Here is a 57,671-nt window from a genome sequence, read left to right as displayed (position 1 = left end):
GTCAAAGGGATTTTTTTATCTTTTTCTTCTGGATTATAGGTTATGGCAGTTGTTCCGTTTTCTACTTCATATAAAGGGAAGAAGCAGGAATTTACAGCAGCTTCTACTACTTTTGTTCCAAAACGATCCTCTGTTTTCCAATTTACTGGACAAGTTATTAGTAATTTTCCATAGACAGTCCCGACATTTTGGGCATACCATTGTGCTTTAGCTGCTTTTTTGATTAAATCTTGTGGAAAGGCCTCAGATCCTGTAAATACATATGGAATATTGGTAGCAGCCATAATTTGGGCTGTATCTTTATGGTGAAATGCTTTTCCCTTTTGTGCAAGGCCCACGTTACTTGTACTAGTCATATGACCGATTGGAGTAGAGTAGGACATTTGTGAACCTGTATTCATATAACCCTCATTATCATATTCTAACATGATTAGATTATGGTTTCTTAAAGCAGTGCCGATAGCAGAACCCATTCCAATATCCATTCCTCCATCTCCTGTTACCATAACAAAGGTTGTGTTTTCTGAAATTTGAATTTCTCCTCTTCTTTGCAGTTCTAAAAATGCTTCAACGGTCCCTGATAATGTTGCTGGCCCATTTTGGAACAAATTATGCATCATTGTTTGCCTATGGGAAGTATGAGGATAGGCTGTTGTGACAACATATGCACAACCTGTTTGGAATAAAACAACAATATCCCCTTCTATCCCTTTGAAAAATAATTCTAGGCCACTTAAAATGCCGCATCCAGGACATGCACCATGACCTGGAGCAAAGCGATTTGGTTTACTGGTCAGGGAACGCAATGAAGGCACTTTTACTTTTAGTGAGTTAGTCTCTTCGTTTGGAGAAATCTCTATTAAACCAGAATTATATACATCTCCATATTGTGGTTCAATGATAGGTTTGATTTCGTTTTCTTCTTTTCCTGTATACTGACCATAATAATCAAAGGGTTTTTCTGCAAAGCCATTGTTCAAAGCCTCGAGGGCCATGTTAAAAAATGCTTCTGCATCATCAGCGTAAAAGTCTTTGCCTCCTAATCCAAATACTCTGCTTAGCACAATAGTGTGGTTGTTAGGATCTTCTTGAATAGCAGACTTTACTTCATGAGTTAAAGTAGGCCCATTCCCGCCATAGGAATCGGCTCTCTCTCCGATTAAAAGAGATTTGACATCCCGCAGTGCCTTCCTAATTTCTTCAGAAGGAAATGGACGAATTATATTAGGAGTTATTATACCGGCTTTAACCCCCTGTTTGCGTAATTGATCTACTACATCTTTAGCAGTTTCTGCCGCCGAGTTTAATAAGAATAGGGCAACTTCTGCATCCTCCATTTTATATAAATCGACTAATGGATAAGAGCGCCCAGAAATTTGTTCGAATTGTTTTGAGATTTCATTGAAGACATCTTTTGCTGCGTACATTGCCTGTGATTGCTGATAATGATTATTCAGTAAATCATCCCCATTCATATGGGCACCAATTGTAACCGGTTTTTTGGGATCTCGAATAGCTGGATATTCCGTCGGACAAGGACCAACAAAATCTTGTACAACTTTTCTATCTTCAAAGTAATGTACTTTTCTTTTTTGATGAGAAGTGAAAAACCCATCGTAAGCAACAATTACTGGTAAACGAACTTTTGCATGTTCTGCAATTTTTAATGCCATAATATTCATGTCATAAACTGCCTGAGGAGTGCTAGCAGTAATAATAACCCAACCGGTATTTAATGCATAATACAAATCTGAATGATCCCCTCGAATATCCAATGGCCCGCTTATAGCCCGCGTCACTAGATTTAGCACCATTGGATAACGAGTTCCAGCTTGTACAGGCATTTGTTCAAGCATATACATAAAACCATTTGCACTAGTTGCATTTATAACACGTGCTCCTGTTGCTGATGCCCCGTAGCAAATGCCAGCAGATCCATGCTCGCCATCAGCAGGTATTAATTTAATATCATGTTCCCCTCTTGTTTTCATTTGATCAAGATACTGAGCTACTTCAGTGGAGGGAGTTATAGGGAAATAGCCCATTATATGATAATTTATTTGGGCTGCAGCCATCGCAGCCATTTCATTCCCTGATTCAAAAGTTGTTAATTGAACAGGTGCATTTTTGATGAGCAAATCATTTTCTAAAATGGACATTATAAACAACCCCCTGTAGTAACATAAGGAAATTTTTGTTTCACTTGCTCTGTTTCCGCAAATTTTTCTACTTCACGAACACCCTTTAGAGCGCTTGTTGGGCATGCCTCTACACATTTTAGGCAACCTTTGCAATATTGATAGTCAATCCCCTTCAGAGACATGATGGTACGTCCTCGTTTATTTACTTTTTTGTCCCATACAAAACAAAAATCTGGGCAAACGGTATCACAGGAGGCGCAGCTTATACAGCTTTCCTTGTCAAATTGAGGGATAAAGCCTTGGCGTGATCCGCTTAAGTCTTTCATTAGACTATTGCCTGGTGCCAATATAACGCCGCCTATTTGTTGTGTGTTATAGCCAAGTCGAGAGCGGGGTCTTGAAAATGCTATGGTATGGGCATTTTCAGTTGTTTCATAGTTTTTAAATTTTACTTCGTTGTAGCCTCTATCAAATGTACGGATATTTGCTTCTACTAAATGTGGATATTTTTTTTCGAACGTTTTTGTTATTACTTTACGCATTGCCTCAGGATCAAGAAAATTACATATGCGAAATAATGCTCCCAGCATTGCAGTATTAACACGTGTTTTTTCTTTTACAGCAATTTGAAGCGCATCAACTATCGCCAATTTTCCATAATTTAGATTCAAATCATGTTTAACTAAGTCAACGTTTCTTGCTGTGTTGACAAGGACAATTCCATTGGGTTCTAATCCACTGATCACATCAACTGATTTGTATAAAGCTTCATGGAAAATGCCAATAACATGAGGTTCATCAATTGGACTATGTGCTCTGATTTTCGTTTCAGGATCACAGAAGCGGATAAAGCTTTTTACTGGTGAGCCCTTTTTTTCAGAACCATATGAGGAAAAATTGGATCCATTAAGCCCGAGGCCAAGCACCCCTGATTCTGCCAGCATTTTGCCTGCTAGGTTTGCTCCTAGTCCACCTATAGATTCTAATCGAATTTCATAAAATCCAAGCTTATTTTTGGTTGGTAAAATAGACAAAAAAATTCCCTCCTCGTAGAATTGTTAACTTAAGTTTAAGTACTTGTTTTTAACCTTGTGTAAAAAAAGACAGAAAATTTAAAAAACTAGCATAGTTATTATTCTAAAGGATAAATCTCCCCAAAGCTGTGACAAATATCGTAACTTTCTTAAGAAGAAGGGAGGATGATATAGGGAAATCTCTAAAAATAAATCTTTATATAAAAAAATGTTTTGATAAATAAAACTGCTTAGAGCAATTTAGATTTATCAAAACAATTTTTTATTGTTCATAAATAATTTTTCCTGTACTTGTCACATCGTAGCCAATAGCTTGTAATTCCTCTTTTAGCTGTTGAGAGTTCAGTAGAATGGATAGCAGCTTAATAAGTTCATAATTTTGTTCTGTTTTTAGAATAACCAAATCATAGTCCTCTTTGATTAGGGGAATAAAATCGATGCCTTTGGAATAATGAGAAGCTCGTTCTATGCCTACTCCAACATCTGCTTTTCCTTGAGTTATGATAGCAGCAACACTGTAGTGGCTTGTACATTCATGTTGGTATCCATTAACACTATTTTTGTTTATTTTATTAATTTTCAGCTGTTCATCCAATAAAACTCGGGCACCGGACCCTACTTCTCTATTGATTATTTTTATATCACTGCGATCTAGATCGGACCAATTTTTAATATTTTTAGGATTTCCTGCCTCTACATATAAACCAGCTTGTCTTGTTATAAAGCGGATAACAATATAAGAGTGACTTACTAAAAGTTTTTTTACATAAGGAATATTGTAGCTGTTTGTTTCCCCATCATATAAATGGGTGCTGACAATATCTGCATCGCCTTTATACATAGCTAGCAATCCATTTAGACTGCCTATATAGGAGCGAAGGGGGCGATATGATTTGCTTGTTTGCTCGATATGTTTTGCCAGGATATCTAAACAAGTATCTTGTCCGCTGATAATAATAGGTCGATGCTTAGTAAATGGTTCAAAAACATGATCTTGCTGTGGATTTGTAACGCTGATTTGAGTAGGCGTCCGTTCCACTGTATTTTGTGATATTTCCCTGGATCCTTTTTTAAATGCTTCTAAATCAGCAGCATCAATGCGCATTTGGCGCCCTACCCTAAATGCTTTAAGTTCTCCCTTTTTTATAAGGTCATAGACGGTTAATTTTGAAACTTTTAAAATCTCGGCAATCTCTTCTGTAGTAAAGGATTCATTTGTCGTCATTCCATAATCCTCCAAAAAAAAATCTATTTTTTTTATTTTACCATTTACTAACGCATCAATCACATTTATAATCACGTTAACTAATTATAAATAAGCATAACTAGTTGTTTATAAATAAAAATAAATAATTAATTGATAAAAATAGTTATGTTAAGTTATATTTAGTTATAAATAAAAAGTTGGTTGGGGGAATTTTTATGAAGAAAAAAGTTTTTGTATTATTCTTGACTGCATTGTTTGCTATTGCTTTGATTGGATGCGGAAATCAGGAAAATGCCTCAAAACAAACGAATGAAAAAGAAGAAATAGAGTTGAAAGTTTCTGCTGCAGCTAGTTTAACAGATGCAATGAGTGATTTGCAAAAAGGATTTCAGAAAGAACATTCGGACGTTAAATTTACAAATAATTTCGGCAGTTCTGGCACTTTAGCCCAACAGATTGAGCAAGGTGCACCTGCAGACATTTTTTTATCAGCTGATCAAAAGTGGATGGATACATTATCTGAAAAGAAAATGATTGTAGAAGAGACGAGAAAAGATTTTTCTGGAAATAAGATTGTATTAATTGCAAGCAAGGATAGTGACATTAAAATTGATTCTTTTGAAAAATTAACTGATAAAATTGGACAAATTGCCATGGGAGATCCAGAGAGTGTACCTGCAGGATCATATGCAAAAGAAGCATTGATAAAAATCGAGAAATGGAAAGAGTTAGAAAAGCACTTTGTTTATGGAAGTGATGTTGCACAAACGCTGAAATATGTGGAATCAGGTAATACAGATGTTGGATTTGTTTATTCAAGTGACGCTCTTTTATCCGATAAAGTCAAAGTACTAGCAGAAGCAGACCCAACATGGCATAAACCAATCGTTTATCCAGGTGCTGTACTTAAAGATACTAAAAACCTTGATGAGGCAAAGGCGTTTGTTGAATTTTTGAATACGGATGAAGCACAAAAAATATTAAGTAATTATGGATTTTCTAAATAAAGCAATCTAAAGACTGAATATTTCTGAAATAAAGGAACGGAAAACAAGGAGTTAATAACAGATATGAATTATACACCTTTTATTTTATCGCTGAAAATTGCTAGTATAGCTACATGCATTGTTTTTATTTTAGGAATTATTTTAGCATTATTTATAGCGAGAAGTGAATTTTTTGGGAAAAGTATCGTAGAAGGAATTATCCTATTGCCTTTAGTATTACCGCCAACAGTTGTCGGGTTTTCTTTATTATTTCTTTTTGGGAAAAACGGGGCAATAGGAAAATTCTTGCTAGATTGGTTTGATCTACAAATTGTATTCACCTGGATAGGTGCAGTTATTGCCTCCATTGTTGTATCGTTTCCTTTAATGTATCAAAGTGCTTCTGCAGCTTTTCAAAATTATGATAAAAATTTAGAAAGTGCAGCCCAAATAATGGGGGCTTCCAAATGGAAGGTTTTTTGGACGGTATCATTTCCTCTTGCTTGGCCTGGTTTATTGGCGGGTCTAGTATTAACTTTTGCTAGATCATTAGGAGAATTTGGAGCAACTTTAATGATCGCTGGTTTTATTCCAGGGAAAACAGATACAATACCGTTGACCATTTATTTTGCAGTTCAATCTGGAAATTCGCAGGTTGCTACATATTGGGTAATCATTTTAATTATTCTTGGTTTTGGAGCAATTATTTGGATTAATTGGTGGAGTAAACGCAATTTATTAAGATATAAAAGTGAAAAGTAAAGAGTGTGAAGAAAGGGGACAAAAAATGCTTGCCATCAAGATAAAAAAAAATCTTCCACATTTTACAATCGATGTAGAATTAAAAGAAAATAATAATATAGTCATTCTTTTTGGGCCATCGGGTTCCGGGAAAACCACCATACTAAATTGTATTGCAGGGCTTGATAATCCTGATGAAGGACTTATCCAATTAAATCAAAAGACCTTTTATCAAACAAATAGAAAATCAGTAAAAATTCAACAAAGAAAAGTAGGATACTTATTTCAAGATTTTGCGCTGTTTCCTCATATGACTGTAGAGAAGAATATTCAATATGGAATGAAGAGTCAGGAGTTGATGAATCGATTAGTGCAGAGTGTAGGCATTGAGCATCTCTTAAAAAAATATCCTAAACAAATATCTGGAGGAGAAAAGCAGAGGGTAGCATTAGCCAGAGCGTTAGCAACAGAACCGGATATCCTTCTGCTTGATGAACCATTTTCAAGCCTCGATCAAGAAACAAAAAAAGAGTGCTATGCAGAATTGTTGAGGCTTCATGAAATGTGGGACATACCAATAATCATGGTTACACATGATTATGAAGAGGCTAAAAAATTGGGCAATCATATTATCCACTTAAAAAAAGGCAAGATTGTTAATAGAGAAAAATTACATGCAGGATAATTTTGTTGAACAAATGAATCGTATTATTTTTGTTAGAGACTTGCTCTTATCAGCCTATTGAAAAAATTGCTGATGAGAGTATTTTTTTTCTAAGTTCATTACACTGTTGATTTGCCTTTAGCAAAGCAATCTTCCTCTGTAAAAGTCATGGATTGATTTAAAATACTTGATAATCTAAAGGTTTTGCTCTAATTAAGAAATAAATAATATAGGCTGTTTTTTAAAAGATTGTTGTTTTTCGGATAGTTTCAATAAGTAAATCCATTGTTAAAACAGGTTGATTGGAGTGAAAGGTGCGAGATTCCTGTGGGCTCACCGCCCGCCCCATGGAAAGCGAGCATCCTAGAACGGAAGACAACCTACTCCTTTAAAAGCAACAAAGTTTACGAAAACAGTCATAATATAAAAAAACTTCTTTTTCCTTCCCCCTAAAGAAAAAAATCTTATTTTTTTAAATATAAATAGACAAAAAATGGTTAGTTTTTTGTGAAAATATCTTTTTGTTACAACTTTTTGAATAAAACACGCATTTAAAAGCGGTTGCAAAAAATAGCACGTTAAATTTTCTGACAATTCCGTTGATTCGGCATTCGACAATAAATATTATCGGAGTATCAACAAAATTAAATTCCAATTAATGGAATTAACAATGTTGATGTGTTGGAAACTTTTAAGTTGAAGGAAGAAAAAAGAAAAAAGGAGTGGTGCCAAGGATAAAATTAGCAACTATGTATTCGTGTATAAGAATAACTCTATTTTGGGGAGGGAGAGAGTGTGAAGACGATTAATCAGGACTTAGAAGATCGAATTGCTCGTCACCCTTGCTATAGTGAGGATGCTCATCACTATTTTGCGCGTATGCATGTGCCTGTAGCACCTGCTTGCAATATTCAATGTAATTATTGTAGTCGTAAGTTTGACTGTGCAAATGAAAGTAGACCGGGTGTAGTAAGTGAAGTTTTAAAACCAGAAGAAGCAGTAAAAAAAGTATTGGTTGTTGCAGGGGAAATAAAACAAACATCTGTTGTTGGAATTGCAGGGCCTGGAGATCCTTTAGCCAATCCGGAAAGAACCTTTGAAACATTTCGAGGGGTTGCAAAAAAAGCCTCTGATCTTAAATTATGCTTGAGTACAAACGGCCTGCGCCTATTAGAATTTGTGGATCAGATACATGAATTAAATATTGACCATGTAACGATTACGATTAATGCAGTAAATCCTTTAGTCGGCCAGCACATTTATTCCTGGATATTCTACGAAGGTAAACGATATAAGGGCATAGAAGCAGCGGAAATTCTTATTAATAATCAATTAAAAGGATTAGAAGCTCTAACTGAGCGAGGGATTTTATGTAAAGTAAATTCTGTTCTTATTCCAGGAATTAATGATCATCACATGGAGGAGGTTTCAAAAGCGATAAAGGATAGAGGAGCTTTTGTTCATAATATTATGCCGCTTATTGTAACTCCTGATACAGTTTTTGAAAAGAATGGCATAAGAAATCCAACAGCTAAGGAAGTGCAGCAAGTTCAAGAAAAGTGTTCTGGCAGTTTAAAAATGATGAAGCATTGCAGACAATGTCGAGCAGATGCAGTTGGTTTATTAGGAGAAGATAGAAGTTCGGAATTCACAAAAGAAAAGCTTATGAATATTTCTATTCACTATGACTTAGAAGAAAGAAAAAACTATCAAGAAAAATTGGAATTGAAGATTCAGGAAAGTAAAAAGAAAAAACAGGGAAAAGTTGCCAAAATAAGAGCAGAAGCATCTTTTTCAATTCCTGGAATCCGAATCGCAATAACAACACGGGGAAATGCAAGGGTAAACTTACATTTTGGACATGCAAAAGAATTTTTGATTTTTGATGTTCATAAAGAAGTGATTAAGTTTGTAGGCGTAAGAAAAGTTCAATCTTATTGTGTAGGTAAAATTAATTGCGGAACAAACAAAAAGCCAATTTTAGCAGAAACAGCGACAATCTTAAAGGACTGTCAAATGTTATTGTGTTCAGGAATCGGCGAGGCGCCGCAAAAGTATTTATTAGAGAGAGGAATTGTACCATTTATTAAGTCTGGAAATATAGAAGAACTTCTTTATGAAAGCAGCAAATTCTACCAGTATATGAACTCGTCGGAACCAATATTTATGTAAAAATTAATATTATGAGGGGGAAATAAAATGCGTCAAATAGCTTTCTATGGAAAAGGTGGAATTGGTAAATCAACTACATCACAAAATACGTTAGCGCAACTTGCTACTAAATTTGGTCAAAAGATTATGATAGTAGGATGTGATCCAAAGGCTGACTCTACTCGCCTAATTTTAAACACAAAAGCACAAAGTACAGTGTTAGAGCTTGCAGCAAAAATGGGAACTGTAGAGGATTTAGAATTAGATGATGTTTTAGATAAAGGATTTGGAGATATTTTATGCGTAGAATCTGGAGGACCTGAGCCAGGTGTAGGATGTGCAGGACGTGGTATCATCACTTCCATTAACTTCTTGGAGGAAGAGGGGGCATATGAAGGATTAGATTTTGTTTCTTATGATGTATTAGGAGATGTAGTTTGTGGTGGGTTCGCAATGCCAATCCGTGAAAATAAAGCACAAGAAATTTACATTGTATGTTCAGGTGAAATGATGGCCATGTATGCTGCCAATAATATTGCCCGCGGTATTTTAAAATATGCAAATAGTGGCGGTGTTCGCTTAGGGGGCTTAATTTGCAATAGCCGTAATACCGACCGTGAAGCAGAACTTATTTCAGAATTAGCTCGCCGTTTAAATACACAAATGATCCATTTTGTTCCAAGAAATAATGTTGTACAACATGCTGAGCTGCGTAAGATGACAGTTGCTCAATATAAACCAGAAGATGAACAAGCGAAAGAATATGAGATTTTAGCACAAAAAATCCTTAATAATAAAATGTTGACTGTTCCAACCCCAATTGAAATGGAAGAATTGGAAGAACTCTTAATGGAATATGGAGTTATTGAAGATGACGAAACACAAATTAAAAAATTAGAAGAAAAAGAAGCTTCTGCAAAATAAATAATGATTTCTAAAAAAGCGAGGTGAATTCCATTGAGTACAAAAGAAATTACGGATAGACAGAAAATGCTCGAAGAATTACTGGAGGTCTATCCTGAAAGAACAAAAAAATTCAAGAAAAAACATTTTCAAGTAGTAGAAGAAGAGAATATTGAAAGTGGAAAATGCTCGGTAAAATCGAATATAAAATCACGTCCAGGTGTTATGACTATCCGTGGTTGTGCTTATGCAGGATCAAAAGGGGTTGTATGGGGACCAATTAAAGATATGATTCATATAAGTCACGGTCCAGTAGGATGTGGACAATATAGCTGGGGCACACGAAGAAATTATGCAACTGGTACCTTAGGAGTTAATAATTTTACAGTTATGCAAATAACAAGCGATTTCCAAGAGAGAGATATCGTCTTTGGGGGAGATAAAAAGTTAGAGGCTTTATGTAAAGAAGTAAAAGAAATGTTTCCGTTAGCCAAAGGAATCTCTATTCAATCAGAGTGTCCGGTAGGATTAATCGGAGATGATATAGAGGCTGTTGGCAAAAAAATGACCAAAGAGCTTGGTGTACCTGTAATACCGGTTCGTTGCGAAGGATTCAGGGGAGTAAGCCAGTCTTTAGGTCATCATATTGCTAATGATACCATACGTGACCATGTTATGGGAACTAGGGAGCTTGAAGAAGCTGGTCCATATGATGTAGCAATCATTGGGGATTATAATATTGGCGGGGACGCTTGGGCATCTCGTATTTTACTAGAGGAGATAGGTTTACGAGTAATTGCGCAGTGGTCCGGAGATGGCTCAATCAATGAATTAGGAATTACGCACAAATCTAAGCTTAATTTAATCCATTGCTATCGTTCTATGAACTATATGGCTAAAACAATGGAAAAAGAATATGGAATTCCTTGGATGGAATATAATTTTTTTGGTCCAACGAAAACAATTGAAAGTTTGCGGGCAATTGCGGCTCATTTTGATGAAACAATACAAGCTAATGCAGAAAGAGTGATTGCTGCATATAAAGATGAAATGGATGAAGTTATTGAAAAATATCACCCTCGTTTAGAAGGGAAAAAAGTAATGCTTATTATAGGGGGGCTGCGTGCAAGGCATACTATAGGGGCATATGAAGATCTTGGAATGGAAATTGTTGCTACCGGTTATGAATTTGCACATAAAGATGACTATGAGAAAACAATTGTGGAGTTAAAAGAAGGTACGGTTCTATATGATGATCCAGGTGCATTTGATGTAGAGTTTTTATCAGACAAGCTGGATGTTGATTTAATGGGTGCAGGTGTTAAAGAAAAATATGTTTATCACAAATTAGGTATACCTTTCAGACAAATGCACTCCTGGGATTATAGTGGTCCTTATCATGGCTTTGATGGATTTAAAGTTTTTGCACAGGATATGGATACTGCAATTAACAGTCCTGTATGGAATTTAATGGATTTACCATTTTAAGGGGAAAAGGAGGGGGAAGAATGACAAAAAAATTAAATATTAAAGACCATAATACATTGTTTCAAGCAGAAAAATATCAAAAGCAAGCTGAAGAAAAAAGAGTCTTTGAGGCTGCGTGTTCTGTACAAGAGGTAGAGGATACGGTGGAACTTTTAAAAACGGAAGAATATAAAGAAAAGAACTTCAGTCGGGAGGCAGCTACCATTAATCCAGCCAAAGCTTGCCAACCGTTAGGCGCGGTTCTTGCTTCATTGGGATTTGAAGGAACTCTGCCCTTTGTACATGGTTCACAAGGTTGTGTAGCCTATTTTCGAAGCCATTTTACTCGTCATTTTAAAGAACCTGTACCTGCAGTCTCTTCTTCTATGACGGAAGATGGTGCAGTATTTGGAGGAATGAGAAATCTAATTGAGGGACTAGAAAATAGTACGGCATTGTACAAACCGAAAATGATAGCAGTTAGTACTACTTGTATGGCAGAAGTTATTGGAGATGACTTAAGTGCTTTTATAGAAAGTGCACGTATCGAGGGGGCAATTGACCAGGAATTTCCTGTTCCGTTTGCAAATACTCCTAGTTTTGTAGGATCACATATAACAGGCTATGATTCTATGATCCGTTCGATCCTAGCATATTTATCAGAAAAAAACGGGAATCTATCTTATAAAAGACCATCAGATAAAGTAAATATTATTACTGGTTTTGATACTTATACAGGAAATTTTGCAGAATTAAAAAGAATACTTGAGTTAATGGATGTAGATTATACATTATTAGGAGACCATGGTGACAATTTAGATTCACCTGCTAATGGAGAATACAATTATTACTATGGAGGAACTAAATTAGAGGATGTAGCACAGGCGCATAATGCTAATGGTACTCTTCTTCTTCAAAAGTATTCTACTAAGAAAGTGACTAAATATATTAATAAAAAATGGAAACAAGATACAATTACGATGTCCACGCCTCTTGGTATAAAAAATACAGACCAATTGCTAAAAAACATTAAAGAGTTGACGGGAAAACAAATTCCACAAGTGCTAAAGGACGAGCGTGGACGTGTTGTAGATGCATTAACTGATTCTCATCCATATTTGCATGGTAAACGAGTAGCAATGGCGGGGGATCCAGATTTATTGCTTGGTCTTATATCGTTTTGTTTAGAGATTGGCATCGAGCCTGTCCATATTGTTTGCACAAATGGTGATAAGAACTTCGCAGAAGAAGCGGAGACACTTTTGAAAACAAGTCCATACGGAATGGAAGGGAAAATCCATGTTGGCAAAGATTTATGGCATATGCGTTCTTTATTATTAACAGAACCTGTGGATTTTGCAATAGGAAGTACACATATGAAATATTGTGCAAAAGATGCTGGAATTCCGTTAGTTCGTATTGGCTTCCCAATTTTTGATCGCCATCATATGCATCGATATCCGATTATTGGATATCAAGGAACATTAAATTTATTAACGTTAATTGTAAATACTATTTTACAACAATTAGATGATGAAGCTCCAGACCATAGTTTTGATACCGTTAGATAAGCAAAAATAATTTAAATGAAAAAAGTTTAAGTCAGTGTGGGGGTTATCTCTTCACTGACTATGGATTTAAAAGGCGGTGGAGATGTGGAGAATTATGTAATGAAGGCAATGCAAGAGCCTGCATGTGAACATAGTGTAAAGAATAATAACCATAAAGGCTGTGCTAAGCCTAAGCCTAAGCCTGGAGAAGCGGCAGGTGGTTGTTCCTTTGATGGAGCTCAAATTACTTTATTGCCAATTGCAGATGCGGCACATCTCATTCATGGTCCCATTGCTTGTGGAGGAAATAGTTGGGAGGGCAGAGGAAGTCTTAGTTCAGGTTCTAATCTACACCGTTATGGGCTAACCACAGATTTAAATGAACAGCAGATTATATTTGGTGGTGAGAAACAATTAAGAGATGCTATCCGCGGAATAGTAGATAGATTTAGTCCACCTGCAATTTTTGTTTATTCGACTTGCATTACAGCATTAATTGGAGTGGATCTTGATGCAATCTGCCGCAGTGAAACAGAAAAACTAGGCATTTCTATTATTCCAGTAAATAGTCCTGGATTTGTAGGAAGTAAAAATTTAGGAAATCGTCTTGCTGGAGAAGCATTATTAGATTATGTGATTGGAACAGCAGTACCGCCATTTGAATCAAAGTGGGATATCAATTTAATTGGTGAATATAATATCGCTGGGGAAATATGGGATATAAAAGAACTATTGAACCAAGTAGGAATTAATATCTTATCTAAGATTACAGGTGATGGCAGGTTTAATGAAGTCCGCTGGGCGCATAGGGCTAAGCTTAATATGGTAGTATGCAGCAGAGCTTTGATTAATATGGCAAGAAAAATGGAAGAAAAATATGATATTCCTTATTTTGAAGGTTCTTTTTATGGGGCGAAAGAAACCACATTATCTTTACAAACAATTGCTCGACTATTAAATGATAAGGAGCTAATAGACAGGGTATATGCCTTTACCAATCAAGAAGAAAAGAAGCTGGATCAGGAAATTTCAATCCATCGAAAAAAATTAAAAGGGAAACGTGCTGTTCTTTATACAGGCGGCGTAAAAAGCTGGTCCATTATTTCAGCACTTCAAGAACTAGGGATTGATGTTGTAGGAGTCGGAACAAACAAAAGTACGAATGAAGATATTGCAAGAATAAGAGAACGTGTAGGTAAGGATGTGGAATTAATAGAATCTGGTGGGGCAAAAAAAATATTGCAGACCTTTAGAAAAGAACAAGGAGATATCATGATAGCTGGTGGTCGTAATATGTATGTTGCTTTAAAAGAGCATATTCCATTTATTGATATTAATCAGGAAAGACATGATGCTTATGCAGGATATAAAGGGTTGAAAAAATTAGCGGAACAATTAGTTAATTCGTTAGAGAATCCTGTCTGGCAAATGGTGAAACTTCGGCCTCCATGGGAGGAGAGATAAGAGATGGTTACGTATAAAACAGATAAGGAATTGACTATTAATCCATTAAAAGTCAGCCAGACATTAGGGGGAGTATTGGCGTTACAAGGTTTTTATCAGGCTATTCCCATTGTACATGGTTCACAAGGTTGTGCAGCATTTATAAAAGCGTTAATGACCCAGCATTATCAGGAGCCTATAGCCATTCAAACTACAGCTCTTCAAGAAATGAATATTATTTTTGGTGCTGAACAAAACATGATCAAGGCAATGGATAAGGTATTAGAAAAGCATAAGCCATCTATTGTTGCCGTAATAAGTACAGGATTAACGGAAACAGCTGGAGATGACTTAATAGGAAATTTGAATAACTATATAAAAGAGGTGGACAAAGAATGTAGCTGCTTTATCTTCCCAGTTTCATTGCCCGACTTTGAAGGTTCTTTGGAGTCAGGCTATAGCCGTACTGTTGAAGCAATGATAAGGCAATTGTTAAAAAAGGAGAAGGATTGCATTTCGAATCAAAAAATAAAAAATCAAATCAATTTTTTTCCTGGTTCTCATTTAACGCCAGCGGATGTAATGGAAATTAAACGCATTCTTCAGTCTTTTGGATTCACCGTCATAACTGCACCCGATTTATCTACATCATTAGCCGGAAATTATGCTTTAGGATACTCGTCTCTAACTCAAGGAGGAATAACCTATAGCCAATCCAAGCAATTAGTATTTTCAGAGTATACGATTGCAGTAGGATCTAGCATGGAAGGTGCTGCGAAAATGATGGAGGAAGGTGCTGGAATACCGTTTCGAGTATTTCCGAGTTTATCTGGGCTGAAAGCAAATGATGAGTTTTTTTCCTTTTTACAGGCTATTAGCAAGCAGTCTGTTTCCCCATTTTATCATTGGGAAAGAAACGTCTTAATGGATTGTTTATTAGATGCCCATTTTAATTTTTTAGGAAAGAAAGTAGTGTTGGCTTTAGAACCGGACCATCTTTATTCATTTATTACCTTATGCAAGGGATTAGGTTTAAAATTTGATGGATTGGTGACATCATTTTCTACCAATATTTTATCCAAGATAGATGAAGAAATTACTATTGGAGATTTAGATGATTTAGAGAAAATGGCAACAAGTGCTGATTTGTGGATTAGCAATTCTCATGGAGAGCAAGGTGCAATTAGAATGAATATTCCTTTTATGCCTGCTGGATTCCCTATTTTTCATCAATTAGGAAATTCATTAGCAACTAGTGTGGGCTATAGAGGTACTACAGAAACAATTATTAAATTAGGGAACCTATTAAAGTAAAGGAAGTGGAAAAAGTGATAAAGGTGGCATTTTCAACGGCAGATGGGGAGTCAATAAATACGCATTTTGGCTATTCCGCTGCATTTGATATATATGAAATTACAAAAGGAAGATATGAAAAGCTTGCTACAAGGGTGATAATTAACGAGGAAAATAATAATGAAAGTGATCGAATAGAAGAAAGGTTAAATCTTATAATCGATTGTACTCTATTATTTATAACACAAATAGGACCAACTGCTGCGGCACGTGTCACAAGAAATAAAATTATGCCGGTTAAGGTTAAAGAGGATACCTTAATTAAAGAGCAGTTAGACAAGCTTTTAAAAATGCTTCAAACTAATCCTCCGCTTTGGCTTGTAAAAGCAATGAATGACCGAACAAAAGAGGAAGAGCATCTACAAAGCTAATAGATGAGGAGGGGGCAGATGAGTCCTTCAATTACTGAAAACAATAATATTGATGCATATAATCGATACAGCAGACAATTAAAACTTTTAGGAACAGAGGGGCAACAAAAGTTAAAAAATGCTGCTGTTTTTATTGCCGGTATCGGTGGCTTAGGTGGGACAGCGGCCATCTATTTAGCTGCTGCAGGAATAGGGAAATTAATAATAGCGCATGAGGGAAATATTATTCTTCCAGATTTAAATAGACAAATTTTAATGGACAGTAAAAAAATAGGCGAAGAACGGGTACAATGCGCGGTTGAAAGCTTAAAAAAAATTAATCCTGAAGTGAAAATTGAAGCATATTCTCAAAGAATACATTATGAAACTTCTTATCCATTAGTAAGTGCAGCGGATATAGTGGTAGATGCACGCTACGATTTTCCTGAAAGATATGCATTAAATAAATTATGCGTTGATATAGGCAAACCGATGATAGAAGCAGCCATGTCAGGGTTTGAAATTTCAATTACAACAATAAAACCTAATGAAACAGCTTGTTTAGCTTGTATTTTCCCAGAGAGAGATAAAAAATGGAAGCCTTTTGGATTTCCCGTTTTAGGCGCAACTTCAGGTATAGCTGGATGTATGGCAGCATTGGAAGTTATTAAAGTTTTAACAGGAATAGGCGAACCATATTACAATAAATTATATCATTTTGATTCATTGCAATTTCAATCTGCAGCATTTTCTTTAAAGCGTAATCCATTTTGTAAACATTGTGCAAATAAAGGGGAGGGAGCATATGCCTAAAAAAACATTACAAAATTTGTATGATGCAGAAGATTTTTTTGATTATTACCATGTGCCCTATCATCTGGAAATATTAAATCTTTCTAGAATGCATATACTGAAGACTTTTCAAAATCTACTGCAAAAAGAAGGTTATTTTGATGCTGATTCTTCTGATAAAGAGGTGTGGAATATTCAAAGGGCATTATTATTTCGAGCATATCATGAATTTGTAAAACCATCTCCGGCAAGACAAAAATTTTTTCCAACCTTTTATGAAAGAAATGGAACCTTTTACGCTTTTGATCAAATAAGCAACAAAGGAGTTGAGAAGTCGTAATGCAATTTACGGAGGAAGCAGCGAAAGAATTATTAGAATATATAGATAATAATTGTAATATGCAAGGTATTCGAATCATAGCGGTTTCGATTGAAGAAAATATACACTACCAAATATATTGGGAAAAAGAACAATTTCCCGATGATGAAGTGATTATTCAAAATGGATTAAAAATATTTTTGGATTTCAAAACAAGTGAAGTATTAAAAGAACAAATGATCTTTTATACAGAAAAGGATGGAAAAAAAGGGTTGTTTATCATGAAATCTATCTCAGATTGTTCTACTTGTTCAACAGTATGCTTTTAAACATTAACTAGAAAGGGGGAGGCAAGTGGACAATATTAAATTTTGTGATACTACATTAAGAGATGGGGAGCAGGCAGCGGGAGTAAACTTTTCTAGTGAAGAAAAAAGACAAATAGCAAAATTATTGGCTAAGGCTGGTATAGAGCAGGCGGAAATTGGAACTCCGGCAATGGGAAAAGCAGAACAGCAGGTTATTTATTCAATAGTGGAGATGAATTTGCCTATACAATTAATAACTTGGAATCGTGCTGTTAAAAAAGATATTGATGCTTCTAGGGAGGCAGGAGCAAATTGGGTACATATTTCGATACCTATTTCTGATATTCATATATATCATAAATTAAGATTAAATAGAAATGAAATTAAATTGCTTATTCAAGATATAGTAGCATACGCAAAAGTATTTGATTTGCTTGTTTCTGTGGGCTTTGAGGATGCTTCTCGAGCAAGTCTCTCTTTTTTAATTGATCTAATAAATAGTCTATATAGAGAAGGGGTAAAAAGATTTCGATATGCAGATACTGTATCAGTACTTAACCCGATGTTGGCACAGATAAATATTCAAAGAATAATTAAAGAATGCCCAGCAGATATAGAATTAGAAATTCATTGTCATAATGATTTTGGATTGGCATCTGCAAATACACTTTCTGCTCTATTTGCTGGTGCAAAATGGGCCAGTACGACAATTATTGGCATAGGAGAAAGAGCTGGAAATGCTTCTTTAGAGGAAGTGGCGATGGGCTGGCGTCATCTTTATAATGGAAAAATAAATGTAAAAACAGAGTATTTTCATAGATTAGCGGCATTAGTTAGTGATGCATCAGGTTTAAAGATTCCTGATAATAAGGCAATTATTGGTTCTATGGTTTATACACATGAATCGGGTATTCATGTTGATGGTTTGCTTAAACATTTGGAAACATATCAAACCTTTGATCCAAAGGAAGTAGGCAGAGCACATCACTTTATAGTAGGAAAACATTCAGGTATCAGTTCAATTGCCTATTTGCTTAAACAAGAAGGTATTAATATAGATAAACAGCAAGGAAAAAAATTAATAGATTATGTAAGAAAAGTAACAAGTGAAACGAAACGAGTAATAGAAGTAGACGATTTAAAGAAATTAATAGGAGGATTTCATGCATAAAAGGATGACGAATTGTCATCCTTTTTGTTGTGTTCCCCTATAAAAAATAAAAGTTAAGTTAATCATTGACATTGATAATCATTATCATTTATAGTCTTTATATAAATAATATAAATTCTCCATTATAGAGGTGTTTTTATGAAGGTATTGATAGGTTTTGCCAGTATGTCCGGAAATACAGAAGAAATTATGCTTATTCTTAAAGAAATATTAGAAGAGAAAAATTGTCATGTTGAGGTAATGGAAATGGATACAATAGCAGTTTCTTCACTGACAACATATAATTTACTTTTATTAGGAAGCTATACATGGGGCGACGGAGATTTGCCTTATGAAATAGAAGATTTTTATGAGGAATTAGAAACGATTATGTTAGCAGGAGTACCTGCAGCTTGTTTTGGATCAGGCGATACAGATTATCCTGAATTTTGCAGGGCAATAGAACTAATAGCTGATAGGTTAAAAGAAAGAGGAGCAGATGTTTTTAGCGATTTATTAAAAATAGAGCTAAGCCCTGATACGGATGAAGCAGTAGAGGAATGTAAACAATTTGCTCATTCTGTTTATAATTGGGCTAAATTGAAGGAAGAAACTGATGTTTACTAAAGGTGCTACTGCTGTTGTAAGTTTATCAACAGGTTGTTTTATTTTTTCGATAAAAGATAGAGGGATATATTCCTTTATCAATGGAGAATGGAAGCTAAAGTATCCACTTTCTTACTCCATTTATCATTTTAAAGTAATTGGCAACTATTTATTTGGGGTGGGGGAACATGGAAAAATCATTCGATATAATCAAAAAAATGATAGTTGGGTAGAATCAGCTTTTCCAACTTCACAAAGGCTATGGGGAATTACAGGAAATGATTATGGACTGATAGTGACACATGCTGGTTCATATTTATTTTTTTCAGAAAATTACGGAAAAACATGGAGAACGATACAGCCCTTTCAACATTTAAAAAAAAAGCCTATTATTCGTTCGCTCGCTATAGAGGAAAATACTGTTTATATCGGAACACAAATCCACAAAGAAAATGGGGGATTGTGGGAATATAATCTAGATACGAACTGTTTAATAAGGATCAAAGAAGAGAACGCCACAATGATATCTTCCATTTATATAGATAAACAAATGATTTGTATTGCAAAAGGAGCTTGTTCAACATTTAACGGATGTGTGGAAGTGAATAAAAGGATTGGAAAAACCTTTTCTAATTGGAAGAAATTTGCACAGACGATAAATGAACATGCCTTCTTAGATGTATTCATTTCTGAAGGGAAAATATTTGCTTGTTCTAGTAAAGATAAATATGGATATTCAAGAGTTTATTATGGCGACTATTTAAAAAATGAAATGATTCCCTTTGATACTATCCGAGGTCATTGTTTTGGGGGAGTATATGTAAATGAAGATTTAATGTTCGCGGGTTCCGAAGAAAGTAAATGGATTCAACTAAAATCAAATAATACGAAAAAGATACATTAAAAGGGGAGGGATATTTTTGTGGAAATAGCTGTTATTTATGCAACTATGTCTGGAAATACAGAAGCAATTGCTGATTGTATTGTAGAAGGATTACATAGGAAAAATTATTCAGCAGACATAATGGAAATACCGGATATCTATACGATGGAGCAGGTTAAGAATTATGATCTGGTATATCTAGGATTGTATACATGGGGAGAGGGGGATTTTCCAGAGGAGTGTCTCGATATGGTGGATGGTTTACAAGGTGAGCGGTGGGACGGCAAGCATTTTGCTTTGTTTGGATCAGGTGACAGAAGTTATGAACACTTCTGTGGAGCACTAGATCGCTTAAAGGAGATTCTAATAAATCGTGGAGCCATTGTTGTAGCAGAACCTCTTCGAATAGAAATGGCTCCAGATAAAGAAGAGGAGGAGGAGATTTTCGAGTATGTCAAGGAAACATTGAAAGGCGCAAAAATAAGCAATAAGGTGTAAGTTCAAATAGAGGATTCGCCTCTGCAAAACGTTCGCTCTTTTTGCCACTCCCCTTTTTTGCGATGCTCATTACCTAAATAAGGGTAAGGCTGCTCCTCGAAAAGGGGAATTCCTACGGTAGTTATAATTTTTCATTCAGCCTGAATTTTCACGTTGGAAATTTTTCCACACTCTGTCTCTTCATTATTTAATGAAGAGGTTTTTCTTTTTATGGTAGAGGATATAGTGTGAATAATATGAATATCATATGGAGAAGAAAGGGAGTTGTGGAAAAATGACAGAAAAAATCGAATTAGTATTAGATGCAAAGGCAGAGCTAGGTGAAGGTCCATGTTGGGATGCGAGAACCGGAATACTTTACTGGGTGGATATTGAAGGGGAAAAAGTTTGTGCATTTAACCCAACAACAGGTGAAAATAAAGAAATAGTACTGGATCAACAAGTCAGTGCCGTTGTTCCAACTTTAAATAAGGATAAGCTAATTGTGGCGCTGGAAAAGGGCTTGTTTTATTTGCAAGAACAAACAGAAGAGCTTCAATTAATAACAGAAATAGAGAGGAATTTGCCTGATAATCGAACAAATGACGGAAAATGTGATGCATATGGCCGATTTTGGATTGGTACGATGAACAAAAAGGAAGAGAAAGAACAAGGAGCATTGTATTGTCTAGATACGAACGGAGAATTTACTAAGAAATTAGACAATATTAGTACTTCCAACGGTTTAGCATGGGATAAAAATAATAACTATATGTATTATATTGATACACCAACACAAAAGGTACTTCGTTATGAGTTCGCCCTTGATACGGCTATATTAGGAAAAGCAGTGGAAGTAGTTGATTTTTCTGATGAAGAAGGGTTTCCTGACGGTATGACGATAGATCAGGAGGGAATGCTTTGGATTGCACATTGGGGTGGTTCGAAGGTATCTAGGTGGAATCCTAATACAAACAAGAAATTAGAAGATATCGAATTGCCAGTTTTAAATGTTACATCTTGCACGTTTGGAGGGGGGAATTTGCAAGAGTTGTATATTACAACAGCAAGAACAGGTATGAGTGAGGAGCAGTTAGAGAAGTATCCATTGTCAGGTGGATTATTTAAAGCAACTACAAAAGTAGCAGGTATGCAATCTGCTTTTGTAGCAGACAGTATATAAGAAAACGCGGGAAAAATAGTTTTATTTTCTAGTCAGCTTTTTTCAAAATATCCCCCACTAAAATCAACCGATTTTTCATGTGAATAAGTACTTTTGCTTCTTATCTCTTAAGGGATAATTATAAAAAATATGTAAATAATAGAGTACAGGTGATTACTTTTTAGTGGGGGGTTTATTTATGCACGATTCAAATGTAAAGCTTACTTCATCGGAAATAGCTTGTATTTGGACTTCTTATATGAATAACAGCATGTCTGTATGTATATTAAGTCATATGAAAAAACATATAGAAGATTCAGAAATAAAAGCAGTTATTGATCTAGCTTTAACCATTTCTATAAAGCAAGTAGATCATCTGGCTACCATATTTAAGAAGGATACATATGAAAAACCATACGGATTTTCCAAAAATGATGTAAATTTAGAAGCTCCTGCGTTATTTACAGATACGTTTTGTTTATTTTATATAAATCATATGGCAAAGGCGGGTCTTCTAGCATTTAGTGGACTTCTTTCCATGAGCGTGCGGGAAGATATCGTTGAAATATTCACAAATGGGCTTGCTGATACTTCTAAATTATTTAGAAAAAGCACAAGTTTACTTATAAGCAAGGGTTTAATAGTTCGTTCCCCCTATATTCTTGTACCGAAAACAAAAGATTATGTGGATAGTAATAGCTATTTAAGTGGATTTCATTTTTTTCATAAAAAACGTCCACTAAATTCTATTGAAATTTCCCATCTATTTATGAATACACAAACAAATAATGTAGGATCTAAAATTAGTTTGGCATTTGCTCAAACATCTGCCAACAAAGATGTACAGCAATTTATGATGCAAGGAAAGGAAATAGCCCAAAAGCATATAAAAATCTTTATGAATACTCTATTGGAAGAGAATTTGCAAAGTCCAATGTCAGCTGATATAGGAATAACAAACTCTACTATCCCAACTTTTTCAGATAAACTGATAATGTTTCATATGAGTTTATTAAGTGCAGCTGGAATAGGAAATTATTCAGCAGCAGCAGGGGCAAGCCAAAGAAGCGATTTGGCCATAAACTATGAACGTTTATCCTTTGAGATAGCTCAATATGCTAAAGGTGGAGCAGATCTTATGATAAAAAACAGTTGGTTAGAACAACCGCCAGGAATATTAGACCGAACTACATTGGTTAAAAATAAAAAAAGCGAGTTCCATTAAAAGTAATATAAAATAAAAAAAGATTACATAGCTTTTTTTTAGAAAGCGGAATGTTTTTATAATTGACAGGCTAAAAAACGGTTGCTTTGTTTGATTGAAAATTTGCAATCGTTTTTTGTTTGCAAAATGCGATTAAGTTGTTTCTATTTCATTATTTAAGCCATTTAGATTTTAAGAGAATAATGATAAGATATTTGTAGAGTACTAGATTTATAAATAGGAAAATGACTTTTTTATAGGGAGATAATGGAATGCCATATTTGTTGCTACTGTTAACGAGCTTTTTATTTGGAGGGAATTTTGTACTTGGAAAATCTCTTGTAGGTCATGCTTCTCCCATGACTTTAACAAGTTTAAGATGGATTATTGGAGTGTTGACGCTGCTTCCAATTGTATGGTGGAAAGAAAAAAAACTATATCCTCCAAAGGAAGCAATACTACCATTGATTTTAATGGGAGCGACAGGGGTTTTTATTTTTAATCTTCTACAATTTTTTGCATTAGAAAAAACATCGGCAACAAATGTAGGATTAATCTCAACGTTAAATACCATTTCTATTGCTGTATGCTCTTTTCTTTTTTTAAAGGAAAAGATTAATATTCTACAGATGGGATCAATGTTTTTATCTTTTTCAGGAGTGCTATTAGTACTGACAAAAGGCAATCTTTTTTCCTTATTATCCTTTCAGTTTAATATAGGAGATTTATATATGATTGGTGCAGTATGTATTTGGGGAATATATTCTATCTGCAGCAAATGGGCAATGAGTTATGATGTAAGTCCGCTAATGTCGACTTTATATTCTGGCTTATTTGGAATTATGCTGATGTTTCCTTTTAATTTTGCTGATTTTGAAATTATTGATGTAAATAGAAAATTCATTCAATCCATTTTATATTTAGGAATAGTTTCAACAGTAGTATGTATGGTATTGTGGAATATCGGTGTACAGAAATTAGGTGCAACAACAAGCGGAGTTTTTTTAAACTTCAATCCAATTTTTACTGCCGTTCTTGCTTTTTTATTTTTAGGAGAGAAGATGACCTGGATACAAGGCGTTGGCAGTGCAGTGGTAATAGCGGGCTGTTATCTTTTTACATATTTTCATAAGAGACAAATAAAAGTTAATTCTAATCCTAATCCTCAAAATCTCTAAAGGAAACACTTATCATAAGAAGAAATGAGCGTTTTAAACTTAAAAAGGCTTGGAATAATTATTAAAAATGAAAATAAGTATAGAAGGTAAGTGTAAAAGCAGGAGGGTAGGATATATTCATCATAGAAGGAGGAGTTGCAATTTGAGCATTTCGGCATTAAAGAAAGAAGCAAGGTTATCATTAAAAGGATATTGGGGTCTTGGGGTAGCAGTGACATTTATCGTATTTCTTATCAATGCAGGTTTGCCTCTCGTTTTTGAAATCCCTTTAAGTGGCGGTTTTACTAATTGGGTGATGCAAGACACAGATCAAACCCCTCTTGCTGCATCCCTTGTCAGCTTACTGATAAGTATTATTTTAATTCCTTTAGGAATAGGCGTCATATGGTTTTACGTGAATTTAGTAAGAGGCAGTCTTCCGAAGTTAGAAGAAATATTTTTTGTCTATAAAGATTGGAAAGTCTTTTTAAAGCTGATATGGGTATCTATTGTGCAAGGGATTTTTGTATTTTTATGGTCTTTATTATTACTTATTCCTGGAATTATAAAAGGATTAGCTTATTCTCAAACATTTTACCTATTAAAAGACCATCCTGAATATACTGTTTTGGAAGCAATAACGGAAAGCAGAAAAAGAATGGTTGGATACAAGTGGAAATATTTTTTGCTGCAACTTAGTTTTATTGGTTGGGGAATATTGTGTTTAATCTCATTAGGAATTGGTTTTTTATGGTTCGTACCTTATTACAGTGCAACTATGGCAGCATTTTATAATGAAATTATCGCTGATAAAAAGGATGAAGAAAAAGAACTTCTTTAATCTGAAGAAAAGGCGGATATCCATACAAGGATTATCCGTCTTTTTAGTATATTTTGTAAAATAAAGCAATGGGTTTTTCCTATTCTTATATTTGTTGTATGATTAACATAGTGCAAAAAAAGTATAGAATAGGATGTTGTAATTATGGAGAACCAAGCATATAGAGTGTTGCTTTATTATAAATATGTAACAATTGAGAATCCCGAAGAATTTACAATGGAGCATTTAGCTTTTTGTAAAGAATTAGGATTGCTAGGGAGAATTCTAGTTTCCAAGGAAGGGATTAATGGAACTGTTTCAGGAACATTTGAGCAGACAGAACAATATATGGACGCACTAAGAGAAGATCCTCGTTTTTATGATACTATCTTTAAAATAGATGAGGCGGAAGGTCATGCCTTTAAAAAAATGCATGTAAAGTATAAAAAAGAGCTAGTAAATCTAAGCTTAGAGGAAGATATTGATCCATTACAATTAACAGGAAAACATTTAAAGCCGATAGAATTTTTTGAGCAGCTGCAGGATCCAGACACAGTAGTAATTGATGCCCGAAATGATTATGAGTTCGATTTAGGACATTTTCGAGGAGCAATTAAACCAGAGATAGAAACATTTCGAGAATTGCCGCAATGGATTCAAGAAAATAAAGAGATGTTGGAAGGCAAAAAAATCTTAACTTATTGTACAGGTGGAGTGCGCTGCGAAAAATTCTCAGGATGGTTAATAAGAGAAGGGTTTGAAGATGTATCACAGTTAGATGGTGGAATTGTAACTTATGGAAAAGATCCAGAGATACAAGGAAAACTATGGGATGGGCAATGCTATGTGTTCGATGAAAGAATTAGTGTACCAGTAAACAGAGTGGAACATGTTGTTGTTGGAAAAGATATTTTTACAGGAGAGCCTTGTGAACGTTATGTTAACTGTGCAAATCCAGAATGCAATAGAAAAATGCTTTGTTTACCGGAAAATGAGGAGAAATATATGAAAAGCTGCAGTCATGAGTGTCGTACACATCCATGGAATTTATATGTGAAGGCAAATGATATGACTCCAGAAGAAGTAGCAAAGAGAGTCGCTGCATTAGAAGAAGAAAGCCATGTCATTTAAAAAAGGTTGTAGCTTTTCCGCTGTTATCAGGGGAAAAGCTACAACCCTTTTTGCTGTATACGAATTTTTTAAAGCTCGATAGTTTCCCCAACATGAAGTACTTTACCTTTTAATCCATGTTCCTTTAGTTTACTGATGAACGCTTCCACGTCTTGTTGAATGATTGGAAATGTATTGTAGTGGATAGGAATAATGAGTTTAGCATTATACCATTTGGCAGCCTGCAAAGCATCTCCTGGACCCATTGTGAAATGGTCGCCGATTGGAATAAAAGCAATATCAATAGAATGTCTTTCACCGATCATTTTCATGTCACTAAAAAGCCCTGTATCCCCGGCATGAAGAATGGTTTTACCTTCTGCTTCAATAATAAAGCCGCCTGGCATTCCGCCATATAAAATTTGTTGATTCTCTTCATCAATAATTCCAGAACTATGAAAAGCATGTGTCATTTTTGCAGTCGCAAATTCTAAATCAAGCGTGCCTCCTATATTCATGCCAATGGTTTCTACTCCTTTCCATGACATGTAGGCAGCTAATTCAGGGTTTGCGACAATTGGAGCGTTATTTGCTTTTGCGATTGGGGCAGCATCTAAAATATGATCCATATGGGCATGAGTCAACAAAACTGCATCTACTTTAATATCTTCTGCCGTTATTGTCGCAGCATCATTTCCGCTAATAAATGGATCAATAATTAGGGATTTGCTGGTAGTGGAAATTTGGATGGTCGATTGGCCATGGTAAGTAATTTTCATAAAGATCCTCTCCTTCATTATTAAAAGATATCGTCCCGCGTTTTAGACATTATTACAATATACCCTTAGAGCAATCATCTTAATCGAGGTGAATAAAAGATTTATCTCTCCTTTGATCTTATGAGGGATTATTTGAAAAAATAGAGATTTAGGTTAAATACCTGTTTTTATTTGATTAAGGACAGCCTGTAAAAATATATATTTAATCAGCATGAAAATAAATAGAATAGAAGGTATATATGCAGCAGGAAGTGAATAAATAAGTAGTAAATATTTTGGTGAAGGGAGAAGATGCATGGAACGGACAAAAATTCCACTAAATTATGCTATTATGATTGAACAGATCAGAAATCAGGGATATTTTAATCGGGAAATTTTGAAAGCGCTTCAAAAAAGAGATAAAATCTTTTTAGCCAATTGTGGAAGAGGGATGCCAGATTGGGATACTTTGATTAACTATTATCAAAGTAATCCACAGAAAATAGAACAAGTAATAGCAGGGAAATATGAAATAGTGTTTTTTACAAAAGGAACGTTAAAAAAATGGCTTCGCTTGAAATTTCATTTAGCAGAAAGAATAGATTATATGGATGCCGGCATTATTTTAATGAATATACTTCTTCCCAATGAAGATTTTATACTGTTGAAAAACATGCTTGCGAAAAATTGGGAAATAAGCAATATAGAAAAGGTAGATAACCAGGTAAAGTTTAATATTGTATTAGCAAACAAACTGGAGCAGTAATTATATAGTTGTTGAAAAGTGGTCATTTATTAATGATCGCTTTTTTTGTTAATTTATAATATTTACAAACATTTACCATTCCTTCATTTTTTCTCAACGTTCACTACATAAATTCAGAATATACTAATAAACAAGGTTGGCCACTACATTAACCATATCTACGAGGTGAGCATGATGAGCGGGGACAAGAGATTTAATATTTTTCATGAATATTCCATTGTTCAAGGATCCCAGGTTTTGATTTCTAAACAAGTTGAATATTACTTATGGGTGAAAAGAATACTAGATTTTCTTTTAGCATCACTTGGCATAATTATTGCAGCTCCTATTGTTGTATTATTTGCGGTTTTAATTGTGTTAGAAACACCTGGATCTCCCTTCTATATACAACAAAGGGTAGGAAGAAAGGGAGAGTATTTTTATTTAATCAAGCTCCGTTCCATGAAATTAGATGCGGAAAAAGACGGTGCAAAATGGGCAGAGGCAAATGATCCTAGAGTTACTAAAATAGGGAGTTTTATCCGTAAAACAAGGATTGATGAACTGCCGCAGCTGCTTTGTGTTTTAAAAGGAGATATGTCTATTATTGGACCAAGACCAGAAAGGCCATGTTTTACAGCGAAGTTTGATAGAGAAATAGCTGGATTTTCTAATAGATTGGCAGTAAAACCAGGCTTAACTGGATTGGCACAAGTTAATGGCGGATATAATATTACGCCAAAAGAGAAGCTGAAATACGATTTAGAGTACATATCTAATTTGAAGTTTTCTTTGGAAATGAAAATCTTGGCTAAAACTGTAAAAGTCATTTTAACAGGAGAAGGTGCTCGTTGATTGATCCCGATAAAGGCACAAATTATAAATGGTGCTAAATGGTCTAGTTTTTCTACCATTATTATTACTATTACACAAATCATTCAGTTTTTGCTCCTTGGAAATAGTTTAACTGTCCAAGAGTTTGGGATGGTTGGCATGTTTACAACAATGATTATTTTTGCACAGATTATTTTAGATCTTGGAATAGGCTCTGCTGTTATTCAAAAGGAAAAGCTGTCCAATAGGCAACTATCCACATTATTTTGGATAAATATCTTTTTTGGAATTTTTCTTTTTTTTGCTTTGCAGCTAGGAAGCCCTTTAATTGCATCATTTTTTCATGAAAAGGAATTAATTAAAGGGATAAGTCTATTAGCCTGGTTGTTTTTATTTGCTCCAATGGGTCAACAAGCACAATATTTACTGCAAAAAGAGTTAAGATTTCAGACGATTGGAAAAATAGAAACCGTATCTGTCCTCCTTAGTTTTCTGCTGCTTTTTGTTTTCTTGTTTAAGAGCAGCGTAGAGCCCATTATCGCTTATGTAGCATCACAAGTTATTTTATATTCCTTAAAAGGTTTTTTATATTATGTGTGCTACAGAAAGATATGGAAACCAGCATTTATTTTTGATTTGAGCTGCTGTAAAGAGATTTTTTCATTTGGGATATATCAATTGTTGTCTAGGCTTGTTAATCGAATCGGAGGGAATTTAGACGTTATTTTAATAGGGAAATTTATGGGGATGGAAGCACTAGGAATTTATAGTCTTGTCTATCAAATTGTGACAATCCCTGTTTTGAAGATTAATCCTATTATCACTAGGGTTGCTTTTCCTGTATTTTCTAAGGTGCAGCATGATAATGCTCAATTAACAGATGGTTTTATATATATGACGAAAATGATTGCATTTATTACTTTTCCTTTGTTAATTGGTTTACTTGCCCTTTCTGATTTATTTATTGCATTAATGTTTGGAAAAGAGTGGATGGATGCTGTACCTATTTTAAAAATAATGCTTGTAGTAGGAATTTTGCGAGTATTGATGAATCCAAATGGGAGTATCATTCTTGCAAAAGGTAAAGCAAATCTAGCATTTTATTGGGATGCTATTTTCATGGTTATATATGGAGTTGCCTTATTTTTAGCTGTTTTATCAGAGCATTTAATAGTAGTTGCATGGACATATGCTGCAGTTAGTCTCATTAATTTTATATTAGGAAGATGGCTGTTAGACAGACTGATTAATTTAAAATGGAGCCTTTATATGAAAAGCATTCTTACTCCTTTTCTATTAGCAGTTTTTATTACACTGGTTGCTTTTTTTATCAAAACAATCACAAGTTTTTATCTTTCCAGCGCTACTGTGCTATCGCTCGCTATCGCAGTAAGTGCCATCGTATATTTTCTGCTTTTAAAAAAATTTCTTCTTAATAAAAAAGGAACATCTTTTTTAAATTAAATGAAAGGAGAGAATGAGGATGAAAGTTTTATGGGTTACAAGTGCATATCCAAGCGATAAACAGCCAGGTAATGGAGTATTCCATGAAACACAAGTACAGGAATTAAAAAAACAGGGTATAGAGGTGACTGTTATTTGTCCAGTTCCGTATCATTCGCCAATTCTGCGTTTATTAAAAAAGAAGTATCAGCTAACTCCCACATCTTCTATATATGAAAGAAATGGGATAACCGTCTATAGTCCCAAATATACAGCTTATCCTGGGCAGCTTAGATGGTCACAGCCTGATCAAAGAATAGCGAAGGCAGTTTTAGCTGCTATTAAAGAAAACAATCTGACATTTGATTTGCTTCATGCTCATTTCGCGATGCCATCAGGAGGAGCTTGCAGAAGGGTAGCTAAAGAGATAAAAAAGCCCTGGGTATTGACGCTGCATGGTAGTGATGTTCATATTTATCCAAGCTTTAGCAAAGGAGCAGAAAAAATTTTCTGCAAGACGGTTCTATCAGCAGATAAGGTAATCACAGTGGGAAAAAACTTGGCAGATAAAGCGAAAGATAAGACAGGAAGAGATAGTATTGTTTTGCCTATAGGAATTGATTTAAGCAAATTTAGTCATCCCCTTATTTCGAAAAGGCATGTGAAAAAACAGCTCAATCTCCCAGAAGATAAGAAAATCATAATTTTTGTAGGCAGATTAGTAAAAGAAAAAGGAATATTTGAATTAGCAGAAAGTCTTGCTTATTTGGCTAAAGATACAGTTGTTTTCTTTATCGGCGATGGCCCAGGAGGAGAAGGTTTAAAGCAGCATCCTATGTATAACAAGCAATTGTTTTTATTAGGGCAGATGGAAAATGAAAGAATAGTAGATTATATGTATGCCAGCGATATCTTTGCATTGCCTTCTTATTCTGAAGGTATGCCAACCGTTATTATAGAAGCAATTTCGCTGAAAATACCGGTTGTTTGTACAAGGGTGGGCGGTGTTCCTGATTTATTTGGAAAATATAAGGATAAATTAATTGAGCCGAAATCAGTAAAGAGCTTAGCAGTAAGATTAAATGAATATTTAACAAAACAAGAAGTGGCTAGTACATTATGTGAAGAGCTATATGAACATGTACAAAAACATTACGGGGCAAAAAAAAATGCAGAGCGGCTAATAGATCACTATGCATCCTTGATTTCATCTGGAGAAAAAGAAACTCGAGTATTAGAAGAGCCATCGATTATTACAGGATAATCTATCCTCTAATATTGGATTTTTAATAAGGAAATGGGCCCCTGCAAATGATAAAAAATTCTAAGAAAAAGATAGGAACATTAGGAGGATGAAAAAATGAGTAAAGTGGTTGTGACAGGTGGAGCAGGATTTATCGGATCACATATTGCAGAGGAGTTAGTTCAAGCAGGATATGAAGTCATTGTCATAGATAATTTTTCAACAGGCCATTACTCCAATATAGCGCATCTTCCTATAGAGATTTATGAATATGATATTACTAACCCTGCCATTATTGATTTTATTGCCGGACTTGAGCCAGCGTATATTATTCATCAGGCAGCGCAAGTAAGTGTAGCTGAATCTGTTTATGATATTTTGCATGATGAAAATGTCAATGTAAAAGGTTCCCTTCATATTATTAAAGCTGCAGTAAAAGCTTCTGTACAAAAACTAGTATTTGCTTCATCTGCGGCTGTTTATGGCAATCCATTGGAGCTTCCTGTGACTGTGGAGCACCCAACCTTGCCTGAGTCGCCATATGGATTGACAAAATTAACAGTAGAGAAGTATTTAAAAATGGCCAATAAGTTTTATCAATTGTCTTATGGAATCCTTCGATACAGCAATGTTTATGGTCCAAGGCAGGATGCAAAGGGAGAAGGCGGAGTGGTTTCTATTTTTTCTGAAAAAATCCAAACCAATAATCTTTTGCATATTTATGGAGATGGTGAACAAACAAGAGACTTTATTTATGTAAAGGATGTAGCGCGGGCGAATATTAAAGCTTTAGAGATAACGGAAAATCTTTGTGTGAACATTTCCTCTAACACAAAGATTACCATTAATGATTTATGGAGAAAAATGAAAAAAGCAGCCGATATAGAGAGGCTAGAAATTAAGTATGAAAGAGAAAGAGCTGGTGATATTCGCCACAGCATTCTTTGCAATCAACAGGCAATGAAACTGCTAAATTGGACGCCAGAGACACAGTTAGAGAATGGGTTAAAAGAGACCCTATTGTTTGCTACTAATAATCTTTTGCAAGAATTAAAGTAATAGAAAGGAAATAAAAGGAATGGAAAGCAATCGATTGGCACGTCAGGCGATAGGTACATCCGTTTTCCTTTATGCAATAATATTTTTCTCATTTCTATTATTGCAATTGGATATTAAATGGGTTTTTATACTATCCATCATATGGGGTGCGCTGATTTTAATGACCATTTATCCAATATTTTCAATAAAAGAATCGATAAAAGGTTTGATGTATTTATTAGTAGCTGCCACCTTTCTTAATCAGTCGGTATTTAGCATAAACATTGATTTTTTTCAGTTGTTTTTGTATCGATTGCTGCTACTCGCCACAGCTGCTCTGTATTTTTTTTATGGAGTGAAGAGAAAATGGATCATAAAGGATATTTATCATTTTCCATTAAAGGGAGTGTGGCTGTTTTTCTGTATTTGGCTTGTTTATGGATGTATATCCATTCTTTGGGCGAAGTCTTTTGCAGCGGCTATTAAATATATGCTGTTGCTGGCAGTCGGTATACTTTTTGTTTATTTGGCTAATGTGATTTTAACAAGAATATCTCATCTTTTGATTATGTATGGAATTTGGCTAGGGATGACCTCCATTTTACTAATGCTAGGGTTAGTTAATTATTATGGACATATTCAATTGCCTAGCTCTGGTCTTTTTGGAGGGGAGGCATATAAGCAATCTTATCCGACAGCTGTATTTTTTAATCAAAACGACTTTGCTGCTTTTTTATCTATTTCTTTCTTTTTTTATCTTGCAGTGGCTAAAAATTGCAGCAAAAAATGGGGCAGAAATAGTGCATTACTTCTTTCATGTATATCTGTGTATCTAATTTATTTAACGGAATCTAGAGCAAGTATTTTGGCGATAATAGTTGGGATAATTTCTTATATTTTTATCCTTGCAAATAAAAAAATAAAAACCATAATCCTGACCTTTTTCATCATTAGCGGCATCGCGGGTGTTTTTATTGCACTGCCGAAAATAGCTTATACAATCCATCAATGGACTATTATGTCTTCGATATATGAACAAAATAACGCGCTGCCGTCTAATCTTGCTCGAATGAATTTATTAAAAAATACTTTTTATTATGTTATGGATACATATGGATTAGGTGTCGGAGCAGGTAATATTCCTTATTATCTGGAGAGATATGCTATTTTTCCAACAGGTGGGGTATTCCAAGTGCATAATTGGTTAGCAGAAATAGCTGGCAATTTCGGCATTTTCATTTTATTAGGCTATATAGGAATGCTATTTTACTTAAGTCTATCTTTGTACAGAATTTATACAGAATTTCATCATACAACATATAAAATGCTGATTGAAAGCTGTCTTGTTGGAATGATCGTATTTTTAGTTTCGAGTATTAGTCCAAGTTCTGTTATTAATCTGTATTTCCATTGGGTTTTCTTAGGATTTGTTACTTCTACTGTAGCTGTCTTTAAAAAAATGAGACAAAAAGGGATAAGGAGCTTCTGAAATGAAGGAATTTTATAGAAGAGTAGCAGCCCGCATAAAAAGAAGATGGTGGGTTTGTGCAGCTATTATTCTAATTTTAGGAATAATTGGGCCAGTGATGCCTTTTGGGAAGGAAGAACAAAGTTATTCTGCAGAAGCAGCAGTAAAACTAGGAAGCTATGAAAATAATTCTTTTAATGATCCGAAGCAAGTAATCCAACTGCTGACAAGTACAGCTTTTTATGATGATCACTTGGAGGAAGATTGGTTTGCGGAAAATAGCAATTCTTTAACAATCAAAAGTGCTAGCGATAATACAATTTATTTTATCTATAGAGGGTCTTCAAAAGCAGAAGCAGCACAATCATTAAAAAAAATAACCACAGCCTTTTTAGCTGTAGATAATACTCAATTTAACCTAAAAAGAAAGATTATTCAAAAGAATATCGATGCGTTGGAAACATTGGAAACAAGTTCAGATACTTCTGTAGATAAACAGCGTTTTTTATATGAATTAGAAACGAGTCAGCTAGCGATTAAGCCTGCTACATTAGTAAAAGATGTTTCACTTATAGAAAATGCTAGAACATTAACAGCTAAAGAAATAGCCATAGTAGGGGTAATTTTAGGCGTGATGTTTAGTATCTTAATGATAGTGGCTCCAGAATATATAAGAAATTATCCCCAGATAACGAGGTGAGTGGTTTATGGCCTATATGAAGGATCATATATCTATTATTATGCCAGCCTATAATGCTAGAAAATATATTAGGGAAAGCATTTTATCTGTTTTAGATCAAACATACCCCAACTGGGAATTGATTATTGTAGACGATTGTTCAACAGATGAAACACCACAGCTATTAAGGGATATGGAAAAAAGAGATGCAAGAATCCGAGTGTTTTATGAAAAAGAAAACAAAGGAGCAGCTGTTGCGAGAAATAAAGCGCTGCAGCAGGCAAGAGGGCAGTTTATTGCCTTTTTGGACAGTGATGATTGCTGGAAAAGAAATAAACTTGCAGTGCAGATTGCTTTTATGAAGCAATATGACGCCGCTTTTACTTTTACAGCGTATGAGTATATTTCAAAAGAAGGAATTCCTTTAAGAAAAAAGGTAAGTGCACCGATAGAAGTAACTTATCAGGATTTACTAAAAAATACGATTGTAGGCTGTTTAACTGTGATGATTAATCGAGAACAAACAGGAGATATACAGATGCCGACTATTCGTACGAGACAAGACTTGGCGACATGGCTTGGTATTTTAAAAAAAGGCTACAAAGCTTACGGAATAAATGAAGTGCTTGCGGAATACAGAGTAGGAAATGACTCGATTTCCGCAAATAAATGGAAAGCAGCTCAAAAAACATGGTTTGTTTATAGAGAAATAGAAAGACTGAATTTGCTTAAGGCGACATGGTGTTTTTCTCATTATGCCTTTTATGCAGTTAGGAAAAGATTATAAAGCGAAGCGAAATTAGGTGAATAGATTGAAAAGCATTTACGTAATTGTGGCAACAAATGAATGGGGAGAAGACATGCTCCGTTATCGAAGACATCGTTTAGCAGAATTTTTGCAGCATCAGCAAAACACCGAAGAAGTGATTTGGTTATGTCCTACACCTAGCTCAGAAACTGGAGAAATAGAAAAACTGCCTAATGATATTCTACAGTGGCCGATAGCAGATGCTGGAGAAAATAAGATATTCCGATTTAGCCGTTTTTTGTCTATTTTTTATAAAAAGAAAATGAAAACACTGCTAACTTATTTATTTAATAAAAAGGAAAAGTATCAGTTCCATCTCTGGTATACATATCCAGCTTATTCTGATTTAGCAGAGTTGTTTCCATGGAATAAGATTATCTATGATTGCAGCGATTTATGGTCTGCCCCAATAAATGGGGCTTCTTCCATCATTTCAACTGCTAGACAAAAACTTATCTATTCCAGTGAAGAGAAGATTATACAAAAGGCTGATTATATCGTATGTTCTTCCTTGTATTTATATGAAAAAATAGTAGAGCGTGCCCCAGAGAAAAAAAAGACAATTTATACCTATGAAAATGGTGTGGAATTTGATCTGTTTCAAACGCAAGAAAAAGCAAGTGGATTGCTTCCAGTTCATGTAAAGGGACCAGTATTTGGCTATATTGGAGGGATAAAACCAAAACTCGACTTTGCGTTAATCCATCAGGTTGCCAAACAAAAAAAAGAATGGTTCTTTTTATTTATTGGCCCAGACAGTACAAATCAATGCAATGATTTTCAACAATTGATTAAAGAAAAGAATGTATTATGGATTGGAAGTGTTCCTCCCCATCTTGTTCCAATGTATATGAATACAATTGATATAGGAATTATGCCATATAAGCCATCTTATTATAATAAAGCCATTTTTCCCCTTAAACTATTTGAATTCCTTGCAGCGGGAAAAGGTGTGATAGGAGTTAATTTACCATCAACTATTCAGTATAAAGAGATTGGCATATATAGTTATATGGACGGAAAGGACAGCAAAACATTTATTCAAGAATGTGAGAAGATGGTTAATCAGCTAAACAACCCTTTATTAATAAAAAGAAGAATAGAACTCGCTCAAAAACAAGACTGGAATAGCATCTTTTCAGTTATGGTAGAGAAAATAGCGAAATAGAGCAATCTTTAGATGATTGCTTCAGAGTTGTAGACAAAGTCAAAAACAAACACTTTCAGGCTGATTGAAAACGTCTGCCTTTCGAGGCGTGAAGCCTTGAGAGGAGCGGAGTTACCGTATGCGGGTAATGAGATCCGAACAAGGCGAGCAACGAAGAAAGCGGGCGTTTGTCGACAGCCTGGAGCAATCTTTAGATGATTGCTTTTTTTAGTGTTTTCTCCAAGTATCCGTTATTTTGTATGCAGACAACAATACGCTATAATAGCTTCAGTTATATAGTAATGACTTTTATTGTGCATCTGTGAACAAATAGACATAATTATAGACAGCAAAACCAGGAAGAAAATGAGATAATGGCCATATAATAATTAAATCTGAGGTGGATTCATTGAAAAGAATCATCGTTGTAGGTGGAGGGATAACGGGGTTATCTACCATGTATTATCTACAAAAAATAAAAATAGAACATCAATTGGACCTAGAACTTGTACTAATAGAGGGAGAGGAGGATCTTGGCGGCAAAATCTATTCTGTTGCTAAGGGGAATTTTATTATGGAAATAGGCGCAGACTCTATTGTTGCAAGAAATAAAAATGTATTGCCCTTTGTAAAAGAACTGAACCTTGAAGGTGAGCTTTGCTATAATGCAACAGGAATATCTTATATTCATACAAAAGAAAAGCTATTGCAAATCCCGAAAGATTCAGTTTTTGGAATACCAATGAGTATGGAATCATTGTTTTCTAGTGAGCTTGTTTCTTTAAAGGGAAAAATAGAAGCATTAAAAGATATTTTTAAAAAGAATAAAAGTTTTACAAAAGAAACATCTATTGGGGAGTTTCTGGAATATTTTTTCGGAAAAGAACTAGTGGAAAAACAGATAGCTCCTGTGCTTGCTGGCGTTTATTCAGGAAGTCTGAATTCATTGACAATGGCGTCTACCTTGCCTTACCTGCTGGACTATAAAGAAGAATATGGCAGTATTATACAAGGTTTAGCTAAAAATAAAAGTACTTTTCAATCTGCAGCTAATAAAAAGTTTATTTCCTTTAAAAATGGATTGTCCACGCTTATAGATCGATTGGAAGCAGTATTGACAGAAGTAACGATATTAAAAGGGACTAATGTAAATAAAATTAACAAGGCAAATGGGACATACACATTAGCTTTTGACAATGGTGAAATGCTAGAAGCAGCTTCTATTATTTTGACCACTCCTCATGATGTTTCACAGCGACTATTAAATAATCAAGAGCTGGATCAGACTTTTGATAAATTAGAGAATTCCTCTAATATTACTATGTATTTAGCATATGATATTCAAGATAAGGTACTCCCTAAAGATGGAACTGGATTTATTGTTGCTTCCGATAGTGATTTGGTTTGTGATGCTTGCACATGGACAAGTAGGAAGTGGAAGCATACATCGAAAAAGAATCAATTGTTATTAAGAGTATTTTATAAAAAATCAAATCCAGCATTTAATCACTTAAATAGTCTTACAGAAGAAGAATTAGTTGAGGTAGCAGTAGAAGATATAAAAAAAAGCTTAGGCATTGATGAAAAGCCTAAAAGTTTTGAGGTTACGAAATGGAATAATTTAATGCCTGTTTATTCTTTGCATCATAAGGAAGCAGTTGATGATCTTACAGTTAAACTCAATTCTCTGTATCCTGATGTAATATTGGCAGGCTGCTCTTATTACGGTGTGGGAATAGCTGCTTGCATTGCAAATGGAGAGGAGACAGCAAAAAAGGTGGGGAATAGGCTGCTGCAAAATGTAAAGTAAGATAAAAATGGTTAGGCATAAAAATTAAAATATATGTCTAACCATTTTTATCTAATGCTAATTTTTTTGTTGTTCGTCTTTTTAGACCCAATGTGACAATAATTAAAATAAAGGCCAATACATAAGTGGTAAAAGCAATAGGAATATGATTAGCTCCATTTTTAATGCCTATAGCAATAAAGGACCAGACAATAACGAGAGGAAAAATCCAATCATGCTGAATAATTCGAAATCCAATGCCTATTATGGTGGCAATCAATAATAAAAGAATGGCCCATAAATTATCGGAAAGAGAAAATTGATCCCAAGAAATATATTTTAAGTAATAACTAATATTAACAATAGCTGCAACGGTTATCCATCCTAAGTAAATGGAAACATGAGCATATGCTAAAAAGTGGCCAGTAACTTTTCTGCTTTTTTTATATAAAAGAAATAAAGTAATCCATAAAAAAAGAATGAATAACACTGAAAAGAAAAAAAGTTCATAATGCCAAACGATTATCCAAAAGCTATTTAATAGACAACTTACTATAAATAAGAAGCTGGTTTCTGTGTATTCAGGAGAATTTCGTCGGCTTCTAAAAAATCCTCTTAAAATCCATATTCCTAGCAATATGTATATGAATCCCCAAATCATAAATGCATAGGAAGCTGGTGTAATAAGAACATCTATTTTATTGGATATTTCAGCTGTTGTTTGCCCATTTATAGGAATAATATTTGCTAGTACATTGATTAGAACCATAATAAGAAAGAAAGTTAGATGGATAAATAACTGTTTCATTTTGTTCCTCCTGCCCTTTAGATACCAATATATAGAATAAATAGGTAACTCTTTAATACTTTCCCCAATAGAAAAACTATTAAACAGCAGACAAATAGCAAGTAAAATGGGAAAATGTAACTATTTTAAAAATCTAGTAAGGTCTGTTAGGCCGTATTATAATAAAAAGAAGGATTATTTGTATATTCGCATATGATGAATTGGGGCATTGATATATGGATCAGTTTTTACAATCTTATATTGCTTTAATGTGTACTGCAGGTGCACTTCAAGTAATTTTAGCAATTATTGCTTTTCATAATAGACATGTCTTTGAAGGAACAAAAACATTTGTATGGCTATCTGTATTTTCTGCTATTTATTCATTTGGACATGCTATTGAATTAACAAGTACAACAATTGATGGAATTATGTTTTGGGTTATTTTTCAATATTTAGGAATGCCTTTTTCTGCACCCGCAACGCTTATTCTTGTGCTGCAGTATATAAATCTGGATAAATTAGTGAATAAGAGAACATTGCCTTTGTTTTACCTCATTCCTGCCATTTCTTTTTTACTTATTGCCACAAATCATCTTCATTATTTGTTTTATAAAACAGTTGGAATAAAATATGTTATGGGTGCTCCTTTATTAGATATGACGGTTGGGCAATGGTATGTTATCCATGGCAGCTATACTTTTGGAACATTATTTATTGGGGCAGTTCTGCTTATTGGTTATTGGATTAAAACAAAATCAAAGAATTGGAAACAAGTACTTACATTAATAATAGGAATCATTTCACCAATCACAGCATCGTTTTTATATTTAATGGGACTGACACCAAGAGGCATAGATCCAGTTCCTATCGTAATGCTATTTACTTCCATGCTCTATTTATGGGCGATTCTATCTACTCATTGGCTAAAAGTGACTCCGATAGCAAAAGAGAATATTTTTGAAAGTATGAGTGATGGGGTTATTGTGGTCGATTTGTTAAACAAAGTTGTTGAGTTCAACTCAATAGCGGGTGAATTATATACATCATTAAAAGAAGGATTCAATTTAAATGAATTAAAAGGTTTAGATAAAAAAATCAGCTCCTTAGTAATAAACAGAAGCAGCGAGTCTATTACAACAGAAACGGCTATTTATTTGCATAACGAATTAAAGTATTTTCAAGTGAAAATTTCTCCTGTATTAAAACATGGTGGAGAAAAAGTAGGAAATATTATTGTTTTTATGGATATTACAGAGAGAGCTAAACTGCAAATTCAATTAAAAGAATTGGCTTATAAAGATGGCTTAACGGGAATATATAATCGGAGTTATTTTTATAAACAAGCTGAAAAGCTGACTATTGCTTCTATGGAATCGGAGAAAGCGGTCTCTTTTATTTTATTTGATATTGATCATTTTAAACAGATTAATGATAATTATGGCCACGCTTATGGGGATGAAGCGATTAAACATGTTGTATCCATAGCGAAAAAAGCTCTTGGAGATAAGGGGATAGTTGGCCGTTATGGCGGAGAAGAATTTGTGCTTTGTTTGCCAGGTTTTTCTATAGAAGCAGGAGGTATTTTTGCTAATATGCTGCGGTCTGATATAGAAAAAAAGGCATTAAATATAGGTTTAGATACGATTAATATTACAGTAAGCTTGGGAGTTACTGTGCTAAAAAATAAAGAGGAGTTCCATACGGTGGATGAATTAATAGTAAGAGCAGATAGGGCATTATACAGCGCTAAAAACAATGGCAGAAATGCAGTCTATATCGAAGAGGATAATCAAATAAGAGAATACTTTTTCTTAGCAGCCAGATAACATCCATTAAAATACAAAAATCTATTTCAATAGGAAAAACACCGAAGAGCCACGGCTCTTCGGTGTTTTTCGAATTATTTAGTTAATGCTTCCACCGTTTCGTCAATAGTCTTTTCATTGGCAATATATCCTGTAATCGTCCAGTTGCTTGGGTCTTTCATTTGATGAATATTGCCAGCTTTAACTGCAGGCAGTCCTTTCCATACAGAGCTAGCTTGTAATGTTTTTAATCCAGTTTCTGTCTCTTTGCTGACAAGGATAATATGGTCTGCATCAAGTTCCGCAATTTTTTCAAGAGAAATTGGATTCCAAGTAGCTTCCGCAGCAGGAAGACTTGCAACAAATTCAGGTGCTTTAATGCCTAAATCTCCGTATACTGCATTTCCGCTATGACGATCTTGCTCTACTAAATAGTAAGCATCGCCAATTACCCAAAGAATAGCAACCGTTTCATCTCCGATAGCATCATGAATAGCTGTTTTTGCTTCCTCAGCTTTTTTATCATATTCTGCTAGTTTTTCTGTTGCTGTATCTTCTTTATCCACTATTTTGGCAACCGATTTTAATGCTTTGCGCCAATCTTTGCTATCTTCTTCCGTTAAAACAAAAGGAGTAGTGATTTTTTTGTATTTTTCAATATCTCCATCTGGAACAGCTGATGGAGAGCTGAATATTAGAAGGTCTGGATTTGCATTGACAACTTGCTCAACTGGCAGATTCCATTCAATCTTTGGAACATCTTTTAGTTGTGGCTGAAGGTATTGAATAACGGAATCGCCAATTGCCCATTGGTATGCCGGTGTAATTCCTAGTGTTAAAAGAGCATCTTCAGAATATGGAGCGACAATCTTAGTTAATTTTGCTGGGATTGTTACATCACCATTTGCATCTTGAACAACTCTTTCTTTATTTTCTGTATCTTTTTTATCAGAATTAGTATCAGTGTTTTTACCACAAGCACTCACTATTAATAAAACTAATAATGTAGTTAAAAGCAGGATATACCGATTTTTAGGACGTTTAAACATGGTGTTCCTCCTATGTAGTCATATTAATGATAATGATAATCATTTAAAAAAATATGTCAATAATATTTTAGTGTGATAAAGAATAGTTGGTCATACGGTGAACAGTATTGCTGTAAATGTTTTTTAATCTTATAATAAAAATAAATGAAAATCATTATCAGATATTATCGATTTTAGAGCTAATGTCTTTATTTATCACACATTAACGGGCTTTTGCCCTTCACCTAAGGGCTAATTAGAGAAGAAGAGAGATTTAGGTGAGAAATTGCTGAGTAAAAGTTTAATTGAAGTTTCACTCTATTTAGTATGTATTTGTTTTGAAATAGTAAACATTAAGAGTTATCTATTTATATGATTAGGAAGGGCTATAAGATGGTAGAATTGGCTGAGAATAGAATAAAAGGGAATAAAAAAAATAAGGAAAAGAGTATATATAAAATTGCCTTACTCATTTTAAGTTGTTTTGTTTTAGTTTTTTTGCTGGCAGTATCCATTTCCATTGGAGCTGCTAATATCCATTTATCTACTGTCTGGAATGCTGTATTTCAATTTGATTCTACTGTGCAGGCGCATCAGATTATCCAAGAAATTCGTTTGCCTAGATCAATAGGAGCTTGTTTGATAGGGGCCTGCTTAGCTGTATCGGGAGCAATTCTTCAAGGTCTTACAAGAAACCCTCTTGCAGATTCCTCTATTATGGGAGTAACAAGCGGGGCAGCGTTGGCATTAATTATCGTATTAGTTTTTTTTCCGGCATTATCAATGGCGGAACAAAGTCTAGCTTCTTTTGTGGGGGCTGGTCTTGGTGTATTAATTGTATTCGGCATTGGGACTTTTTCAAAGGGAAGTGTTTCACCTGCCAAACTAGCATTAGCGGGAGTAGCTGTCAGCAGTTTGTTTCAGGCAATTACAACTGCTATTGCTCTGCATTTTGATATGGCGAAAAATATGGGCTTTTGGTATGCAGGTGGATTAAACAAGGTGAATTGGTCTGGAGTGCATGTTCTCTTTATTGTTTGTATCGTAGGGATTGCAGCGGCGATATTGATTTCAAAAGCGTTGACTATTCTTAGTTTAGGAGAAGATGTATCAAAAGGTTTAGGACAAAACACACTAATTATTAGAGCAATCGGTTTTGCTGTTACATTATTTTTAACGGGTGCTGCTGTTTCTGTTGCAGGGCCAATCGGTTTTGTTGGACTAGTGGTTCCTCACATTACGCGCTTTTTAATTGGTCCAGACTATCGATGGATTATTCCGTTTTCGGCAGTTTTTGGTGCTATTCTTTTAGTGTTGTCTGATGCTGTGGCAAGAATGGTTAATGCTCCTTTTGAAACTCCTGCAGGTGTGATAATGGCAATAATTGGAGTGCCTTTCTTCTTGTATCTTGCAAGAGGTGAAAGGAGGAGAGCGTAAATGGCTACAAAAAAAAATTCCTCTCAAAAGTTTATAGGGATTATTTTAATATTTGTTTTCTTATTGTTTATTTTATTTTTTATTAGTCTGAATATGGGACTAGTAAAAATAGCTCCAAATGCTGTACTGCAAACATTAATAGGAAATGGAACGGAACGGGATAAGCTTGTATTGCTGGAATTCCGCTTGCCAAGAATGGTGTTAGCGATAATGATAGGAGCCGGTTTAGCTTTTTCAGGAAGCATTTTACAAGTTGTCTCTAAGAACGAATTGGCAGATCCGGGAATTATTGGAATTAATGCTGGGGCAGGATTTGCTATAGTATTATTTATTTTTGTTGTACAAGGGTCAATGTCTGAGCTAGCTACACTAAATCTTTGGCTGCTGCCCTTGTTTTCCTTTTTAGGAGCAGTGCTTGCTGCTGCGATTATTTATATGTTGGCGTGGAAAAAAGGCATTAATCCAATTCGGCTAGTTCTAGTTGGAATTGGGGTTAACTCAGGATTTGCTGCTGCAATTGCGATTATGCAGCTTAAAATGAACCCACAAGACTTTATGAAAGCTGCTGTATGGATATCCGGTGATATTTGGGGAGCAAGCTGGAATTTTGTTGTGGTTATTTTGCCATGGATGGTTTTGCTTGTTATATATGCTCTATATAAGTCGCATACACTAAATCAACTAAGTTTAGGAGATCAAGTAGCGACAGGGCTTGGTGTTCAAGTGGAACGAGAACGATTGAAAGTTCTATTCACTGCTGTTGCAATTGCTGGTTTATGCGTTTCAGCAGGCGGCGGTATATCGTTTTTGGGACTTGTAGCGCCCCATATTGCCCGTAAGATAATGGGTCCGAAACATCAGTATGTATTGCCAGTTTCAGCACTTATAGGTGCATTTATTCTTTTGCTTGCTGATACGATTGGGCAAAATGTGCTCGCTCCTACCCAGATTTCTGTAGGAATTGTTGTGGCAATTATTAGTGCACCGTATTTTATTTATTTATTAATGAAAACGAACTAAAGGAGTGACAGGTTTTGAGTATACTTTCCACTGAACATTTGAAAATTGGCTATGATGAAAAGATTATAGTGGAAGATTTAAGTTTCACTATTCAATCGGGGAAGATTACAACAATGATCGGACCAAATGGTTGTGGAAAGTCAACCATCTTGAAAGCTTTAGCAAGGATACATAAAGCAAAATCAGGTTGTGTTTATTTAGATGGAAAAGCAATACACAAAATTCCTACTAAACAAATTGCGCAAAAAATGGCAGTGCTTCCTCAATCTCCAGAAGCTCCATCTGGATTAACGGTGTTTGATTTAATTTCGTATGGTCGTTCCCCTCATCAAAAGGGCTTTGCTCGATTAAGTGACAGAGATAAGGAAGTAATTGAATGGGCCCTTAAAGTAACAGGATTAGTGGAATTAAGAAATCAAGATGTGGATACATTATCAGGCGGTCAACGGCAAAGAGCGTGGATTGCTATGGCTATTGCGCAAGAGACGGAGCTTTTGCTTTTAGATGAGCCGACCACTTATTTAGACATGGCACATCAATTAGAAGTATTGAAACTATTAAAAAAATTGAATGAAGATGAAAATAGAACAATTGTGATGGTTATTCATGATTTAAATCATGCTGCTAGGTTCTCTGATCGTATGGTCGCGATGAATAATGGAAGATTGATGAAAGAAGGAACAGCAGAAGAAGTAATGACTGTTGGAGTATTAAAGGACGTTTTTCATATTGATGCGATGATTGTAAAGGATCCAAGAACGAACAAGCCTGTTTGTTTATCCTATGATTTAGTTGAATTGGGAAAAGACATAGATAATAAAAATGGAATCGCTCAAGAAATAGTATTTGTATAAGCGGACTATCTGAATAATAAATGAGATAAAATGACTATTGGCTGGAGATTTATGTTCAAAAAATTTAACAGGGCGTATAAGAAAATGCAGTTTCGTTATCTTCTTAAGCATTTTAAAGACATTAACTGGGTATGAAATCAAAAATAAAACATATATTTGTGTTACAGATATTAAAAGTTCATATAAATTTGTTATTCTGTATCGTACCTATTTATAATAATGGTATACAATAACTAAGATAGTATCGAAAGAAATATGCATAGAAGGTTGAGATTGATGATAAACAATAAATTAGCTAAAAATTTTGTGGAGTTTTTGTCAGAAGAAAATGTAAAAGTAAATGAACCTTTAAATAAATACACGTATACGAAGATTGGCGGAAAGGCAGACTTTCTTTTATTTCCGACTTCCTTTCAGCAATTGCAAGAAGCGTATCAGTATGCCCTTAAGGAAAATCTTCCTATTACTATCCTAGGCAATGGCTCAAATGTGCTAATAAAAGATGGCGGAATTCGCGGAGTTGTGTTCAATTTAACAAAGCTAATTGAGATTTCATTAAGCCAAAATAAGATTACTGCACAATGTGGAGCTGCTATTATTGACACTTCTCAATTCGCTTTAAAGCATCATTTAACAGGTTTAGAGTTTGCTTGTGGAATTCCAGGTTCTGTCGGCGGTGCTATATATATGAATGCAGGCGCTTATGGAGGAGAAGTAGCGGATGTTTTAGAAAGTGCGAAAGTGCTGACAAAAACAGGAGAGATTATTACACTTTCCAAAAATGAATTAGACTTAGGCTACAGAACAAGCAATGTCTCAAAAAAAGGTTATATTGTGCTGGAAGCTATATTTTCCTTAAAAGAGGGCCAGTATGAAGAGATTAAAGCAAAAATGGATGAATTAACATTTTTGAGAGAATCAAAGCAGCCTCTTGAATACCCATCATGTGGAAGTGTGTTTAAAAGACCGCCAAATCATTTTGCTGGAAAATTAATTCAAGATAGTGGTCTTCAAGGAACAAAGATTGGTGGAGCACAGGTTTCAATAAAACATGCAGGATTTATTGTAAATGTCGAAAATGCCACAGCGACGGACTATCTTAGCTTAATAAAGCATGTCCAAAAAACGGTGAAAGACAAATACAATGTGGACTTAGAGACAGAAGTTAGAGTTATTGGAGAAGAAGCGTAAGCGAAATAAACAATGAATTATTTTTAAGGAGCTGCCAAAAAGTAGCTCCTTTTTAATTTGAAAAATAAATAATAATCGTTTTGCCTTTATTGATTATTATTTTGCTGAAAAAATAGATAAAATAGCCAATGATTGAACCAAATATGTTCAAAATAAAATCGTCAATATCTGCTGCACGATCAATAGTAAAGAAGTATTGTGTCAATTCAATAGTCAAGGAAGAAAGTGTAGCAACAATGAATGTAATAGCCATTTTAAATCGTTTTTTATATAGAGCTGGAAAAAGAAAGCCAAAAGGGACAAATAATAGAATATTCCCAAGTGTATAAAGCATCCAGAAGATGGGAGGCTTGTACTTATATTGGTATAAAATTTGAACATATGGAATTAGATTGATATTGCCTTTATTTCCAGGTGGAAAAAAATGAAATGGATTTAATGTTACATATAAAACAGTCAGCAAGTATAAGAAAAAAAGGTTTACTACTATTTCTCTCCCTGTATGGCAATTTCGGTATTTTTTATGTTTATGTATACGATAATAAATCCAAAAGGGAACAGTCATTAAGAGAATAATTGGAAAGTTAAGAGAAAGTGGTATATCACTTTTAATCCAGATCAAAAAAAGTACGCCAATAAATATAATTGAATACAGGAGTTTTTTCATCATATTCACATTCAAACAAAAGGTCCTTTCCATTAGTATCTATATTATATATATATGAAGATTATTTTAAAAGTAGAAGGGAAGAGAAGCAGAATGCTTTACTAATAGTCCTTATTTTCTCATAATAGTGATGTGGTGCATTAGAAAGTTTAACAGATAAGCATTTATATAAACAATGTACTGCTGTATCAGTAATCTAGTTTTTATTATGAAGATGGGAGTGTATCTATTTGAGTACAAAAGTTCAAATTGGCAGAACATCAATGCAAGTAACAAAACTAGGATATGGAGCCAATTCAGTCGGCGGTCATAATTTATTTTCAAATGTTAATGATGATACAGGGAAAGAAGTTGTAAAGGCAGCGTTAGATAATGGCATTGACTTTTTAGATACAGCATTCATTTATGGACTTGGAAGATCAGAAGAATTAATTGGTGAGGTTTTAAAAGAAAGAGGAAATCGCGACAAAATAGTACTTGCAAGTAAAGCAGCCCATAAGCTTGTTAATGGTGAAGTTGTAAAGGATAATAGTCGAGAATTTCTTAGAGATTCTGTAGAAAAAAGTTTAAAGAGGCTGCAAACAGACTTTATAGATTTGTTTTATGTACATTATCCAGATGGAAAAACGCCCCTTGCTGAAGTAGCAGGCACTTTAAAAGAGCTAAAGGATGAGGGGAAAATTGGAGCGGTAGGCGCTTCTAACTTAAGCGAAAATCAACTGCAGCAGTTTAATCAAGATGGCTATTTAGACGTGTATCAAGGGGAGTATTCACTTTTGAAAAGAGAGGCAGAGCATTTTTATCTGCCCTATACAGTAGAGCATAATATTAGTTTTGTACCGTACTTCCCGCTAGCATCAGGACTTTTAACAGGAAAGTTTACAAAAGAGGCAACTTTTACTGATATTCGCAAAAAGGATCCTTTATTTCAAGGAGAAGCATTCTTGCGCAACATTGAAAAAGTTAATCAGTTAAAAGCGTTAGCAGAAGAAAAAGATGCGGAAGCAACTCATCTAGCATTAGCATGGCTATTAGCACAACCAGGTGTCGATGTTATCATTCCAGGAGCGAAATCTGTAGGACAGCTAAAAAACAATTTGCAAACATTGGATATTCAATTAACAATAGATGAAGTGGAAAAAATTAATCATATATTCTCATAAAACGCCCTTGCTGTATTAGAGGATATTTATCACGCATTAACGGAATTTTGACCCCGCATTAAGGGATGATAAGAGAAAATAAGAAATCTAGGTTACCCGCAAAAGTCTAATAGAAAAGAACACAGACTATAAGTACCCACGTCCTATGGCAACGCCTGTTTGACCTATATCCTATCTTGCCTCATCTAACAATCAGTGGGGGACGTGGAAAACCCTCACTGATTGAAGTTTCACTTTATTGCAGACAGGAGCCCTTTGGTAAATAATCATAGAAAAAATGGGGGAAACTAGTGGGATTATTATAAGAAAAAGAAGTGTATATCTATTTAATAATGGGGATTTATTACTTGCATTTTCTGGGGGGAATAAATGGATTCAAAAAGTAAAGTAGTAGGCATTATCTTAGCAGGGGGACAGTCCAAGCGGTATGGAGAGCAAAAAGCATTTGCTTTAAAAGAGGAAAAATACTTTTACCAATATTCATTACACGCACTGCAGCAATATGTGGAACGAATAATCATTATTGCACATCCAACGCTAACCAAAAAGTTTAGTTCCTTGGAAAAGGCAGCAGTCATAGAAGATAATAAAGAATATCAAGGATTTGGTCCAATGGCAGGCCTTTTTTCTGCAATGGAAACAGAAGAGGCAGTCTGGTATATGGTTCTGCCAATTGATACTCCTTTTATTTCTCCATCTACGATAAACAAATTACTTACATCAGCAGAAGATGGGTATGATGCAATTATTCCTCATATAGATGGCAGAGATCAACCGCTTATTGCTATGTATCACCAAAAAGTGAAAACAAAGATAAGAGAATTGTTGAAAGAGAAGAAATTATCTATGTATGGGCTGCTTCAGCAGATTTCTGTAAAGTATGTGGAAGGTTTGGATGAAAGAGAATTTATTAATATTAATAAAAAAAGTGATTATATAAAATATATAAAGCAGGAATAAAGGGTATTCTATAAGTCGATTTTTTTGGCTATTGGAAGCCCCTTTTTTGTGTTTGAAAATGCTAATATATCAATATTTCTGATATGAAATTTCAATAGATACTCCTTTTGGAAGCTGCTCCTTTATATCTAGCAAAAAAATGGTTTTTTTGTCACTTCTCAGTTTTATGGTGCTAATTTCCAAAAATAGTAACTAGCATCCTTTTAAGAAAATCCTGAAAATTTATTATTTAAAATTTTCTAAAAAAATATTAAGATGATAGTTAATATGATTTTCATGAATATAATTAGGAGGAAATCTTGGTGGCATCTTTTCGAAAACCAATCCATATAGAAACAGTGATAGAGAAAATTTGGAAATATCGAAAAAGCGGAGAAAATGAAACCGTTGGACTAAAAGATACTTTAGGAAGGTTTTTGGGAGAAGATATCATAGCTACAACAGATATCCCAAGGTTTAATAAATCACCATATGATGGTTTTGCGCTGCGGGCCATAGATATAAAGGAAGCAACTAGTGACAATATAGTAGAGTTAATGGTTATTGATTGCATTGGAGCAGGAATGATAAGTGAAAAAAGGGTGCAGCCATTTGAAGCAATCCGTATTATGACAGGTGCACAACTTCCAGATGGATGCGATGCTGTAATGATGCTTGAATTAGTAAAAGAAATTACAAAAGATGGGGCAGTCTATATTCAAGTGAAAAAAAGTCTAAAACAGGGAGAAAATATTTCCTTTAAAGGCGAAGATATTGTGAATGGAAAAAAATTATTGGAAGCAGGAATAAAAGTAAATCCCGGCATACAATCTATATTAGCAACATTCGGCTATAGTCAAGTGGAAGTAAAACGCCAACCAGTTATTGGGGTATTTGCTACTGGAAGTGAATTATTAGATGTAGAAGATCATCTAGCTCCTGGGAAAATTCGTAATAGCAATAGCTATATGCTTTGTGGACAAATTGAGAGAAGTGGTGGAAAGGCAATCCATTATGGATTAATTCCAGATAGTTTAGAAAAGGTATATCATTCTATTAACAGGGCGATAGAAGAAGTCGATATTCTTGTAACAACTGGTGGGGTTTCAGTTGGCGACTTTGATTACATGCCGATTATTTATGAAAAGCTACATGCAAATGTTTTATGCAATAAAATTGCGATGAGGCCAGGGAGTGTGACTACTGTCGCTGAAGTAAATGGAAAATTATTATTTGGGTTATCTGGTAATCCATCTGCCTGCTATGTTGGTTTTGAACTTTTTTTGCGCCCTCTTATTCGAGATATGCTTGGCAGCAAGAAGCCATTTGCAAAAAAAGTTAAAGCTGTTTTAGGAACGGACTTTCCGAAGGTTAATCCGTTTACTCGGTTTGTCCGCAGTAAACTATACTTTCAAAATACAAAGCTAATTGTTAAGCCGATTGGACTAGATAAATCTGGTGTGATTTATTCGCTTGCTCTTGCTGATTGTTTGCTTGTTTTACCTGGAGGATCGAGGGGGTTTCAAGCAGGAATGGAAGTGGATGTTCTTCTGTTAGAAGATCAGGAAGGCGGGGAAAAATATTGATTTTTCAATTTGTCGGCTATCAAAATAGTGGGAAAACTACAGCAATGGAAGCTGTTACGCGAGAACTAACAGAAAAAGGATGGAAGGTAATTGCTTTAAAGCATCACGGGCATGGTGGTATTCCAGACAATTGGTCCAAAGATTCAGCGAAACATAGACAAGCCGGAGCGATTGCTAGTGTGGTGGAAGGGGATGGTATTCTGCAAATGGAAATAGCACAGGAAGAATGGAATGTTAAAAATATAGAGGGATTTCTATCATTTTTTTCATATGATGTGCTTTTAGTAGAGGGGTATAAGAGCGAGGATTTTCCTAAAGCTGTTTTTTTACGCCAAAAAGAAACCAACAGGCATCAATTAACTAAGCTTACCAATATACAATTCATAGTGCCTTATTATCATAACCAGTGGGAAAAAGAATGTTATATAAATAAGATTGTTCAGTGGGTTGAGCAAAAGATCCAAGAATAAAACATTGATTTTTATATTTTTGCTATGTTAATTTTTGGGATAGAAAGCTATTTTTTAGTATTTTCTAGAAGATATGGAAAATAATATTCATCCAGAAATCGTTTTATCAACAATATGCATGAACGTAGCTTAATTTATAGAATCAATGAGTGTTAGATATCTTAACAAGAAGAGGAGAAGAGCATGGGCACAAAAAGTTTTACGAGCATAAATAAAGATACAAAAGATTTACCGATTTTTATAGAGGAATGGGAAGCAAAAGCGAAAGAAAAAATGGATAAGGGATCCTTTGATTATATAAGAAGCGGTGCAGGAGACGAAGAAACATTGCAAGCGAATCGGAGTGTTTTTCAGAAGTGGACGATACTACCTAGAGTGTTAAGGAATGTTTCTTTAAGTTCTGCTAACACTATTTTATATGGAAATGAATTATCGTTCCCTTTGTTATTATCTCCTGTAGGCTATCAAGGGCTAGCGGATAAAGAGGGAGAAAAAGCGGCGGCAAGGGCAGCTGCTAAAGCTGGTGTCCCTTATATTGCAAGTACAGTTTCCACATATAGCCTTGAAGATATAGCTGCAGCTGCTCCAGAAGGAAACAATTGGTTCCAATTATACTGGTCACGAAATAAAGAAGTCTCTGCAAGTATGGTTAAAAGGGCAGAAAAGGCTGGGTTCCGAGCTATTGTCGTAACCGTTGACACAGGGTTGTTAGGCTGGAGAAAAAGTGATTATAAAAATGGGTTTGTTCCACTGATGGAGTGCTTGGGTGATGCTAATTACCGTAACGATCCAGCGTTTCAAAAGAGTGTCCCAAACTGGAATGATGCTAATATTGTGGCAGGAATTATGGATAATATCTTGCATCCTGATTTAAATTGGGAGGATGTACTTTTTTTAAGAGAACATACAACGCTGCCCATTATTCTAAAAGGTATTCTCCATCCGAAAGATGCTAAAAAGGCTGTGGATTTGGGATTTGATGGAATTGTTGTCTCCAATCATGGTGGGAGACAGCTAGATGGAGCTATTAGCAGTTTAGATGCGTTGCAGCTTATATCTCCTGTGGTAAATAAACAGATTCCGCTGATAATGGATGGCGGAATACGAAGCGGAGCAGATATGTATAAAGCAATTGCTTTAGGAGCAGATGCAGTAGCAATCGGGCGTCCATTTATTTATGGCTTAGCAGTATCCGGAGAAGTTGGTGTTTTATCTATAATAAATAATTTGAAAAAAGAATTTGAATTGACTTTAGCCCTTTCTGGAGAAGTTTCTGTAAAAGATATAACGGCTGATAATCTATTTAGGCAGAATTAAATGTCGTTATCACATAGAGATGTGTGTGACATATGAAAAAAGAATAGTATTAAATGATACAAGAGAAAGGCATTAAAAGAGATGTCTTTCTCTTAATTTTTCATAAATAGGATAAAGAAAGAGAATCATGAATAGAAAATTAATCTAGTCTATTATTATGTTGGAATAATTTATCTTTCTTTGTATTATCTGGATTAATTAGAAAGGCTGATGATAAGGCGAGATAAGGGATAAATGAATAATACTAACGTGTCGAGTGAAAAGATATAACACATAAATTGTTTTTTCTGTAAAGAGATAAAATTATATTCCGAGAGAAAAAAGGAAAAGAATATTCCCATTTTTTAATTAATAGTGTTACAATATAAAAAAGTTTTAATATACTGATTTTTTGTTTTAGTCGAAAAACGGAGGGGTAAAAGTGACAGGTTTAAGAAGTGATATGATAAAAAAGGGTTTTGATAGAGCACCGCATAGAAGTTTATTGCGTGCGGCTGGAGTAAAGGAAGAGGATTTCGGAAAACCGTTTATTGCGGTTGTTAATTCTTATATAGATATAGTTCCAGGACATGTGCATTTGCAAGAGTTTGGGAAAATCGTAAAAGATGCAATTCGTGAAGCAGGCGGAGTGCCATTTGAGATGAATACAATTGGTGTAGATGATGGTATAGCGATGGGGCATATTGGAATGAGATATTCCTTGCCTAGCCGAGAAATTATTGCAGATTCCATCGAGACTGTAGTTGCAGCACACTGGTTTGATGGCATGGTTTGTATTCCAAACTGCGATAAAATCACACCAGGAATGATGATGGCTTCACTACGACTAAATATTCCTGCTATTTTTGTCAGTGGTGGACCAATGAAGGCTGGCGTAACAAGCGATGGCAGAAAAATTTCTTTATCATCGGTGTTTGAAGGTGTTGGAGCATACCAAGCGGGCAAGATTGATGATAAAGGGTTAAAAGAATTAGAACAGTTTGGCTGTCCAACATGTGGCTCATGTTCTGGCATGTTTACTGCTAACTCAATGAACTGTCTTGCTGAAGCATTAGGGCTTGCTCTACCAGGAAATGGAACAATCCTTGCTGTTGCACCAGAGAGAAAAGAGTTTGTTAAAAAGTCAGCGAAACAGTTAATGAATTTAATTAAAGAAGACATAAAACCAAGAGATATTGTGACAGAAAAGGCGATTGATAATGCTTTTGCATTAGATATGGCGTTGGGCGGCTCGACAAATACAGTGCTTCATACACTGGCATTAGCCCATGAAGCAGGCGTGGAGTATCCGATAGAAAGAATTAATGAAGTGGCAGAACGTGTTCCTCATCTTGCGAAATTAGCGCCTGCTTCTGATGTGCATATTGAAGATTTGCACGAAGCTGGAGGGGTTTCTGCAGCGCTTTATGAATTATCGAAAAAAGAAGGTGCGTTGCATCTTGATACATTAACTGTATCAGGCAAAACGTTAGGAGAAAATATTGCTGGATGTGAAGTAAGAGACCACAATGTGATTCGTCAAATAACAGATCCTCATTCAGAAAAAGGTGGACTTGCTGTTCTTTTCGGAAATTTGGCTCCAAATGGTGCTATTATTAAAACTGGTGGAGTGCAAAATGGCATTACCCGTCATGAAGGACCAGCGATTGTGTTTGAATCGCAAGAAGAATCATTAGAAGGCATCTCTTCAGGAAAGGTAAAAGCAGGACATGTGGTAGTTATTCGTTATGAAGGTCCAAAAGGTGGACCAGGAATGCCTGAAATGCTAGCTCCGACCTCTCAAATTGTAGGGATGGGACTTGGACCGAAAGTAGCATTAGTAACGGATGGACGTTTTTCTGGGGCATCAAGAGGACTATCGATCGGCCATGCGTCACCAGAAGCTGCAGAAGGTGGTCCGTTAGCATTTGTAGAAGATGGCGATCATATTGTTATTGATATTGAAAATCGTACAATGGATGTAAAAGTGGACGAGGAAGAATGGGAGAAAAGAAAAGCAGGCTGGAAAGAGTTTGAACCAAAAGTAAAATCAGGTTATTTAGCTCGCTATTCTAAATTAGTAACATCTGCAAGTACAGGCGGTATTTTAAAAATCTAAAAAAAGGTGTGTTGATAGTTGGGATATCCAGTCTATCAACACACCTTTTTTATAAAGTTTAGTTATCCTTATGGTCTTCTAAAGGTTCTATACTTTTTACTTGCAGGATATCAAGTAGGAAGACAAATACAGGAATCCCGATGATTAATCCCCAAACACCGAAAAAGTGCTCTGAAAAAATTAGGACAATAAATGTGAAAAATACAGGCAAATCTGTTTTGGAAGACATCAGTTTTGGGTTTAATATATATGCTTCTATTAAATGTATTATACATACAAATATGATGATAATGATTACATACACGTAGCCGCCGATTGTATATCCAATGGTCAGTAGGGGAACAAGGGAAATAATAACTCCTGCTACTGGGATAAGTCCTAGTACAAAGACTAAAATGGACAAGCCAAGCAATTGAGGGAAATCAAGAATCCATAAACCGATAGTTGTTAAAATACAGTTTACTAAAGCAATAATTACCTGTGCTTCTAGTACTTTTCCGAAGGTTAGGACGAATTTTTTCCCGAAAAATTCTATTTCATTGTAAAATGCAGCAATCTTGCTGCTTTTAAAATTTTCTTTGTATTTAATTAGGCGAGGCTTCTCCAACAAAAAGAAGAAACTTAAGATAATGGCAAGCATAAATTGTATGCCAAGGGAACTGATATCTGTGAAGTATTTAACTACAAAACCAAAACCTTGTTCTAGATAACTATTGATATCGCGCTCTTTAAAAACATGAACAATATAATTTAGGACAGCGTTATCATGGGGCCTTGTATAGAAATCAACAAGCTGCCTAATTAAAGAAGTTATTTCTTCTATCAACATTGGTAAATATTTTACAAAGCTATAGGATAATAATCCAACCGTTATTACATAAAGCAAGCTAACAATAATATTTCTTCTAACGGGGATTCGCTTTGAAATGATTTTTTCGAGGCGATCCATTAAAAAAGAAAGAATAAATGTAAACAGCATAAGGTTAATCATACTTCTTAAAATATAAATGCCGAAAATGATTAGTGCAAAAATAGCTACTCGTTTCCAGCCTTTATTCATCATTATTTTGTTCACTAATTCCACAACATGTTCCCCTATCCTTTTATAATTGTCTATTTATATCTATTCTACCTTAAAATGCAGGCATAAATAACTAAAAAGGTAAAGAATTCATGGTTATTTTTATTATTTGCTGTATTTTTAAAAACTTTTCTACAAATATGTAATGAGTTTGGTTTTGGTTATGATTTTTTCGTTAATATATATAACAAGTGAAAGGATGGTTGTACTAGTTAAACAGAAAATACCACAATCTTTATTTTGGTAAGAGTTTTCCCTTGAATATTTTTTAGTTATCTTTGTATAATTAGTGTATAAAACTAAAACGTTACGGTTAGGGGTGGGACCATGGGGATGTGAAATTAAAAATTGGGGAATTAGCAAAAATAACAGAAGTAACTAAAAGAACCATTGATTATTATACGAACCTTGGTCTGCTCGAAGCGCAACGTTCTGCTACCAACTATCGGTATTATGATGAAAATGCTATAAGTCAAATTAAGTATATAGAAGAATGTAAAAGGAATAGATTGTCGTTAGAAGAAATTAAGGAACGTCTTCGTAATAATAAAATGGATAATGTTGATATGAATCATCTAAAAGAAAAGCTGGAAAACTTAGATAAAGAAATCAAAGGGATTTTGCAGTCATTTGAAGGTGATAATCAACATAAAAAAGGGGAGATACGAAATACTATTTCCCATGAAAGTATTTCGTTGATTCAAACATTGTTGCTTCTTTTAAGTTAAGTTTTTTACTTATTCAGGAGGTGTAAGCCTTTTTAGGCTACTTATTGGAAATTTTTAATTTAATTTTATTTGCCGTATTAATAGCGTTAACCGGATTTTTCGTTGCAACAGAGTTTGCTATTGTAAAAGTCAGGAGTTCAAGAATTGATCAGCTAGTTGCAGAAGGAAAAAAGGGCGCATTAGCTGCAAAAAGAGTTACATCACATTTAGATGAATATTTATCTGCATGTCAGTTGGGAATTACCGTTACTGCATTAGGCTTAGGATGGATAGGAGAGCCAACTGTTGAAGCATTATTAGAGCCATTATTTCATAAATGGGAAATCTCTGGATCCGTTTCAAGTATTGTATCCTTTGTCATTGCATTTGTCTCTGTAACATTTATACATGTTGTAGTAGGGGAACTGGCTCCTAAAACTGTGGCAATTCAAAAAGCAGAAATGATTACATTAGCATTTTCTCCACCTATTATTTGGTTTTATCGTCTTTTATATCCATTTATCTGGCTGTTGAATGGATCTGCAAGATTGTTGACAGGTATGTTTGGACTAAAGCCTGCTTCTGAACATGAATTGGCACACTCAGAGGAAGAGTTGCGAATATTAATGTCAGAAAGCTATAAAAGTGGAGAAATTAATAAAAATGAATTGAAATATGTAAATAATATCTTTGAATTTGATGAAAGAATTGCTAAAGAAATTATGGTCCCTAGAACGGAAATGGTGACTATTAATATCGATAGCACGTTTGATGAAATAATGGATACATTAGAAGAGGAAAATTACACGAGGTATCCCGTTGTTAATGGCGATAAGGATAATGTGCTTGGTTTAATTAATATACGTGAATTTTTAACCGCAAAAATTCAAAATAAAGAATTTATTCAATTAGAAGAATATATGAAGCCAATTATTCGTGTGATAGAAACGGTTCCAATTCGTGAGCTATTAATAAAAATGCAAAAAGAACGAACACATATGGCGATTCTTTTAGATGAATATGGTGGAACTTCTGGTATTGTAACAGCTGAAGATATATTGGAAGAAATTGTTGGAGATATTCGAGACGAATTTGATGAGGATGAAATAGCAGAAATACGCAAGTTAAATGAAAACCATTTTATTTTAAATGGGAAAGTATTAATTTCCGAAGTAAATGATCTTCTTGGCATCCATTTATCAGAAGACGAAGTAGACACAATAGGTGGATGGTTTCTTACAAACAATTTTGAAGCAGTCGAAGGCGATGAAATTGAAGAAGAAGGTTATGTATTTAAGATTAAAAGTATTGATGAACACCATATACATTTTATTGAAGTAATGAAGTCAAAAGCAAAAGTTATGTAAAAAGGAGGATGTTCTCCTTTTTTTTTTGCATTTTTTCTTGTGAAAAGGAAACCTTAATATAGGAAGAGAGAAGAGATGCGAAAATAAATGGTTTTAAATATAAAGAATATTGGGAAAGAGTAATTCTATTTAATTTTGTCAACATTGTGTCAGTCAAAGTTGCATTTACTTTAAATTGTGAAATGTATGGAACCGCTTTAGTATAAGGGTATGAATATAAG

53 protein-coding genes (1 of these 53 running past the window's edge) are annotated in these 57,671 nt (G+C 34.7%); 45 read left to right on the top strand and 8 right to left on the bottom strand.

The genetic code is table 11. The features are described from left to right. The 3 genes from CWS01_RS17965 to CWS01_RS17955 form a co-directional block, all read right to left on the bottom strand. On the bottom strand, window positions 1–2,159 hold the 5' portion of the coding sequence (locus CWS01_RS17965; protein WP_101178560.1) for a thiamine pyrophosphate-dependent enzyme. 136 nt of this gene lie to the left of the window's left edge; only the first 2,159 of its 2,295 coding nucleotides appear in the window; it begins with the start codon at window positions 2,157–2,159; its stop codon lies beyond the left edge, outside the window. Next, window positions 2,159–3,175: a 2-oxoacid:acceptor oxidoreductase family protein gene (locus tag CWS01_RS17960; protein WP_101178559.1), complete on the bottom strand. Its 1,017-nt coding sequence runs from the start codon at window positions 3,173–3,175 to the stop codon at window positions 2,159–2,161. The genes CWS01_RS17965 and CWS01_RS17960 overlap by 1 nt, the downstream gene beginning before the upstream one ends. A 262-nt stretch (window positions 3,176–3,437) precedes the next feature. After that, window positions 3,438–4,400 (bottom strand): helix-turn-helix transcriptional regulator, encoded by a 963-nt coding sequence (locus CWS01_RS17955; RefSeq protein ID WP_101178557.1) that lies wholly within the window; start codon window positions 4,398–4,400, stop codon window positions 3,438–3,440. Between the two features lie 197 nt (window positions 4,401–4,597). On the opposite strand from CWS01_RS17955, the gene modA reads away from it, so the two are divergent. The 22 genes from modA (at window position 4,598) to trhO (ending at window position 25,999) form a co-directional block, all read left to right on the top strand. After that, window positions 4,598–5,389, top strand: a complete 792-nt coding sequence (modA, locus tag CWS01_RS17950; protein WP_101178556.1) for a molybdate ABC transporter substrate-binding protein — start codon at window positions 4,598–4,600, stop codon at window positions 5,387–5,389. 63 nt (window positions 5,390–5,452) lie between these two features. Continuing rightward, entirely contained in the window at window positions 5,453–6,130 is a 678-nt protein-coding gene (gene modB, locus CWS01_RS17945) for a molybdate ABC transporter permease subunit (RefSeq protein WP_101178554.1), read from the top strand. A gap of 25 nt (window positions 6,131–6,155) precedes the next feature. Next, the gene (locus CWS01_RS17940; RefSeq protein ID WP_101178552.1) at window positions 6,156–6,794 is read left to right on the top strand and encodes an ATP-binding cassette domain-containing protein; all 639 of its coding nucleotides are present in this window, start codon (window positions 6,156–6,158) and stop codon (window positions 6,792–6,794) included. Window positions 6,795–7,568: 774 nt separating this feature from the next. After that, on the top strand, window positions 7,569–8,945 hold the full coding sequence (gene nifB, locus CWS01_RS17935; protein ID WP_205161163.1) for a nitrogenase cofactor biosynthesis protein NifB: 1,377 nt from the start codon (window positions 7,569–7,571) through the stop codon (window positions 8,943–8,945). A 27-nt stretch (window positions 8,946–8,972) separates the two neighbouring features. Further along, entirely contained in the window at window positions 8,973–9,848 is an 876-nt protein-coding gene (gene nifH, locus CWS01_RS17930; protein ID WP_101178551.1) for a nitrogenase iron protein, read from the top strand. A 33-nt stretch (window positions 9,849–9,881) separates the two neighbouring features. After that, window positions 9,882–11,315 carry a nitrogenase molybdenum-iron protein alpha chain gene (gene nifD, locus CWS01_RS17925; RefSeq protein WP_235852107.1) on the top strand — a complete coding sequence of 478 codons (1,434 nt, stop codon included), beginning with the start codon at window positions 9,882–9,884 and terminating at the stop codon, window positions 11,313–11,315. A 20-nt stretch (window positions 11,316–11,335) separates the two neighbouring features. Next, window positions 11,336–12,865 (top strand): nitrogenase molybdenum-iron protein subunit beta, encoded by a 1,530-nt coding sequence (gene nifK, locus CWS01_RS17920; protein ID WP_101178603.1) that lies wholly within the window; start codon window positions 11,336–11,338, stop codon window positions 12,863–12,865. A 99-nt stretch (window positions 12,866–12,964) separates the two neighbouring features. Further along, window positions 12,965–14,308, top strand: coding sequence for a nitrogenase iron-molybdenum cofactor biosynthesis protein NifE (nifE, locus tag CWS01_RS17915; RefSeq protein ID WP_101178602.1), 1,344 nt, complete (start codon window positions 12,965–12,967; stop codon window positions 14,306–14,308). A 3-nt stretch (window positions 14,309–14,311) separates the two neighbouring features. Beyond that, the gene (nifN, locus tag CWS01_RS17910) at window positions 14,312–15,601 is read left to right on the top strand and encodes a nitrogenase iron-molybdenum cofactor biosynthesis protein NifN (RefSeq protein WP_101178549.1); all 1,290 of its coding nucleotides are present in this window, start codon (window positions 14,312–14,314) and stop codon (window positions 15,599–15,601) included. 14 nt (window positions 15,602–15,615) lie between these two features. Then, window positions 15,616–16,011 carry a nitrogen fixation protein NifX gene (nifX, locus tag CWS01_RS17905; protein WP_235852106.1) on the top strand — a complete coding sequence of 132 codons (396 nt, stop codon included), beginning with the start codon at window positions 15,616–15,618 and terminating at the stop codon, window positions 16,009–16,011. Between the two features lie 18 nt (window positions 16,012–16,029). Continuing rightward, entirely contained in the window at window positions 16,030–16,803 is a 774-nt protein-coding gene (locus tag CWS01_RS17900; RefSeq protein WP_101178547.1) for a HesA/MoeB/ThiF family protein, read from the top strand. Beyond that, a complete protein-coding gene (locus CWS01_RS17895) occupies window positions 16,796–17,122 on the top strand; it encodes a nitrogenase-stabilizing/protective protein NifW (protein ID WP_101178545.1) in 327 nt (108 codons plus the stop codon). The genes CWS01_RS17900 and CWS01_RS17895 overlap by 8 nt, the downstream gene beginning before the upstream one ends. Then, window positions 17,122–17,430 (top strand): hypothetical protein, encoded by a 309-nt coding sequence (locus CWS01_RS17890; protein WP_101178543.1) that lies wholly within the window; start codon window positions 17,122–17,124, stop codon window positions 17,428–17,430. The genes CWS01_RS17895 and CWS01_RS17890 overlap by 1 nt, the downstream gene beginning before the upstream one ends. A 25-nt stretch (window positions 17,431–17,455) precedes the next feature. Further along, window positions 17,456–18,580, top strand: coding sequence for a homocitrate synthase/isopropylmalate synthase family protein (locus CWS01_RS17885; protein ID WP_101178541.1), 1,125 nt, complete (start codon window positions 17,456–17,458; stop codon window positions 18,578–18,580). Window positions 18,581–18,718: 138 nt separating this feature from the next. Continuing rightward, window positions 18,719–19,186 (top strand): flavodoxin, encoded by a 468-nt coding sequence (locus tag CWS01_RS17880; protein ID WP_101178539.1) that lies wholly within the window; start codon window positions 18,719–18,721, stop codon window positions 19,184–19,186. Further along, on the top strand, window positions 19,176–20,069 hold the full coding sequence (locus tag CWS01_RS17875) for a beta propeller repeat protein (protein WP_101178538.1): 894 nt from the start codon (window positions 19,176–19,178) through the stop codon (window positions 20,067–20,069). The genes CWS01_RS17880 and CWS01_RS17875 overlap by 11 nt, the downstream gene beginning before the upstream one ends. Window positions 20,070–20,087: 18 nt before the next feature. Continuing rightward, the gene (locus tag CWS01_RS17870; RefSeq protein WP_101178537.1) at window positions 20,088–20,546 is read left to right on the top strand and encodes a flavodoxin; all 459 of its coding nucleotides are present in this window, start codon (window positions 20,088–20,090) and stop codon (window positions 20,544–20,546) included. Between the two features lie 274 nt (window positions 20,547–20,820). After that, window positions 20,821–21,708, top strand: coding sequence for an SMP-30/gluconolactonase/LRE family protein (locus CWS01_RS17865; protein ID WP_101178536.1), 888 nt, complete (start codon window positions 20,821–20,823; stop codon window positions 21,706–21,708). A 178-nt stretch (window positions 21,709–21,886) separates the two neighbouring features. Beyond that, complete coding sequence (locus CWS01_RS17860; protein ID WP_101178535.1) at window positions 21,887–22,912, top strand: DUF3231 family protein; 1,026 nt, start codon at window positions 21,887–21,889, stop codon at window positions 22,910–22,912. A 251-nt stretch (window positions 22,913–23,163) separates the two neighbouring features. Continuing rightward, window positions 23,164–24,069 carry a DMT family transporter gene (locus CWS01_RS17855; RefSeq protein ID WP_101178534.1) on the top strand — a complete coding sequence of 302 codons (906 nt, stop codon included), beginning with the start codon at window positions 23,164–23,166 and terminating at the stop codon, window positions 24,067–24,069. A gap of 142 nt (window positions 24,070–24,211) precedes the next feature. Continuing rightward, window positions 24,212–24,889: a DUF975 family protein gene (locus CWS01_RS17850; protein ID WP_101178533.1), complete on the top strand. Its 678-nt coding sequence runs from the start codon at window positions 24,212–24,214 to the stop codon at window positions 24,887–24,889. 144 nt (window positions 24,890–25,033) lie between these two features. Next, complete coding sequence (gene trhO / locus CWS01_RS17845) at window positions 25,034–25,999, top strand: oxygen-dependent tRNA uridine(34) hydroxylase TrhO (RefSeq protein WP_101178532.1); 966 nt, start codon at window positions 25,034–25,036, stop codon at window positions 25,997–25,999. A 68-nt stretch (window positions 26,000–26,067) separates the two neighbouring features. Here the strand turns inward: trhO and CWS01_RS17840 are convergent, their stop codons facing one another. Then, window positions 26,068–26,757 (bottom strand): metal-dependent hydrolase, encoded by a 690-nt coding sequence (locus tag CWS01_RS17840; protein WP_101178531.1) that lies wholly within the window; start codon window positions 26,755–26,757, stop codon window positions 26,068–26,070. A 295-nt stretch (window positions 26,758–27,052) separates the two neighbouring features. Between CWS01_RS17840 and CWS01_RS17835 the strand changes: the two genes are divergently transcribed. The 10 genes from CWS01_RS17835 to CWS01_RS17790 all read left to right on the top strand — a co-directional run bounded on the left by CWS01_RS17835 (window position 27,053) and on the right by CWS01_RS17790 (window position 37,951). Continuing rightward, entirely contained in the window at window positions 27,053–27,502 is a 450-nt protein-coding gene (locus CWS01_RS17835; protein ID WP_101178530.1) for a hypothetical protein, read from the top strand. A gap of 174 nt (window positions 27,503–27,676) precedes the next feature. Further along, entirely contained in the window at window positions 27,677–28,336 is a 660-nt protein-coding gene (locus tag CWS01_RS17830; RefSeq protein WP_101178529.1) for a sugar transferase, read from the top strand. Beyond that, window positions 28,337–29,779, top strand: a complete 1,443-nt coding sequence (tuaB, locus tag CWS01_RS17825) for a teichuronic acid biosynthesis protein TuaB (RefSeq protein WP_101178528.1) — start codon at window positions 28,337–28,339, stop codon at window positions 29,777–29,779. A gap of 19 nt (window positions 29,780–29,798) precedes the next feature. Further along, entirely contained in the window at window positions 29,799–31,022 is a 1,224-nt protein-coding gene (gene tuaC / locus CWS01_RS17820) for a teichuronic acid biosynthesis protein TuaC (RefSeq protein ID WP_101178527.1), read from the top strand. A 96-nt stretch (window positions 31,023–31,118) separates the two neighbouring features. Next, window positions 31,119–32,060, top strand: a complete 942-nt coding sequence (locus tag CWS01_RS17815) for an NAD-dependent epimerase/dehydratase family protein (protein WP_101178526.1) — start codon at window positions 31,119–31,121, stop codon at window positions 32,058–32,060. Between the two features lie 19 nt (window positions 32,061–32,079). Then, on the top strand, window positions 32,080–33,528 hold the full coding sequence (gene tuaE / locus CWS01_RS17810; RefSeq protein ID WP_101178525.1) for a teichuronic acid biosynthesis protein TuaE: 1,449 nt from the start codon (window positions 32,080–32,082) through the stop codon (window positions 33,526–33,528). Between the two features lies 1 nt (window position 33,529). Continuing rightward, entirely contained in the window at window positions 33,530–34,207 is a 678-nt protein-coding gene (locus tag CWS01_RS17805; RefSeq protein ID WP_101178524.1) for a hypothetical protein, read from the top strand. A 7-nt stretch (window positions 34,208–34,214) separates the two neighbouring features. Next, window positions 34,215–34,973, top strand: a complete 759-nt coding sequence (gene tuaG, locus CWS01_RS17800; RefSeq protein WP_407938583.1) for a teichuronic acid biosynthesis protein TuaG — start codon at window positions 34,215–34,217, stop codon at window positions 34,971–34,973. Window positions 34,974–34,998: 25 nt separating this feature from the next. Further along, a complete protein-coding gene (gene tuaH, locus CWS01_RS17795) occupies window positions 34,999–36,162 on the top strand; it encodes a teichuronic acid biosynthesis protein TuaH (protein ID WP_101178523.1) in 1,164 nt (387 codons plus the stop codon). A gap of 388 nt (window positions 36,163–36,550) precedes the next feature. Next, entirely contained in the window at window positions 36,551–37,951 is a 1,401-nt protein-coding gene (locus tag CWS01_RS17790) for a protoporphyrinogen oxidase (RefSeq protein WP_101178522.1), read from the top strand. A 37-nt stretch (window positions 37,952–37,988) separates the two neighbouring features. On the opposite strand, the gene CWS01_RS17785 is transcribed toward CWS01_RS17790, so the two are convergent. Continuing rightward, window positions 37,989–38,738: a TspO/MBR family protein gene (locus tag CWS01_RS17785; RefSeq protein ID WP_193603794.1), complete on the bottom strand. Its 750-nt coding sequence runs from the start codon at window positions 38,736–38,738 to the stop codon at window positions 37,989–37,991. A 215-nt stretch (window positions 38,739–38,953) separates the two neighbouring features. On the opposite strand from CWS01_RS17785, the gene CWS01_RS17780 reads away from it, so the two are divergent. Next, window positions 38,954–40,546: a histidine kinase N-terminal 7TM domain-containing diguanylate cyclase gene (locus CWS01_RS17780; protein WP_101178521.1), complete on the top strand. Its 1,593-nt coding sequence runs from the start codon at window positions 38,954–38,956 to the stop codon at window positions 40,544–40,546. A 74-nt stretch (window positions 40,547–40,620) separates the two neighbouring features. On the opposite strand, the gene CWS01_RS17775 is transcribed toward CWS01_RS17780, so the two are convergent. After that, window positions 40,621–41,574, bottom strand: a complete 954-nt coding sequence (locus CWS01_RS17775) for an ABC transporter substrate-binding protein (protein WP_101178520.1) — start codon at window positions 41,572–41,574, stop codon at window positions 40,621–40,623. A 372-nt stretch (window positions 41,575–41,946) separates the two neighbouring features. On the opposite strand from CWS01_RS17775, the gene CWS01_RS17770 reads away from it, so the two are divergent. From CWS01_RS17770 to murB, 4 genes are all read left to right on the top strand, one after another. After that, entirely contained in the window at window positions 41,947–42,990 is a 1,044-nt protein-coding gene (locus tag CWS01_RS17770) for a FecCD family ABC transporter permease (protein WP_101178519.1), read from the top strand. Beyond that, window positions 42,991–44,010 (top strand): FecCD family ABC transporter permease, encoded by a 1,020-nt coding sequence (locus CWS01_RS17765; protein ID WP_101178518.1) that lies wholly within the window; start codon window positions 42,991–42,993, stop codon window positions 44,008–44,010. 14 nt (window positions 44,011–44,024) lie between these two features. Beyond that, window positions 44,025–44,864 (top strand): ABC transporter ATP-binding protein, encoded by an 840-nt coding sequence (locus CWS01_RS17760; protein ID WP_101178517.1) that lies wholly within the window; start codon window positions 44,025–44,027, stop codon window positions 44,862–44,864. Between the two features lie 276 nt (window positions 44,865–45,140). Then, complete coding sequence (murB, locus tag CWS01_RS17755) at window positions 45,141–46,055, top strand: UDP-N-acetylmuramate dehydrogenase (protein WP_101178516.1); 915 nt, start codon at window positions 45,141–45,143, stop codon at window positions 46,053–46,055. A gap of 52 nt (window positions 46,056–46,107) precedes the next feature. Here the strand turns inward: murB and CWS01_RS17750 are convergent, their stop codons facing one another. Then, window positions 46,108–46,677 (bottom strand): VanZ family protein, encoded by a 570-nt coding sequence (locus CWS01_RS17750; RefSeq protein ID WP_157827700.1) that lies wholly within the window; start codon window positions 46,675–46,677, stop codon window positions 46,108–46,110. Window positions 46,678–46,985: 308 nt separating this feature from the next. On the opposite strand from CWS01_RS17750, the gene CWS01_RS17745 reads away from it, so the two are divergent. From CWS01_RS17745 to ilvD, 6 genes are all read left to right on the top strand, one after another. Beyond that, on the top strand, window positions 46,986–47,885 hold the full coding sequence (locus CWS01_RS17745) for an aldo/keto reductase (protein ID WP_101178599.1): 900 nt from the start codon (window positions 46,986–46,988) through the stop codon (window positions 47,883–47,885). 369 nt (window positions 47,886–48,254) lie between these two features. Continuing rightward, complete coding sequence (locus CWS01_RS17740; protein ID WP_101178514.1) at window positions 48,255–48,845, top strand: molybdenum cofactor guanylyltransferase; 591 nt, start codon at window positions 48,255–48,257, stop codon at window positions 48,843–48,845. A 302-nt stretch (window positions 48,846–49,147) separates the two neighbouring features. Beyond that, a complete protein-coding gene (locus CWS01_RS17735) occupies window positions 49,148–50,410 on the top strand; it encodes a molybdopterin molybdotransferase MoeA (protein WP_101178513.1) in 1,263 nt (420 codons plus the stop codon). Continuing rightward, a complete protein-coding gene (mobB, locus tag CWS01_RS17730; protein ID WP_101178512.1) occupies window positions 50,407–50,880 on the top strand; it encodes a molybdopterin-guanine dinucleotide biosynthesis protein B in 474 nt (157 codons plus the stop codon). Before CWS01_RS17735 ends, mobB begins: the two co-directional genes overlap by 4 nt. A gap of 183 nt (window positions 50,881–51,063) precedes the next feature. Further along, window positions 51,064–52,197 carry an alpha-hydroxy acid oxidase gene (locus tag CWS01_RS17725; protein WP_101178511.1) on the top strand — a complete coding sequence of 378 codons (1,134 nt, stop codon included), beginning with the start codon at window positions 51,064–51,066 and terminating at the stop codon, window positions 52,195–52,197. A gap of 421 nt (window positions 52,198–52,618) precedes the next feature. Further along, window positions 52,619–54,295 carry a dihydroxy-acid dehydratase gene (gene ilvD / locus CWS01_RS17720; protein ID WP_101178510.1) on the top strand — a complete coding sequence of 559 codons (1,677 nt, stop codon included), beginning with the start codon at window positions 52,619–52,621 and terminating at the stop codon, window positions 54,293–54,295. A 58-nt stretch (window positions 54,296–54,353) separates the two neighbouring features. Here ilvD and CWS01_RS17715 read toward each other — a convergent pair whose 3' ends face one another. Continuing rightward, complete coding sequence (locus tag CWS01_RS17715; RefSeq protein WP_407938582.1) at window positions 54,354–55,379, bottom strand: AI-2E family transporter; 1,026 nt, start codon at window positions 55,377–55,379, stop codon at window positions 54,354–54,356. A gap of 332 nt (window positions 55,380–55,711) precedes the next feature. Here CWS01_RS17715 and CWS01_RS17710 point away from each other — a divergent pair, with 332 nt between their 5' ends. Next, window positions 55,712–56,104, top strand: a complete 393-nt coding sequence (locus CWS01_RS17710; protein ID WP_101178509.1) for a MerR family transcriptional regulator — start codon at window positions 55,712–55,714, stop codon at window positions 56,102–56,104. A 44-nt stretch (window positions 56,105–56,148) separates the two neighbouring features. Then, window positions 56,149–57,450 carry a hemolysin family protein gene (locus tag CWS01_RS17705; RefSeq protein WP_101178508.1) on the top strand — a complete coding sequence of 434 codons (1,302 nt, stop codon included), beginning with the start codon at window positions 56,149–56,151 and terminating at the stop codon, window positions 57,448–57,450. The last annotated feature ends 221 nt before the right edge of the window (window positions 57,451–57,671 follow it).

Source organism: Niallia nealsonii, assembly GCF_002835805.1.
Classification (GTDB): domain Bacteria; phylum Bacillota; class Bacilli; order Bacillales; family Cytobacillaceae; genus Niallia; species Niallia nealsonii.
This window is presented reverse-complemented; position numbering and strand designations above follow the sequence as displayed.

Bases quoted from the DNA above. Each gene is read 5' to 3' on its own strand.
- CWS01_RS17955 (WP_101178557.1), bottom strand. From the start codon at position 4,400: ATGACGACAAATGAATCCTTTACTACAGAAGAGATTGCCGAGATTTTA.
- modA (WP_101178556.1), top strand. From the start codon at position 4,598: ATGAAGAAAAAAGTTTTTGTATTATTCTTGACTGCATTGTTTGCTATT.
- modB (WP_101178554.1), top strand. From the start codon at position 5,453: ATGAATTATACACCTTTTATTTTATCGCTGAAAATTGCTAGTATAGCT.
- CWS01_RS17940 (WP_101178552.1), top strand. From the start codon at position 6,156: ATGCTTGCCATCAAGATAAAAAAAAATCTTCCACATTTTACAATCGAT.
- nifH (WP_101178551.1), top strand. From the start codon at position 8,973: ATGCGTCAAATAGCTTTCTATGGAAAAGGTGGAATTGGTAAATCAACT.
- nifK (WP_101178603.1), top strand. From the start codon at position 11,336: ATGACAAAAAAATTAAATATTAAAGACCATAATACATTGTTTCAAGCA.
- nifE (WP_101178602.1), top strand. From the start codon at position 12,965: ATGAAGGCAATGCAAGAGCCTGCATGTGAACATAGTGTAAAGAATAAT.
- nifN (WP_101178549.1), top strand. From the start codon at position 14,312: ATGGTTACGTATAAAACAGATAAGGAATTGACTATTAATCCATTAAAA.
- CWS01_RS17900 (WP_101178547.1), top strand. From the start codon at position 16,030: ATGAGTCCTTCAATTACTGAAAACAATAATATTGATGCATATAATCGA.
- CWS01_RS17895 (WP_101178545.1), top strand. From the start codon at position 16,796: ATGCCTAAAAAAACATTACAAAATTTGTATGATGCAGAAGATTTTTTT.
- CWS01_RS17890 (WP_101178543.1), top strand. From the start codon at position 17,122: ATGCAATTTACGGAGGAAGCAGCGAAAGAATTATTAGAATATATAGAT.
- CWS01_RS17880 (WP_101178539.1), top strand. From the start codon at position 18,719: ATGAAGGTATTGATAGGTTTTGCCAGTATGTCCGGAAATACAGAAGAA.
- CWS01_RS17875 (WP_101178538.1), top strand. From the start codon at position 19,176: ATGTTTACTAAAGGTGCTACTGCTGTTGTAAGTTTATCAACAGGTTGT.
- CWS01_RS17865 (WP_101178536.1), top strand. From the start codon at position 20,821: ATGACAGAAAAAATCGAATTAGTATTAGATGCAAAGGCAGAGCTAGGT.
- CWS01_RS17860 (WP_101178535.1), top strand. From the start codon at position 21,887: ATGCACGATTCAAATGTAAAGCTTACTTCATCGGAAATAGCTTGTATT.
- CWS01_RS17855 (WP_101178534.1), top strand. From the start codon at position 23,164: ATGCCATATTTGTTGCTACTGTTAACGAGCTTTTTATTTGGAGGGAAT.
- trhO (WP_101178532.1), top strand. From the start codon at position 25,034: ATGGAGAACCAAGCATATAGAGTGTTGCTTTATTATAAATATGTAACA.
- CWS01_RS17840 (WP_101178531.1), bottom strand. From the start codon at position 26,757: ATGAAAATTACTTACCATGGCCAATCGACCATCCAAATTTCCACTACC.
- CWS01_RS17835 (WP_101178530.1), top strand. From the start codon at position 27,053: ATGGAACGGACAAAAATTCCACTAAATTATGCTATTATGATTGAACAG.
- CWS01_RS17830 (WP_101178529.1), top strand. From the start codon at position 27,677: ATGAGCGGGGACAAGAGATTTAATATTTTTCATGAATATTCCATTGTT.
- tuaC (WP_101178527.1), top strand. From the start codon at position 29,799: ATGAAAGTTTTATGGGTTACAAGTGCATATCCAAGCGATAAACAGCCA.
- CWS01_RS17815 (WP_101178526.1), top strand. From the start codon at position 31,119: ATGAGTAAAGTGGTTGTGACAGGTGGAGCAGGATTTATCGGATCACAT.
- tuaE (WP_101178525.1), top strand. From the start codon at position 32,080: ATGGAAAGCAATCGATTGGCACGTCAGGCGATAGGTACATCCGTTTTC.
- CWS01_RS17805 (WP_101178524.1), top strand. From the start codon at position 33,530: ATGAAGGAATTTTATAGAAGAGTAGCAGCCCGCATAAAAAGAAGATGG.
- tuaG (WP_407938583.1), top strand. From the start codon at position 34,215: ATGGCCTATATGAAGGATCATATATCTATTATTATGCCAGCCTATAAT.
- CWS01_RS17785 (WP_193603794.1), bottom strand. From the start codon at position 38,738: ATGAAACAGTTATTTATCCATCTAACTTTCTTTCTTATTATGGTTCTA.
- CWS01_RS17780 (WP_101178521.1), top strand. From the start codon at position 38,954: ATGGATCAGTTTTTACAATCTTATATTGCTTTAATGTGTACTGCAGGT.
- CWS01_RS17775 (WP_101178520.1), bottom strand. From the start codon at position 41,574: ATGTTTAAACGTCCTAAAAATCGGTATATCCTGCTTTTAACTACATTA.
- CWS01_RS17770 (WP_101178519.1), top strand. From the start codon at position 41,947: ATGGTAGAATTGGCTGAGAATAGAATAAAAGGGAATAAAAAAAATAAG.
- CWS01_RS17765 (WP_101178518.1), top strand. From the start codon at position 42,991: ATGGCTACAAAAAAAAATTCCTCTCAAAAGTTTATAGGGATTATTTTA.
- murB (WP_101178516.1), top strand. From the start codon at position 45,141: ATGATAAACAATAAATTAGCTAAAAATTTTGTGGAGTTTTTGTCAGAA.
- CWS01_RS17745 (WP_101178599.1), top strand. From the start codon at position 46,986: ATGCAAGTAACAAAACTAGGATATGGAGCCAATTCAGTCGGCGGTCAT.
- CWS01_RS17740 (WP_101178514.1), top strand. From the start codon at position 48,255: ATGGATTCAAAAAGTAAAGTAGTAGGCATTATCTTAGCAGGGGGACAG.
- CWS01_RS17725 (WP_101178511.1), top strand. From the start codon at position 51,064: ATGGGCACAAAAAGTTTTACGAGCATAAATAAAGATACAAAAGATTTA.